This is a genomic window from Amycolatopsis sp. 2-15, from assembly GCF_030285625.1.
Lineage (GTDB): Bacteria > Actinomycetota > Actinomycetes > Mycobacteriales > Pseudonocardiaceae > Amycolatopsis > Amycolatopsis carbonis.
Genome location: NZ_CP127294.1, coordinates 4,425,628 through 4,481,713, shown reverse-complemented (window position 1 = coordinate 4,481,713; position 56,086 = coordinate 4,425,628). Strand labels below are relative to the sequence as shown.

Sequence of the window (56,086 nt, the reverse complement as noted above, 5' to 3'; positions counted from 1 at the left end):
GCAGGTGCACGGCGGCGACGGGCTCGAGCGTTCCCGCGTCGAGCAACGTCAGGTCGCTGCGCTGGGTGGCGGCGTCGAAGACGAAACCCATGAGCACGCCTTCGTCCTCGGCGGCGTCCACACGGGACGGAACGAACACGAATTCGCCGGGCACGCGGCCGGGCCCGAACGAGTGCCGCTGAGCCGTACCCGAGCGGAAGCTGTGCTTGTAGAGCTCACCGGTGAAGTTCGAGAACTGCCCCATGGACACCGTGTAGCCGTACTGGTGCGCGTGGCCGACGACCCGCTCGTCAACTCGCGGAAATTCCTGGCCGTGGTCGTCGACCCGTTCTTCGAGCACCTTGCCGGCCGCGAGGTCGATGGTCCACCGATCGAGGGTCGGCGCGCTCTTGACGGAACCGGGCTGCGCGTCGAACACCCTGGCATGGCGAACGACCTCGAGCACCACATGCTCGCCGTCGTCGTAGGCGTTGAGTGTGTGGAACACGTAACAAGGGTCGACGTCGAACCAGCGCACGTCGGCGGCGTCGCCCTCACGCGGCAGCACGCCGACTCGGGCAGGATAGTCCGGGTTCCACCGGTAGGGCATGGAGCTGCCGCCACCGTCGAGGTGCGCGGTGATCGGGTCGGGCACGTCGACGTGCGCCGGAGTCCGATGTGGGTGGAAGGTGACGGGCAGGTCGTAAAACACGACGAAGTGCTCGGTGAGTGAGAAGTCGTGCATCATCGGCGCGCCGGTCACCTCGACGTCGACCACGCGGCGGACGCGGCCGTCGGCGCCGATCACGGAATACTGCACGGTGCCGCCACGGCCGAAGGTGTACGACACGGCGTGCAGCTCGCCCGTGCCCGGGTCGCGCTTCGGGTGGGCCGTGTAGCCGCCGGCCAGCGTCCCGTCGAAGTCGCACGCGCCGACAGTGTCGAGCTCCTCGGTGAGCTCGTACGCCGGCAGGCCGCCCTCGATGAGCGCCAGCGTGCGCCCGGCGTGCCCGATGACGTTCGTGTTGGCCCCGATGCCCATGTTGGGCGCCTCAGGCCCCTCCCCGAGCAACCCCGCGACGTGCGGCGTGCGGATCCAGCGGTTGCGGTACCACTCGGCCCGCCCGTCCCGCACGCGGACGCCGTGGACCATGCCGTCGCCGAGGAACCAGTGGTAGCTCTCGGGGTCTTGCTGTGCGAGCGGGTTGGGCCCGTTGCGCAAATAGCGGCCGTCGAGGTACTCGGGCAAGTGCCCGGTGACCTCGAGGCGCGTGGCGGTGTGCTCGTGGGTGACGGGGGCGAAGTTGCCTTCGAGGAACTGGTTGGTCATGAGTGCGGTCCTTTCATAACAGTGTTATTCATTGATAACAGAGTTATGGAACGCTGGCAAGGCTCTGGTTTTCAGGAGGCCCGGGTTTCAGACCGGTTTTCAGAACTGGCGCCGCGGGCGCCGACTCTGCACGATGATCGGTGGCGCCGGGCAACGCGCGGATGGTGAGCTGCGTCCAGGTGAATGGGAGTTTCCTGCGGGGGTCTGGGACGGAGGCAGACGTGGACGGAGGGGTCGTCGGGCTCGCTTCCGGAACAACCGCCGGGCGGTGCTCGCTGCGGGGCTCCTCAGGTGGCTCCACCTTCGCGGTGACGGCGTGAAACCCACCGCCGGCACCGCGGGTACCGCCGGGATCGGGTCCGGGTTGGACGAACGGATCAGTGGCGCAACGGTGCCGGCCGACAGCGCCGCGCGGCTCGGCGCCGACGAGGCAGCGGTCCCGCGAGTCGGCCGCAGCACGATCGCCGCAGGCCGCTCCGTCGCCGGTGGTGCGGCGTGAACGGCCGCGTCAGCCGCCGCACAGCGCTCGCCGCCGGGGCGGCCGGCCTGGGCGTCGCCGGGGTGGCCGCCGCGACCGCCGCCGGGCTGACGCCCCTCGGCCAGGCATTGCAGGTCCTCGGCGTCACCACCGCCTCACCGGTCACCCAGGTCGGCTCGCTGCGGGTCGAGCGCGTGCACTCCACCGCGCGGGGCCGCGACGTCGACCTCGTGCTCTTCCTGCCCAGCAAGAAACCGCCGCCCGACCTGCCGATGTCGCTCATGCTCCACGGCCTCCACGGCAACGCCCGCAACGCCGCCCCCAGCGGCCTGCTCAAGCAGCTCTCCACGGACGTCGCACGCAAGGCCGTGCCCGCGCACGGCTACGTCGCCGTCGACGGCGGCGACAACTACTGGCACGAGGTCCGCCCCGGCGACGACCCCATGGCGATGCTGCTGGAGGAAGTCCCGCGCTGGCTCGCGGCCCGCGGCCTCGGCGGCGCGCACGGCCTGCCTTTCGCCTGCGCCGGCGTCTCGATGGGCGGCTTCGGCGCCATGGTCTACGGCCGCCGCCGCGCCGAGCGTCGCCAGCCTCCGGAGGCCGTCGCGGCCATCTCGCCGGCGCTGATCACGAACTGGCCCGAGATGGCCAAGCGCCACATCTTCACCGGCCAGACGGACTGGACGTCCCTCGACCCGCTGCGCCACCTCGCCGCCCTGCGCGGCATCCCCACGGCTCTCTGGTGCGGCACGGAGGACTCCTTCATCACCGGCGTCCGCCGCTACATCGCCGCCACCCACCCTGCCGTCGGCTACACGGCGAAGGGCATCCACAGCGACACGTTCTTCCACTCGGTCGTGCCGAGCCTGGTGAGCTTCGTCGGGAAGCACGTACCCCGCGCGGTGTGAGGTCGCGATCGCGCTCGGCACCAGCTCAGGCCACGCCGTCCTGATCACGACTGTCCCACCGTCAGGATTCGCCGGGCACACTCCAAACGCGACGGAAGCCTCCTCAGGTCAGCTCCGCGCCACCAACAGCAGCACGATCAGCCCGGTCACCAGCCCACCCGCGGCCAGCCCGCTGCACCACGCCAGTCCCCGCAGGTCCCGCACCGCCCGCGCCCGCCACAACGCCCCCAGCGTCACCACGAACGGCAGCACCGGCCCCACCGCCCCCAGGTCGCCCCGCCGCACAGCCACGACGAGCGCAAAGACCACGAACAACCCCGCCAGACCGGCGAGCGACCAGTACAGCTTCGGCGCCGCGAGCGCACTCCCCCGGAACACCTCCGAGCCCGCCAGGCCGGTCTGCCGCGGGCCGAGGCCGAACTCGTCTTCGCGGTCATCGTCAGGCTGGTTGAGGAAGCTCATGCCGCCATCCAGCCCGCCCGCGCTCAGCGGCGCAACACGAAACCGTTCTGCTTGGGAGGGTCCCCCACCAGCGGGCCCAACCTCCCGAGCGTGAAACCGAAGCACGCGATGGTCATCGTCCTGGTGATGGTGACCGGTTCGGCCTGTGGCACCGGCTCAACCGCGCCGACCGGACGAGCAGGCATACCCGCTCCGGCGAGTCCACGCGAGCTTCGTCGTCAGCGCCGGAATCCGCCGATCCGTCAGGACCCGACTACCGCGAAGACCTCAACGCCTTCGATGCGATCGCCGGGGGCTATTTCGACCTCGAGACAATCCGCCTGTCCAGCAACGAGACACCGGCACGGCCGGACATCACCTCGGCCGTCAGCAACATGGCCGCGACCGGCGTCCGCCTGCTGCGGTGGAAGCAGCTGCCCGCAGACGTGATGCGCAATGTCCGCACGGTCATCACAGCGGCCGAGGAGGCGAAGCAGAAACTTGCAGACGGGACGCCGATCGCGACCGTGATCAACGCGCTGACCGCTCCCGCGGTGGCCACCGCCCGCGACGCCGCCGTCACCTATCGAGGGCCGTGCTGAACGGTCAGCGGCGCACCACGAGCCTCAGGAAGAAACCCACCGAGCCACGACCGAGATCAACCAGAACCCCACCATCGTCGCCAGCGCGGTCAGCAGGGCCCACCGCAGTTGCAGCCGGCGGGTCTCCGCCGCGCGCAGGAAGCGCAGGAAGTACCAGGCCAAGGCGAACAACGGCAACGGGATCAACGGCAGCGCCGACAACCGCGTGGCCACTGCCACCAGGCAGACGACGGCAAGGGCGGCCAGCAGGATGTTGCCCGCGCGGTACAGCCACGGGAAGCGCGTCAGGACGGACGCGACGACGCGCTCGCTCAGCTCGACGATGCCCACCGACGGGGTCAGCGGCGCATCGGCCGAGGCTGACGGAGGCGAAGCGGCGTCATCCACGTCCGGCACCGAGGTGGTGGCGTTGTCCCCTGGGGCTGCGGTCAGCGGCACGGTTGTCATCCTGTCCATTATCGCGCGTGCCGCGAACAGCCTGGCAGCGGACTCCCGCAAACGGCTCAAGCCGATCGGCTAACGGCTCAGGCCGACTTCTCACCACGCTCGCTGCGGGCCCGCCGGGACGGCTGCCGCGCGACGATCGTGGGGTTCACGTTCTCCCGCACGGTCTGCTCGGTGATCACGACCTTCGCCACGTCGTCGCGGCTCGGGATGTCGTACATGACCGGCTGGAGGACTTCCTCCATGATCGCGCGCAGGCCGCGGGCACCCGTGCCGCGCAGCATCGCCTGGTCGGCGATGGCCTCGAGCGCCGTGTCGGTGAACTCGAGCTCGACGTTGTCCATCTCGAAGAGCTTCTTGTACTGCTTCACCAGAGCGTTGCGCGGCTGCGTGAGGATCGAGACCAGCGACTCCTTGTCCAGGTGGTTCACCGTGGCGACCACCGGGAGGCGGCCGATGAACTCCGGGATCAGGCCGAACTTGATCAGGTCCTCGGGCATCGTCTCGGAGAAGACGTCGCTGCCCTCGATCTCGGCCTTGGTGCGGATCTCCGCGCCGAAGCCGAGGCCGCGCTTGCCGACACGCTCGTTGATGATCTTCTCGAGCCCCGCGAACGCACCGGCCACGATGAACAGCACGTTCGTGGTGTCGATCTGGATGAACTCCTGGTGCGGGTGCTTGCGCCCGCCCTGGGGCGGCACCGACGCCGTGGTGCCCTCGAGGATCTTCAGCAGCGCCTGCTGCACGCCCTCGCCCGACACATCGCGCGTGATCGACGGGTTCTCCGACTTGCGGGCGATCTTGTCGACCTCGTCGATGTAGATGATGCCCGTCTCGGCGCGCTTCACGTCGTAGTCGGCGGCCTGGATCAACTTGAGGAGGATGTTCTCGACGTCCTCACCCACGTAGCCGGCCTCGGTCAGCGCCGTGGCGTCCGCGATGGCGAACGGCACGTTCAGCAGCTTCGCGAGCGTCTGCGCCAGGTAGGTCTTGCCGGTACCGGTCGGCCCGAGCATCAGGATGTTCGACTTCGCCAGCTCGACCGGCTCGTCCTTGGAGTCCTTCGGCCCGGCCTTGTCGTCGGCCTGGATGCGCTTGTAGTGGTTGTACACCGCGACCGCGAGCGTCTTCTTCGCGTCGTCCTGGCCGATGATGTACTGCTCGAGGAACTCGCGAATGTCCGCGGGCTTGGGCAGCTCGTCGAGCTTCACCTCGCCGGCTTCGGCCAGCTCCTCTTCGATGATCTCGTTGCAGAGGTCGATGCACTCATCGCAGATGTAGACCCCGGGGCCGGCAATGAGCTTCTTCACCTGCTTTTGGCTCTTCCCGCAGAAAGAACACTTCAGCAGGTCGCCGCCGTCACCGATCCGTGCCATGGCCGTTGACCTCGTCCCCTCCGGTGCGCGGTACGCACCTGACACTGTCTTGCCGCTCCGGCCGGGAGCCGGCTGCTTTCGCGCCGACCGACCGGAGCTTCACGCACTGCCACTGACGGTACCCGTCCGAAGCCGCGAGCGGGAACACCCGGGCGAGCAGATGGCACGTCAGAGGTCGACACTAGACCAGAGAGCCGGTGCGTGTCGCCGATTCGCCACGCACCGGCCCCGTGATCAGTTGGCGGAGGCCTTCCGGTACGGAAGGACCTCGTCGATCAGGCCGTAGGCCTTGGCCTCGTCGGCGGTCAGGATCTTGTCCCGCTCGATGTCGGCCCTGATCTGGTCGGGCTCCTTGTTCGTGTGCTTCGCCAGGATGACCTCCATCTGGCGGCGCACGCGCTGGATCTCGTTGGCCTGGATCTCCAGGTCCGAGACCTGCCCGTAGGTGCCCTCGGTGGCCGGCTGGTGGATCAGCACGCGCGCGTTGGGCAGCGCCATGCGCTTGCCCGGCGTGCCGGCCGCCAGCAGCACCGCGGCGGCCGAAGCGGCCTGGCCGAGGCACACCGTGGAGATGTCCGGGCGGATGTACTGCATGGTGTCGTAGATCGCCATCAGCGACGTGAACGACCCACCCGGGGAGTTGATGTAGATGCTGATGTCGCGGTCCGGGTCCTCGTGCTCGAGGTGCAGCAGCTGGGCCATCACGTCGTTGGCCGACGCGTCGTCCACCTGCACGCCGAGGAAGATCGTCCGCTCCTCGTACAGCTTGTTGTACGGGTTGGACTCCTTGACGCCGTAGCTGGTCCGCTCGACGTACGACGGCAGGATGTACCGCGACTGCGGAGTCTGCGGAGCCCGGAAGTCACCCGGGAGCCGGAAATTGCTCATGAGAGGTCTCCTGTGTGCTTCGCGCTCAGTTGTTCGAGGTGATGCCGGCCGACAGCACGTGGTCGACGAAGCCGTATTCCTTCGCCTCCTGCGCCGTGAACCAGCGGTCGCGGTCGCCGTCCTTGACGATCTGCTCGGTGGTCTGCCCGGTCTGCTCGGCCGTGATGCGGGCGAGCTCCTGCTTCCACTTGTTGTACAGATCCGCCTGGATCGCGATGTCGGACGCGGTACCGCCGACACCCGCCGACGGCTGGTGCATCAGGATCCTGGCGTGCGGGAGCGCGTACCGCTTGCCCGGCGTGCCCGACGAGAGCAGGAACTGTCCCATCGAGGCCGCCATACCCATGGCGTACGTGGCGACGTCCGGGCGGATGAGCTGCATGGTGTCGTAGATGGCGAACCCGGCGGTGACCGAGCCACCCGGCGAGTTGATGTAGAACCGGATGTCGGACTCACCGTCGTCCGCGTCGAGCAGCAACAGCTGCGCGGTGATCCGGTTGGCGATCTCGTCGTTGACCTCGGAGCCGAGGACGACGATGCGCTCCTGGAGCAACCGCTCGAACACCGAGTCGGTGAGGGTGAGTCCGGAGGTGCCGGTCCGCCCCTCGGGCATGTGCTGCTTCACGTCTGCCTGCCTTTTTCGCCGGCGGTGGCCCTTCGTCGTGTCGGCCACCGCTGTCGTGTTCAGATGCTTGAGATCTTGCAACCGACCCTAACGAACTCGGGCGGTGCGGAATGCCCGACACCGCCCAAGTTCGCTTACAGCGTCACTCCGCAGGGGTCGCGGCCGCTTCCTCGGTGACCTGCGTCTCGTCGCCGGCCGGGGCGTCAGCCTCGTCGGCGCCGAACAGCTCGGTCAGGTCGACCTCCGCGCCCGAGGCGTCCTTCACGGTCGTACCCCGGACCACCGACGCCAGCGCCTTGCCGCGGCGCACGTCGGCGTAGATCGCGGTCAGCTGGCCCGACTGCTGGGCGCGCTGCACGTACTCGTCCGGGCTGATGCCGAAGCGCTGGGCCTGGTACATGATGCGCTCGGTGAGCTCGCCGTCGTTGACGGAGGTCTTCTCGTTGTCGGCGATCGTGTCCAGCAGCAGCTGGGTGCGCACCGCCTTCTCCGACTCCTCCTGGACCTCGGCGTTGAACTCGTCCAGGGTACGGCCTTCGGCCTCGAGCGCCTGGGCGAACTTTTCCTCGTCGTGGTCGAACGGGTGCACCGCGTCGTGCTTGCGGTTCTCGATCTCGGCCTCGAGCACCTTCTCCGGGATCGGCACCTCGGTGCGCTCCAGGAGGATGTCGAGGATCTGGTCGCGCGCCTGCACGCCCTGCTGCATCTTCTTCACGCGGCCGAGCCGCTCGCGAAGGTCGGAGCGCAGTTCTTCAACGGTGTCGAACTCGCTCGCGAGCTGCGCGAACTCGTCGTCGGCCTCCGGCAGCTCACGCTGCTTGACCGACTGCAGGGTGACGGTGACCTCGGCGTCCTGCCCGGCGAACTCGCCGGCCACGAGCTTGGTGGTGAAGGTCTTCGTCTCGCCCTGGCTCGCGCCGACGATGGCCTCGTCGATGCCGTCCACGAGCTGGCCGGAGCCGATCTCGTAGGACAAGCCGGTGGTGGAGGCCTCCTCCACCGCGGTGCCGTCGACCGCGGCCGACAGGTCGATGGACACGAAGTCGCCGTTCTCGGCCGGGCGCTCGACACCGGTCAGGGTGCCGAAGCGGGCGCGCAGCTCGTCGAGCTGCTCGTCGACCTCCGCGTCGGTGGTCTCGACGTCGTCGACGCTCACCTCGAGGCCTTCGAGGTCGGGCAGCGCGATCTCCGGCCGCACGTCGACCTCGGCGCTGAACTCCAGGACATCGCGGTCCTCGAGCTTCGTCACCTCGAACTCCGGCTGGCCCAGCGTGCGGACCTCGCCGGCCCGGACGGCCTCGATGTACTTGGCCGGGATGGCTTCGTTGACGACCTCGTCGAGCACCGGCGCACGGCCGATCCGGCTTTCCAGGACGCGAGCGGGCGCCTTGCCGGGCCGGAAGCCCGGGATGCGCACCTGTTCGGCGATCTTGCGGTAGGCGCGGTCGAAGTTCGGCTTGAGCTCGTCGAACGGCACCTCGACATTGATCTTGACTCGCGTCGGGCTGAGCTGCTCGACGGTGCTCTTCAAGGTCTTCTCCTCGAGCGGTAAACAATGGGGGTTGGACAGTCCGTCAGGACGGTCCCGGTCACCTGCCGACCGGGACGACCGAGTCTAGGCCCTTGGCCTCACCGGACCTGGTCGGGGGCACCCTGACACCCCTCCCGATCAGCGGTCGAGCATCCGCCCGAGCACCCAGCGCACGCTCGTGGCCGTCCGCTCGACCGGCCCGCCGGGCTGCACCACGTGGCTGAGCAGGAGCCGGACGAACGTCTCGGCGAAGACGGACCACTCCTCTTCCGACAACCCGCGGTCCGGGTACTGCGCCCGCAACACGGGCGTCACCGCGGTCACGGCGCGCTCCAGCACGGCCTGCGAACGCGTGGTGATGAGCGGCAGCAGCTCGTCGCCGTCCTGGCCGCCCAGCACGGTCTTCAGCAGCGGGTTCACGCGCGCGGCCGCCACGATGTGGCAGAACGCGGCGGTGACGCCCTCGGCCGCGTCACCCGGGTGGTTCGCGAGGATCTGGCCAACGGTGCCGGCGAGCTTGTCGGTCTCGCGCAGCACGAGGGCCTCGGCCAGCCCGCCCTTGGAGCCCACCTCGTTGTAGACGGTCTGGCGGCTCACGCCGAGGTCGGCCGCGAGCCGGCCCATCGTGAGGTTCGCCCAGCCGCCCGCGCTCGTCAGCTCGGCCGCGGCCGCAAGCAGCCGCTCCCGCGAGCGCGCGCCCCGGGGACTCCTCGGCGACACCGGATTTCACGGGAAGTGAGCTTAGCGACGACGGCCTGCGCAGCCACTGACCAGGACGCACCCCTGAATCCGTGCCAAACCGATTTACAAACCCCGTGCGGTTGTCTAAGTTGTCAGCGCTTGGCCAGGAGCGATCGACCGAGGAGACCGCTCGATGCCCGTCGTCGACAGCCGGCTCGGCGCCGGGGAAGAGCCCGCGGCGCCCGAGCGCGCCGCCGTGCCCAGTCCCCGGATCCCGCTCGCGCCCGCGTCAGTGCCCACGCTCGCCCTGTTCGCGGGCGGTCTCGCGGTGTGGGGCACGGCCACGTGGCTCTTGTTGTGCGGCTTCGCGCCCCTGTGGGTGACGATCCCGCTGCACGCGCTCGTCACGTTCACGATGTTCACCGTCGCGCACGAGTCGGCCCACCACGCGGCCGGGAAACTCACGTGGCTCAACGAGGTGCTCGGCCGGCTGGCGATGCTGTTCGTCGCGGCGTACGGCTCGTTCCCGTTCCTGCGTTTCATCCACCTCGAGCACCACCGTTACACCAATGCCGACGCGAGCACCGATCCCGACGCGTGGACCTCGCAGGGTCCGTGGTGGCAGCTGCCGTTCCGCTGGCTGACGATCGACTTCTGGTACGTGCGCTTCTACTCCCGCCGCGTGCACGACCGGCCCCGCCCCGAGCGCGCGGAGACGCTCGTGGCACTGGTGGCGTTCGCCGCCATGGTGGTCACCGTGGTCGCGTGCGGCCGCGGCTGGGAACTGCTGGTGGTCTACCTGATCCCGCAGCAGCTCGGGCTCGCGCTGCTGGCGTGGTGGTTCGACTGGCTGCCCCACCACGGCCTGGCGGAGAACCGCTTCGGCGCCACGCGGGTGCGCGTGGGGCTGGAGTGGCTGATGACGCCGATCATGCTGTACCAGAACTACCACCTGGTGCACCACCTTCACCCGGCGATCCCGTTCTACCGCTACGTGCGCGCGTGGAAGGACAACCGCGACGCGTACCTGGCGCGCGAGGTCCCGATCACCACGGCGTGGGGCCGCGAGCTGACGGCCGCCGAGTACCGCGCGTGGCGGCGGCTCACCGAGTGCTTCGAGAAGGCGCCCGCGCCGGAACCGTTGCGGCGCGGGCCGCGGCGCTTCCACGCGTTGCGGGTCCGTGCCGTGGAACCGATCGCCCAGGACGCGGTGGCGATCACCTTCGACGTGCCCGAGCAGCTGCACGAGACGTTCCGCCACGTGCCCGGCCAGCACGTGGTCGTGCGCACGACAGTGGACGGCACCGTGGTCCGGCGCACGTACTCCCTCTGCTCCCCCGCCGGTTCGACGTCGTTGCAGATCGCGGTGAAACGCCGTGAGGGCGGCACTTTCTCACCGTTCGCGACTTCGCGGCTGAAGCCGGGCGACATGCTCGAAGTGCTGCCACCTTCGGGCGGCTTCACGCTCTCGCCGTGCCCGGACCGTTCTGCGCACTACGTCGTGCTGGCGGCCGGCAGCGGGATCACGCCGGTGCTGTCGATCCTGTCCAGCACCCTGCGCGCGGAGGCCCACAGCCGCGCGACCCTGTTGTACGTCAACACTTCCGGCGCGACGACGATGTTCGCCGACGAGATCAGCGCCCTGGCCCGCGAGTGGGCCGGCCGGCTGCACGTGGTCCACTTCCGCACCGACGAACGCGATCCCGACCTGCACGCCCACCGTCCCGTGCGCCACTTCGACACCGTCGGCGAGGCTCTCGCGATCTCCCACGAGCGCTACCGCCGCGGCCGCCTCGACGCCACCCGGCTGCGCGCGCTGCTGCAGAACCGCCTCCACCCGGCCAAGGTCGACCAGTGGTTCCTCTGCGGCCCGCCCGGCCTGCTCGACCTGGCGCGGCGCACCCTGCGCGAGGCCTACGTCCCCGACGAGGACGTGCAGTTCGAGCTCTTCGCCGGAGCTCCGGCCCGCAGCCCGGAAGGTTCGCCGGCCGCCCTGTCGGTCACCGTCGGGCGGCACGTGACGGACATCGTGACGCAGCCGGGCGAAACCGTGCTGGATGCTTCTTTGCGCGCCCGGCTCGACGTGCCGTATTCGTGTACCGGCGGCGCGTGCGGGAGCTGCGTGGCGAAGCTGGTGCGCGGGCGCGTGGACATGGACGTGCAGTACGCGCTGACCGAGGCGGATGTGGCGGACAACCGGATCCTGACGTGCCGCGCCCGCCCGACGACGCCTGAGCTGGCGGTCGATTACGACCGGTGAGTGCTGCTGAGGTTGCCGCCCGGCTGACGGGTCTTGAGGTCGTGCGTACGCGCTCGTCGGGTTCTTTGGTGGAAGCCGAGGTGGCCGACGGGTGGGTGGTGGTGAAGCACGCGCCTGGCGCGGCAGTGGCGGAGGCGGCGGGGTTGCGGTGGCTGGCTTCGGCTGACGCGGTGCCGGTGGTTGGTGTGCGTGGCTTCGACGACGAGTGGCTGGTTCTGGACCACGTTGTCAGTGCCCGTCCGACGGTCGCCGCGGCGCGGTCGTTCGGGCTCGGCCTGGCCCGGTTGCACGCGGCCGGGGCGCCGGCGTTCGGTTCGCCGCCGCCGGGTGGGCCGGTGGAGGCGTGGATCGGACGGGCCCCGATGGCGAACGTGACCGGCGCCGAGTGGCCGCGGTGGTATGCGGAGCAGCGGGTCTTGCCGTACGTGCGGCGTGCGGTGGACGGCGGGGTGCTGGATGGTGGCGAGGCTGGGGTATTCGAACGGGCGTGTTCGCTTTTTGCTTCCGTTGCCGGCCCAGCCGAACCTCCCGCGCGGTTACACGGGGATTTGTGGAACGGCAACGTCTTGTGGACCGCGGACGGGGTCTGCCTCATCGACCCGGCCGCCCATGGTGGGCACCGCGAGACGGATCTCGCGATGCTCCACCTGTTCGGCTGCCCGCACTTGGAGGAGATGCTCGCGGCTTACGACTCGGCCGCACCGCTGGCCGCCGGGTGGCGGGCGCGGGTGGCGCTGCATCAGTTGTTTCCGCTGCTGGTGCATGCTGTCTTGTTTGGACGGTCGTATGCTGTGCAAGCCCTTGCTGCCGCTCGGGAGCTACTGTGACGGCGGCCGGTCATCCGCTTCTGGCCGGCCCGGCCCGGCGCTCACGCACCACCAGCGGCGGCCGTCTTGCGCCGAGTAAGCCCTTGCTGCCGCTCCGGAAATAATGTGACGGCGGACGGTCATCCGCTCCCGGCCGACTCCAACCCCGCCGCTCGCATGCCACGACGTGCGGCGGTCTTACGCCGCGCTGCCCTCTGCCGCAGCGGAGGAGCTGCGGTGACGGCGGGACGCCGGTCGCTGTCGGTTGGTGCTCGTCCGGTCGTCCCGCAGCTCGGGGATGCCGCGCGTTTGGGCGGTCGTGCGCGGAGCCAGCGGCCGACGGATCTACTGTGACGGCGGCCCATCCATCGCTTCCGTGACCGAGGTGGCCGTGGCCGTGTCTCCGGAGGTCGTGGCGACGATGGTGACCTCTTCGCCGTTGGTGATGCCTGTCGCCGTGGCCGAGTCGAGGGTGTAGGTCTTGGTGAAGCCGTCGTCGCTCTGGGCGGTGAGGGAGGTGGCGGACAGGGCGGTGACTTTGCCGGTCTGGAGGAACTTCGTCACGTAGGTGCCGGTGTCGTCGGTGGTGGTGAATTCGCCGTGGAGGGCTTGGCCAAGGACGCCGGCGCCGGCAGGGCCACCGGGGCCGCCTTGGCCGAAGCCGCCCGTGCCCGGGCCGGCGGCGGTGGCCGTGCCGGCGTCCGTGGAGCTGCTCGCGAGCCAGATCGCGGCGCCGCCACCGACGGCGACCGCGGCGGCGACCCCGCCGGCCATCCACTTGCGCCGGGGGTCCGGGCTGCTCGGCGTTGCACCCCAGGGCTGGGTGTCCTGAGTGGACTGTTCAGTCATCACGTGCTCCTTCAACGGGGGGATGACCACCACCGTCGAGGCGAAGTCTGTGCCGGGACTGTGGCCGTCGGCAGCCCAGCCGGTGACCCCGACTTTTCGGACAGCCGACATCACAGCGGGCTCACAGGCAGCACACATGCGGCCCACACCCGGCGCCCGCACGCTCGTGTCATGACACAGCGCGCGAGGACCCGCTTCGGGCGGTTGTCGTTGCGCGTGAAGCTGACCGTGGCGATCGTGGCGCTGCTGTCGCTGGTGTGCCTGGTGATCGGGGTGGTGAGCGAGTTCGCGTTGCGCGCGTTCCTCATCGACCAGACCGACGGGCAGCTCTACGCCGCCGCCGGCCGCGCGCAGGACTTCGCGACGCACGGCGGGCCGCTGGGCGGCCACAACCCGGTCGACGCGCCCGGGCAGGGCGCCGGCACCGTCAACGCCCACTTCTCCGGCGGCCGGCTCATCGACGGCGGCTCGCTGTCCCAGCACGGCCAGCGCGTCACGCTCACCGCCGACCAGCTCGCGGCGTTGCAGAGCCTGCCGGCCGACGGCCACGCGTACTCGCGCACCGTCGGCGATCTCGGCGACTACCGCCTCACCGCAACCCCGATTCCCGACGGGGTGGTGGTGACCGGTGTGCCGCTGGAACAAGTGCACCAGACGCTGCTCACGGTCGGCCTGATCCTCTTCGGCGTCGCGGCCGCCGGCGTCACGGGCGCGGCGTTCATCGGCGCCTTCGCGGTCCGGCGGACTTTGCGCCCGCTCGACCGCGTCGCCGCGACGGCCGCCCGCGTCTCCGAGCTGCCGCTGGACCGCGGCTACGTGGACCTGTCCGTCCGCGTTCCTGACGGCGACACCGACCCCCGCACGGAAGTCGGCCAGGTCGGCTCGGCGCTCAACCTCATGCTCGGCCACATTTCCGCCGCGCTGGAAGCGAGGCACGCCAGCGAAATGCGCGTACGCCGCTTCGTCGCCGACGCCAGCCACGAGCTGCGTACACCTCTGGCCGCCATCCGCGGCTACGCCGAGCTCGCCGGCCGCAGCCGCATGCACGTGCCCCCGGACGTCGCCCGGTCCATGACCCGCATCGAATCCGAGGCCGACCGCATGACGACGCTGGTCGAAGACCTCCTGCTCCTCGCCCGCCTCGACGCCGGCCGCCCCCTCGACGTCGCCGAAGTCGACCTGGCCCGCCTCGTCGCCGACGCCGTCGGGGACGCCCACGTGGCCGGCCCCTCGCACCACTGGGAGCTCCGCCTGCCCGACTCCCCCGTGCTCGTGCTGGGCGACGTCCAGCGCCTCCACCAGGTCCTGGCGAATTTGCTGGCCAACGCCCGCGTCCACACCCCACCCGGCACCACCGTCGTGACGTCGCTGGCCCGCTCCGCCGACGGCACCGCCGTCATCACCGTCACCGACAACGGCCCGGGCATCCCCCCGGACCTCCTCCCGGCCGTCTTCGAACGCTTCGCCCGCGGGGACTCCTCGCGCTCGCGGGCCGCCGGCTCGACCGGCCTCGGCCTGGCCATCGCGGCGGCCGTCCTGGTGGCGCACTACGGGACCATCGAGGTGCACAGCATTCCCGGGCGGACGGAGTTCGCGGTCCGGCTGCCGGTCTCGGTCCCCGCCCAGCGCACCGGCGAACCCGCGCAGATCGAAGCCTGATTCCTCCCCTACCACCCGTGATGTCCGCTCACCCTGTGACATCCCGTCGCACAGGAGGCACACAGGGTGTCCACAACGGCGGCCCAGGCAGGGCCGACAGGGTGACTGTCATGACCGCAGTCGCGATTCCCGCCGCACAGCCGAAGCGGGTGGACGTCACCCGGCCCCGTTGGGTGCGGCCGGCGTTGGCCGTCCTGCTCGCCGGTACGGCCGTGCTGTACGTGGTGGACCTCAGCGCCTCCGGGTGGGCCAACGCGTTCTACTCCGCGGCCGCCCAGGCGGGCGCGCAGAGCTGGAAGGCGTGGTTCTTCGGGTCCAGCGACGCGGCCAACGGCATCACGGTCGACAAAACCCCCGCCGCGCTGTGGGTGATGGGCCTGGCGACGCGCCTGTTCGGCGTGAACGCGTGGAGCGTGCTCGTCCCGCAGGCGCTGATGGGGGTCGGGTCGACATATCTGCTCTACGCGACCGTCCGCCGCACCTCCGGAGCCGCGGCCGGACTGCTGGCCGGGACGGTCCTGAGCCTCACCCCCGCCGCCGCGTTGATCTTTCGCTTCAACAATCCCGACGCGCTTCTCGTCCTGTTGCTCATCACCGCCGCCCACGCCACGGTGCGGGCGATCGAGAAGGCCAGTCCGAAGTGGCTCGCGCTGGCGGGAGTGGCCGTCGGGTTCGGGTTTCTCGCGAAGATGCTGCAGGCGTTCCTCGTGCTGCCCGCGCTGGGCCTCGCCTACCTGATCGCCGCGCCGACGCCGATCAGCAAACGCTTGCTCCACCTCGCCGGCGCACTGGGAGCCGTCATCGTGTCGGCCGGCTGGTACCTCGCGGCGGTCGCGCTGTGGCCCGCCGCGGACCGGCCCTACATCGGCGGTTCCCAGGACAACAGCCTCCTCGGCCTCACCTTCGGCTACAACGGCTTCGGCCGCATCACCGGCGACGAGACCGGCAGCGTCGGCGGCGGACGCGGCGGCGGGTGGGGCACCACGGGCCTCTTCCGCCTGTTCGGCAGCGAAATGGCCGGCGGCATCGCGTGGCTGCTGCCCGCCGCGCTGCTCGCGCTGGGCGCCGGCCTGTGGTTCACGCGCCGAGCGCCCCGCACCGACCGCAGCCGCGCGGCACTCGTGATCTGGGGCGGCTGGCTGCTGGTGACCGCGATCGTCTTCAGCTACATGGGCGGCATCATCCACCCGTACTACACGGTCGCCCTGGCCCCGGCCGTCGCGGCGCTCGTCGGCACGGCCGTGGTGCAGCTGTGGCGCCTGCGCGACGACCCCGCCGCAGCCGGCGCGCTCAGCGGCGGTCTCGCACTCACGGCCGTGACCTCCTACGTCCTGCTGATGGCCGAACCGTCCTGGCAACCGTGGCTGGCGCCCGCGATTCTGGTCGCGGGGCTGTCCGCGGCGGTCGCGGTGTTCTTCGTCAACCAGCTCGGCCGCACCGCCGCGCGGGGGCTCGCGGTCCTGGGCCTGGTGACGCTGCTGGCCGCTTCGGGCGCTTACACGATCGCCACAGCGGCGACTCCCCACGGCGGCGCCATTCCCTCGGCCGGGCCGTCAACCGGCCGAGGCTTCGGTGGTGGCGGCTTCGGAGGCGGCGGTCGTGGCGGCGGCATGGCCGGTGGCCTCTTCGGCACCGTGACCCCCGGCCCGAACCTCACCGCACTCCTGCAAGTCCCCGGCCACACCTGGACCGCCGCCACCGTCGGCTCCAACAACGCCGCCGGCTACCAGCTCGCGAGCAACCTCCCCGTCCTCGCCGTCGGCGGCTTCAACGGCACCGACCCGTACCCGACCCTGGCCCAGTTCCAGCAATACGTCCACGATGGACAAATCCACTACTTCCTCGGCGACGGCCTCATGATGCAAGGCAGCTCCGGCAGCGACGACGCCCAGCAGATCGCCACCTGGGTCGCCGACCACTTCCGGGCGACCACAGTGGACGGTGTCACCGTGTACGACCTGACAAACTGAGATAAGCCGCGCCTCGCGGCGAAATCCGGTAGCCCACCTCGAGCGAGAGCGTGAGGCCCAGATCCTTCAGCTTGCGCACGGACCGCTTGAACACCAGCAGCTCCGCCCACCCCAGCTGCTCGGCCAGCGTCCCCGCCCGCAGCCCCGGGTTCGCCGCGATCGCCTCCAAAGCAGCCCTCGTCCACGGCCCAGCCGGACCTGAGGCGTCAAACCTCGTCAACCGCGCGGAAATCGCCTCGACGTCCGGACCCGACAACGCCGCGTCGGCCGCCAGCGCGGCCCGCGGATCCCCGCTCTGCACGACGTGGAACGAGACCCGGTACAACGGCACCGACTCGTCGCCACGCAGGTTCGAAACCAGCTCCGCCAGATCCGCGTATCCGGCCGCCGCGGCGTCCTCGTCCGTCAGATCCGCGACGGTCACCTCGTCGACGTGCTCCACCTCGATCAGGTCCACGCCCGTGCGGTACCGATGCCCGGCGATCGCCTTGTTGCGCGCCCACCTGCGCACCATCACGGTCACGCGCCCCGCGTGGATGCCTTCCCGCAGCCGTGCCTCGAACAGCATCCGCCCATCCTACGAGCAACCCCCGGCACAGCACTCGGGCGGCGATTCAGCCTGCCCAACCCGAACGCACCGGCGCAGCGATGCCTGGGCTGACGCGGGAGTACCCAACGGCGGCGGGGCGCCGGACAGCCCCGCGCTCGCCTCCTTCGCTCAGGACCTCGTCCTGGAGAACCACCGCCCTGGTGGCCGAGGTGTTGCCTGGCCGCACTGTGTCGATCACGACCACGGCCATCCCATGACCCCGCTGGTCCTCAACGGCGTCGCGGCCTGGGTCTGCCCCGCCGTCCCCGGTGAGGCGGCTGTGCCCGTCGGTGAGCTCCGCAGGGGCTCTCGGCCCTGAACGCCGCGCTGCACAGCGAGTCCGCTGCAACCCCGAGCCGTTCAAGATCACCCGATGGGGAACCGACCCACAGGCGCCCCACAGCGCCGCCACAAGCCGGCCAAAGCCGGGGGCCGAACGATGGCTGCCATGAACGCCACCGCACCCTCCCGAAACGGAACCGGAACCGGGGCCAAGGCCGAAGTGCCCCAGCCCCGGCCCGGGTCGACGCCGGTCGGCCTCGGTGGGCCGCAGCCGGTGCTCGACGTCGTGATTCCGGTGTACAACGAGGAAACCGACCTGGAGCCCTGCATCCGCCGCCTGCACGCGCACCTCGAGGAGCAAGCCGGCTACGCCTACCGCATCACCATCGCGGACAACGCGAGCACCGACAAGACGCTCCACGTCGCCGAGCGGCTCGCCAGAGAGTTCGCCCAGGTCGAGGTCCACCACCTCGGCGAGAAGGGTCGCGGCCGCGCACTCAACGCCGTCTGGTCCACTTCGGACGCCCAGGTGCTGGCCTACATGGACGTCGACCTCTCCACCGATCTCGCCGCCCTGCAGCCGCTCGTGGCGCCGCTGCTCTCGGGTCACTCGGACCTCGCCATCGGCAGCCGGCTCGCACGCGGTGCGCGTGTGGTGCGAGGGCCGAAACGTGAGTTCATTTCCCGCTGCTACAACCTCATCCTCAAAAGCGCGCTCGCCGCCCGGTTCTCCGACGCGCAGTGCGGCTTCAAGGCCATCCGCGCCGACGTCGCCCGCCGCCTGCTCCCCCACGTGCAGGACACGGGCTGGTTCTTCGACACCGAGCTCCTCGTCCTCGCCCAGCGCTCGGGTCTGAGGATCCACGAAGTGCCGGTCGATTGGGTGGACGACCCCGGTTCGTCCGTCCACATCGTCAAGACTGCCACCGAAGACCTCAAGGGCATCGTGCGCATCACGCGCGCCACGTTCACCGGCGCGATCCCCGTGCGCCGCCTGCGCGAGCAGCTCGGCCGCGAGCCCATCGGCGTCACCGCGCCCGGCGTCTCGCCCAGCCTCGTGAAGCAGCTCGTGCGCTTTGCCGCGGTCGGGGTCGCCAGCACCGCCGCATACCTGCTGCTGTTCCTCTTGTTGCGCAACGGAATCGGCTCGCAACCCGCGAACTTCCTGGCTCTGTTCGTCACGGCCGTCGCCAACACCGCGGTGAACCGCCGCGTCACGTTCGGCGTCCGCGGCCGCGGCGGGGCCGGGCGCCACCAGTTCGAGGGCCTGATCGTGTTCGGTCTCGGCCTCGTGCTCACCAGCGGCTCGCTGGCCCTGCTCAACCACACGACCCACCCCGGGCTCGTGCTGGAGACCACCGTGCTCGTGCTGGCGAACCTCGCCGCCACGGTGCTGCGCTTCCTGCTGCTGCGCGGCTGGGTGTTCAACCCCGGCCGGCGCCCGTCCGAGGAGACCCCATGACTGCCACGCTCGCCGTCCCCGCCAGACAGAAACCCGCACATCGCAAAGAGCAACGCTGGGGTCGCCCGGCTGTGTTCGGCCTCCTCGCGCTCACGGCCGTGCTCTACTTCTGGGATCTCACCGCCTCGGGCTTCGGCAACTCCTTTTACGCCGCCGCCGTGCAGTCCGGCACGCAGAACGTCGAGGCCTGGCTCTTCGGCTCGCTCGACGCCGGCAACGTGATCACCGTCGACAAACCGCCCGCCGCCCTCTGGGTCGGCACGGCCTTCGCCCGCATCTTCGGCTTCTCCAGCTTCACGGTGCTGGCCCCGCAGGCGCTCATGGGCGTCGCGTCCGTCGGCCTGCTCTACCTCACGGTGCGCCGTGTCTCCGGCCCCGTCCCCGGCCTCCTCGCCGGCGCCGGCCTCGCGCTGACGCCCGTGGCCGCGCTGATGTTCCGCTTCGACAACCCCGACGCCCTGCTCGTCCTCCTGCTCATCGCCGCCGCCTACTTCACCGTGCGTGCGCTGGAAAAGGCGAGCCCGGGCTGGCTGGCACTGGCCGGCGTGGCCATCGGCTTCGGTTTCCTGACGAAGATGATGCAGGCCTTCCTCGTCCTGCCCGCCTTCGCGCTGGCCTACCTCATCGCCGCTCCGACGACGCTCGGGAAGCGCTTGCTCCACCTCCTGGCCGCCGCGGCCGCCGTGGTCGTGTCCGCGGGCTGGTTCGTGGCGCTCGTCGAGCTGTGGCCTGCGGCCTCACGTCCCTATATCGGCGGCAGCACCGGCGACAGCCTTTTGGAGCTCGCCCTCGGCTACAACGGTCTCGGCCGCATCTTCGGCGGCGAAGGCAACGGTGGAGGCGGCTTCGGCGGAGGCGGCAACGCGGGTGGCAACACGATGTTCGGCGGCAGCTCCGGCCTCGGCCGGATGTTCGGCCCCAGCTTCGGCACGGAGGTCTCCTGGCTGCTGCCCGCCGCGGTCATCGGAATCGTCGCCGGCCTGTGGTTCACTCGCCGCGCCGCGCGCACCGACCGCACCCGCGCCGCGCTTGTCGTCTGGGGCGGGTGGTTGGTCGTCACGGGGCTGGTGTTCAGCTTCATGAGCGGCACCGTCCACCCGTACTACGCCGTGCAGCTCGCCCCCGCGATCGCCGCCCTGGTCGCGATTTCCGGCCACGCGCTGTGGCAAGGCCGCGCACAAACCGCGCCACGGGCCGTGCTCGGCGCGATGATCGCCGTGACGGCCGTGTGGAGCTTCATCCTCCTCGACCGCACGCCCGACTGGTTCCCCGCGCTGCGGTGGATCATCGTGGTGTTGGGGGTGCTCGTCGCGACGGTCGTGGTCGTCGGCGTGCCCCCGCTCCGCAAGGCGCTGGTGGTCCTGGCCGCGGCGAGCGTCCTGACGCTCGGGCTCGGCACCGCCGCGTACGCCGTCGACACGGCCGCTCAGCCCCACACCGGCTCCATCCCGACGTCCGGCCCGGCCACCAACCGGGGTTTCGGCGGCGGCTTCGGTGACGAACCAGCCGACTCCGAAGTGGGCCGGCTGCTGTCGCAGACCACCACGAAGTGGGCCGCCGCCACCACGGGCTCGCAGTCGGCCGCGAGCTTGGAGCTGGCCAGCGGCAAGTCCGTGATCGGCATCGGCGGCTGGTCCGGCAGCGACGCGGCGCCGACGCCGGCGGAGTTCCAGCAGTACGTGTCGAACGGCCAGATCTCCTACTACGTCGACGGCGGCCGCGGCGGCGGGCCCGGCGGCGGCTCCAGCGAGATCACCGAGTGGGTCGCGGCGAACTTCACCGCCACCGCCGTCGGCAACACGACCGTTTACGACCTCACCCAGTGACCACGTGGAGGCAGAGGTTTAGGCCAACAGGGGAAAACCAGCCGCTCCTCAGGATGCTCCCAGGAAACGGGCGCAGTCTGGAGAGGGCAAGGGGGAAGTCGCGAACACCCGGGAGGTCACGATGGCCGGATACCCACGCTGGCACACCGCCAGCGCCCAGGGCCCCCGCGAGCGCAACGCCGACGCCGTGAGCGCCTACGCCGTCGCCGGCGCGCCCGGGATCACCTTCGCGCTCGCCGACGGCGTCGGCGACGACCCCGGCGCCGGCCGCGCCGCACAGACCGCCGCCGCGGCCGCCGCGCGCACGCCCGTGCAGAGCGGGCCCGTCGCGGCGATCCTCAACGCCCAGCGCGCCCTGCGCGAGCTCGGCGGCACCGGCGACGCCGTGCTCGTGGTCGCCATGCCCTTCCCCGGCGGCTACCGCATCGCGCGGGTCGGCGATTCCCGCGCGTATGCCTGGGACGGCACCATGATCCGCAAGCTCACCACCGACCACACGCTGGCCGAGTACTTCCGCGCGCGCCACCAGCCGTACTCGCCGCGCATGGAGCACATGGTCACCACGAGCGTGCGCACCACGAAGCCCGACGAGATCAGCACGACGGAGGTCGTCGGCGGCGGCCTGCTGCTCACCAGCGACGGCGTGCACAAGGTCCTTCCGCCCGCCACCATCGACGAGATCCTCGCCGACCCCGCGCGCGGCGCCGCAGCGCTGGTCGAGACGGCCATCACCCTCGGCGGCACCGACAACGCCACCGCGCTCTTCGTCGAACAGCCGCAGGTGGACGTGGCCGCCATCGTCACCGAACGATTTCCCTCAGCTGCCTGGTCCAGCGTTGCCTGAATCCGAGCTGCCTGATCCACGCTGATCGGCGCGTTCCCGGCGCAGCTGCCGGTATTCGCGGTAGACGAGCACGATGATCACCGCGTCGAGTGCCGCGAAGAACGGCAACGCGATCGAATGCGTGTCGATCGCCCGGCACACCTCGTAGACCACGAACGCACCCAGCACCACCATCGCCACCGGGTACGCCCGCACCCACTTGCGCGAGAGCGCGAACACCAGCGCCAGCTTGATCACGCCGTGGGCCAGCAGGTACGCGACCGCGAACGTTTTCGTCCCGCCGTCCACGAAGTGCTCGGTCGCGAGCTCCAGGTGGTGGGCGAGCGTGCCCGACGGGTCGCCCAGCAGGTCGCGCGTGATCACGGCATGGGTGAAGCCGGTGACCACCGTCGACGGGATGAACGCCAGGATCAGCGCCCCGACCAGCTGCAGCGCGCCGTCGAGCCCTTTGAGCGCGATCGCGATCCGGAACAGCCGCTCGGTGCTCGTCTTCTGCTGCTTCTCCTGGTTCGGCTCCGCCATCGGTCCAGCCAACACGAAAACCGCCGGTCACGCTCGGGACGAGCCCCGGGCCTGGCACGATTCGCACCTTTGGTGGCGCGCCGCGCGGTTCGTGGCGTCGCGGCCGTAGAACGGGTAACACGCCGAACCGCACAACGCCAGGAACACGTTCCCGCACCGCAACGGCCTCGGCCCCACCTGGTGCACCAGCCCGACCACATGCCGGCGCGTGCCGGCCTCGGGCAGCCACCCGTCGGGCGGCAGCACCGCGAGGATGGCCGCGTTCAGCTCGTCCGACCTGGTCACGAGCGCGCCACCCAGGTCGAGCAGCCGCTCGCCGAGGTCGCGCAGCGCGTCCGGGCGCGGCAGGTTTTCCTCGAACGTGCGCGCCAGGAACGCCAGATCCGTGGCCAGCGAGGCGTGCAGATCCCGGATCCGCTCGAGCAGCAAGATGTCGTTCACGTGCGGCTCAGCCAAGCCGACGAACACACCGCACACGTCGGATCGAACCAATTCCCGCCGAGCTGCGGAACATCCTCCCGTGCCACGGTCACCTCCACCCCGCACAACGCGACGAACGATTCCTCCGGACGCGGCGCGAAAGGCCCTTCAAGGGCATGCCGTTTTCCCTCGGCCTGCTGCCATCTCAACACAGCGGTCTCCCCTATTCAGCAACGTGCTGACGTTAGCCTTCTGTGCACAGCGGTAAACGGCAACGGCGACCCGGGTGATCATCCGATTACGTATGATGACGCCCATGACCAAGCCTTCTGGCACCCCGCGCGCCGTGGCGCTGGGTGCGGCGCTGCGCGAAGTGCGCGAAGCGAAGAAGTTCGGCCTCCGCGAACTGTCTCGGGCACTCGACCTGAACCCGAGTCTCGTCGCGCACTGGGAAGCCGGAACCCGCATGCCGTCCACCGAGGACGTGGCGACCCTGCTGGGCTATCTGCGGGTGATCGGCGAGCCGAAGCGCCGGATCATGGACCTGGCCAGGCATGTACGCGATCCGAACTGGCTAGCGGACGGACAAGCCGAACTAACGCCGGGATTGACCACACTCCTGCAATGCGAGCAGGGTGCGAGCGCAATCACCGAGTGGACGCTCAATGTCATTCCCGGACTACTGCAGACACCCGACTATGCTCGCGCAATCTTCGAAGAAGGTCTGACTCCTCAGCAAGCCGATGCGCGTATTCGAGTTCGCCTCGACCGGCAAAATATTCTCACCGGTATCGAACCAGTAAAGTATTCAGCAATCGTCAGCATCCACGCTTTCGATGAGCCGATTGCCCCGGACTGGGTCATGTCCGATCAAATGGATCACCTGCTGGCGATGTCGAGCCGTGCCAACATCAACCTGAGGATCTTGCCCCGACCACTTCGATGGCACCCCGGAATGACTGGCTCATTCGTGCTTTATCAATACAAGCATCGCGATCCGATTGTCCTGCTGGAGCAGCACAGCACTACGTCGTTCCTCAGCAATGATAAGGATTGGGGCCTTTATCAGCGCCTTGCTAAGCTTCTCGCAGGAGAGGCATTGAGCGAGGACGCCAGCCGCGAGTTGATCGCGGAGGCAGCAAGGTAGACGGAGGCCAGACATGCAGACTGCCCTGTGGCGGAAGTCGTCCTACAGCCAGCAGGAATCCGCCTGCGTTGAGGTGGCAGTCTCGGAAGAGATCGGTGTCCGGGACACCAAGAATCGCGAAGCGGGACAACTCACCGTCTCGCGCGAAGCGTGGCAGGGCGTGCTGGCCGCGTTGCAGGCGAAGCACTGAAGCAGTGCGGCAACACTGAAGCCCGGGGTTGCGGCCCTGTTGGACCGCAACCCCGGACTTGTCAGGCGCGCGCCACCGCCGGCGGACCGGCGTTGACGCCCCAGCTCGTCGGGGTGTCCGAGAGCTGAATCTTGATCGTTCCCGCGCGCAGCAGGTCCTTGTGCGACAACCAGCTCTGCCGCAGCTTGCCGCCGTTGCCCGGGCCGTCGGTCTTGACCGAGGACACGTACTGCAGCTTCGAAGCGCTGGCGCCCGGGGCCTCGATGGTGATCGTGCGGCCGTGCTCGGGCCGGATCTCGACCTTGTCGAACATGGGCGCGGTGACCACGTAGGTCGCGGAGCCCGGCTGGGCCTCGAAGATGCCGGCCATGGCGAAGACGAGCAGCGACGAGGTGGCGCCGAGGTCGTCGTTGCCGGGCATGCCGTAGACGTTGTCGGTGAAGAGCGTGCGCAGGGCGCGCAGCACGGCCGACGTCTTCCACGGCGCGCTGGTCCACGTGTACAGCCACGGGGCGGCGAAGTCGGGCTCGTTGTTGGGGTTGAAGGCGAAGGCGTTGTGGTAGTCGTAGGCGCCCGTCACCCAGGAGTCCGAGGCGGCCTTCGCCGGGTCGGTGAGCACGGTGGGCATGTCGAAGAACTTGTCGAGCCGCTGCTCGGCCTGTCCAGCGCCGCCCATCAGCCCGAAGAGGGTCTGCGGGTCCTGCTGGCCCATCCACTGGTACTGCCACGCGGTGCCTTCGTGGAACGCGTTGGTCTGGGTGGGGTCGGGGTTGCCGACCGCCGAGCCGTCCGCGTTCTTCGGGACAGGGAAGCCGTTGAAGCCCTGTGAGGTGATCGTCGGGTCCCACAGCTTGGTGAAGTTGTCACAGCGGGAGGCGAGAGTTTTCGCCTTGTCCTGGTAACCCAGGCCCGATGCCATGGTGGAAAGCGAACAGTCGCCCAGCGCGTACTCCAGCGTGGCGGAGCCGGCCTGGCGGCTGTCACCGTAGGTGTAGCCGGGCAGGTTCTGGTAGGCGACCCAGCCGTTCTGGACATACGACGGGTTGCCGTCGCGGCCGCGGAAGATCGACTGGTCGGCGGGGACCTCGTTGGCGTTCTTCCAGAGCGCGTCGAACAGGCCGTGCGCGGTGCGGTTGTCGAGCAGGCCGCGGTTGTAGAGGTCCACGACCCACGGGGTAATGGGGTCGCCGCTCATCACGTTGGTCTCGCTGTTGCCGAGGCCCCAGCGTGGTAGCCAGCCGCCGTCTTGGTAGATGTGCAGCACGGACTTGGCCATGTCGGCGGCCTTGTCCGGGTGCAGCAGCGCGACGAGCTGGTTCTGCGAACGGTAGGTGTCCCAGAGCGAGAACATCTGGTAGTACGTCGAATCCGCCTTGTGCACCTGGTCGTCGAAGCCGCGGTAGCGGTTGTCCACATCGGACCCGATCGACGGGTGCAGCAGCGAGTGGTAGAGCGCGGTGTAATACGTACGCTGATCTGGTGTTGTTCCACCAGCCACCCGCATGCCGTTGAGCTCGTTCTCCCAAGTGTTGTGCGCCTGTGAACGCGCCTTGTCAAAAGACTTGGGCTGCTCGGCCTTGCGGTTGAGCCGGGCGCCGTCGACCGAGGTGTAGGACAAGCCGACCGACGCGCCGACCTGGTCACCCTTGCCGGGGTCGAACGTCAGGTAGGCGCCGGCGCGCTTGGTGCCGCGGGACGCGTCGCGCTGGTTCGGGGTGAGGGTGCCGTCGGTCCAGGTGCCGAAGCTCGCGAACTTGCGGTCGAACTTGGCGCTGAAGAAGATCCGGTAGCGCTCTTTGCCCGTCTCGCCGCAGAAGTTGCCGCCCTGCAGCCAGCCTTCGACGGTGTCGTCGCCGACCACGTGGACGTCGCCGGCGTAGGTGGAGCCGTTGCTCTCGCCGACCTCGATGAGCACGTTCTCGGGTCCCGAGCCGGCGGGGTAGGTGTAGCGGTGCTGGCCGGTGCGCTGCGTCGCGGTGAGCTCGGCCTGGATGCCGTTGTCGAACTTCACGCCGTAGTAGCCGGGCGCGCGGGTTTCGTTGGCATGGCTGAACTTCGCGCCGTAGGCCGCCGGGTCCGACGAGGTGACGGCCCCGGTGGTCGGCATGAAGCGGAAGTTGCCCATCGTCTGGCAGCCGACACCCGACAGGTGCGTATGGCTGAAGCCGAGGATGGTGTCCTGCTTGTAGTCGTAGGACGCGTACTGGTTCAGCTGCGTGTCGGGACTCAGCTGCACCATCCCGAACGGCACCGCGGCGCCCGGGAACGTCGTCCCGTCGCCGTTGTTGCCGATGCTGGTGTCGACGAGCGTCGTGGGGTCGTCGGCGAACTTGCTGCTCTGGGCCTGAGCCGTGGTGGCCGTGGTCGTGGCCGCCGTGGCCACGGCTCCGGCGAGCACCAAGGCGGCGAACACGCGTTTCCGCGCTCTCATCGCGTTCCTTTCGGGTGACAACGTTGTCAGATCGGGGTGTCTACGATCTTTGTCCGCTCGGTGCACTTCCGTCAATCCACCGGCCGTACCAGTGGCCGATTCACCAGGCAACTGAATCGGTTCCGGTGGTGCAGACCACTGGCACCGTTGTCAGGCGTGTTCCGACAGCTCAGTGCCAGGCTTCCGGCCCCGTCCGCACCACCGTGTCCCGGTCCGCCGCCTCCTCGATGGCCAGCGCGATCCGGTGGTCCTCGATCCCGTCGGCCAGCGGGTACGGCGGCGGGCCTTCGTCGCGGACCCAGGTGCCGGTGTCGGCCAGCAGGGTGGCGATGGCGATCTCCTCGTCGTTCCAGCGGCGGCCCTGGTATGGGTTCCGGTACAGGACCTCGGCGCCGAATGTGAGGTGATCGGTGTCGAAGCCGTCGAGGTCGAGGTCGTAGCCGGTCTGGCGGCGGACGATCGGGGTGTGGACGATGGTGCGGTCGGCGGTCAGCCGCAGGACGTCCTGGTCGGCCAGCTCGCCGCGGGTGCCGCGGACGAGGAGGCGGCGGTGCAGGAGCTGGTTGTGCCACTGGTTGTCGGTGAAGTCGTAGACGCCGAGGCCCTCTTCGAAGACCACCGTGGCGAACGTGGTGACCGCGGGCTTGGTCTCGACTTCCTCGGCCCAGCCCGCGCGGGAAAGCGGGTCCGCCAGCAACGCGGTGGTCCGCGTGGCCCGTACCTCCACCGGGCCACGGCCGGCGCCGAGGAAGGTCCGCATGGAGGACACGGCGTGGTACTGGTGCGTGGAGGACACGTCGACGCGCGTGATGTCGCCGATCACGCCCGAGCGGGCCAGCGCGATGCGGGCTGCGTGGGCGGGCATCCGGCTGTACTGCTCGGCGACCTGGACCAGACCACTCTCGCCGACGTCGTGCCACAGCGCCCGGAGGCCGTCCAGGTGCGGCGCGGGCGGCGTCTCCGCGAGCACCGGCACCCCGCGGCCCACCAGCTCGCGGATCAAGCCGGGAGTGACCTGCCACGGCACCGCCGTCACCACGAAGTCGGGCTTGTGCCGGAGACACTCGTCGAGCGAGGTGAACACGGGCACGGGCAGGTCCTGGGGCCGGCGCGACACCACGCCGAGGCAGTCGAGCTCGTCCGCGAGCCGCCAGAAGTACTCCGCGCGCCAGCCGGATCCCACGATCGCGTAAGTCGTCACGCGATCAACGTATCCCGGTCACGGGCGAGATGACCATGGAAGCGCGCACCTGCGCAGGCGACGATTCGCTGGTGCCCGACCATGCCGATCAGCGCTTCCGGGACTTAGTGACGGCGCATCGCGCGAGCAGGCCCGCCCCCAGGACGACGAGCACCGTCAGCGGAACTCGGACGTATTCCCCGTCGGTCAGTTTGACGATCAAGGTCGCGAGCCCGGCTGCGAGAACCAGGACCAGCAACGTTCGAGTCATCAGGACAGCGAGCACGAGGCTGATGGCCACAGCGCTGCCAGGAGGACAGCTGCCAGAACCTGCCCACGCACGTCAGTCGCTCCTGGTCCCCTCATCGGCGAAACCATGTCCTACCCGGCGTAGGACGACGTCTCCGACGTGTCTCACCGGCGCGCTCCCGCGGCAGTCTGCCGAGCTTCGCGGTAGCGGTCGGGTGCGCTCACCAGCGCACCTTTCGGATCCAGAGGTGACCCTTCGGACAGACATTTCTGGCCATCAGTCGGGAATATCCGCTGTCCACAGCGGACGACGGGCCCGTGTGATACCCACGATGTGGTTTCTGTCGGTACCCGTCTATAGGGTCCCAGTGATCGGTCACCCAGACCGTTCTCGACCCGAGGAGTGTGGGCACGTGCGCTGGACCCGGACCATCCGAGCGGCCGCGCTGCTGGCCGTGGCGGCGCTCGGCCTCACGGCGTGCGGTGGCGGCGGCAGCGACCAGCCGGCTGCGCCGAGCAAGGGCGGCGCGCCGATCGTGGTGGCGTCGTTCAACTTCACCGACAGCCAGATCCTCGCGGAGATCTACGCGAGCGCGCTGGAGGCGAAGGGCTACCCGGTCACGCGGAAGCTGAATCTCGGTTCGCGCGAGCTGATCTACCCGTCGCTGAAGAAGGGCGAGCTGCAGTTCGTGCCGGAGTACCAGGGCGCGGCCATCGCGACGGGCTTCGGCAAGGACGCGGTGAAGGACGCGGCCGGCGAGCACAGCCAGCTGGCCGAGCTGTTCAAGGCCGACGGCATCGGCCTGCTGAACTACGCGCCGGCCGAGGACAAGGACGTCTACATCGTGAAGGCCGACCTGGCGAAGGCGAAGGGCCTGTCCACGATCGGCGACCTGAAGAAGCTCGACAAGGTCGTGATGGCGGGCGGTCCGGAGTGCGAGACGCGGCCGCCGTGCTTCAAGGGCTTCCAGGACGTGTACAAGCTCACGAACGCAACGTTCAAGACCGTGCAGGAGATCGGCCCGCGGGTGCAGGAGCTCGACTCGGGCGGCGCGACCGTGATCCCGGTCGACTCGGTGAGCCCGGTCGCCGGTGACTCGAAGTACGTGGTGCTGAAGGACGACCTCGGGATCGAGCCGACGGAGAACGTCGTGCCGGCGGTGAGCCAGAAGGTGCTCGACGAGCGCGGCGCGGACTTCGCGGCGGCGGTCAACGCCGTCAGCGCGAAACTGACCACGCCCGAGCTGCGCGACCTCAACAGCCGCGTCGACGCCGACGGTGAGCCGGCCGCCGACGTGGCGAAGGACTGGCTCTCGAAGCAGGGCCTGGCCTGAGGTCTGGGTCCGGCGGGTCGGGTTGCGGTCGTTCCCTCCGCTCGGTGGCGCGGACGCCACGGGGTGGAGGGGCCTCGGCCGGCTGCTGCGACCCGGGCGAGACCCTGCCCGCCCGAACGGTCCGCCGGCCGCCGCGCGGATCGGGCGCCGCGTCGAGCGGTCGGCGGGGAGGCCGCCCAGCCGACCGCGGTGGCGCCGGCGCCCGCAGGCCCAACCGCACGACCCCGACCGTCGTGGCGAGGTGCGATCAGGCCACACCCGCGGCCAACCACGGCAGCACCCACCTCTACGACCCCGCCGACCCGGCAACCCCACAACTGCGGCGAAGTGCGGTCGGGCCGCCTAGGCGGCCGGCCAGGCGGCGACGGCACCCGCCGGCAAGCCAACCCGGCAGCACCCATCTCTACAACCCCACCAACCCGGCAACCCCACAACTGCGGCAGCCGCGGCCGAGCCACAGAAGCAGCCGGCCCATGGCGGCGAGGGCACCCGCCCACAAGTCCACCCCCGCCAGCAGCTACCACGAAGCCCACCGCCACGACCCCAACCGCACGACCCCCCGGCCGCGGCGAGGTGCGGTCGGGCCACCGAAGCAGCTGGCCCATGGAGGCGACGGCACCCGCCCGCAGCTGCCGCACCGCACGGCGACCGGCCGACCGGGAAGCCGCTCGCCGAAGCGGTGAGCCGCCGCGGTGAGCCGGAACCACAACATCCGTGACAACACTGCTTGAGGAGCCCAGCTCATGAGCGCGCGACCGTTGCACTTCAACGCTTTCATCTGGCCCAACGGCTACCACGAATCAGCGTGGCGGGTCGTCGACGACGACGTACGTGGGGTCCTCGGCCTGCCGTACTACGCGGACATCGCCCGCACGGCCGAGCGCGGTCTGCTGGACACGATCTTCCTCGCCGACAACATCGCCATCCCCGAGTACCGCGTGGCGCACCTGCCGCAGACGCAGTTCGATCCGATCTCCGTCCTCTCCGCGCTGGCGGCGGTCACCAGTCACATCGGGCTGATCGGCACGGGGTCCACCACGTACAACAAGCCGTGGGAGCTGGCACGGCGGTTCGCGACGCTGGATCACCTCAGCGGGGGCCGGGCGGGGTGGAACATCGTCACCACCGTCACCTCCCTGGCGGCGGCCAACTTCGGCGAGGCCGCGCACCCCGATCACGCCGACCGGTACGCGCGGGCGCACGAGTTCGTCGACGTCGTCACGCGGGCGTGGGACAGCTGGGAAGACGGCGCCCTCGTGGGCGATCGGCCCGACGGCGTGTGGGCGGACCGCGCGAAGCTGCACGCGCCGCGGTTCCACGGCGAGTTCTACGACGTCGAGGGCATCCTGCCGTTCCCGCGGTCGCCGCAGGGGTGGCCGGTGCTCGTGCAGGCGGGGCAGTCGTCGGCGGGGATCGGGTTGGCGGCGCGGTTCGCGGAGCTGGTGTTCTCGGGGCCGCCGTCGTTGGAGGCGGCCGTGAAGTTCCGCACCGATCTGCACGCGCGGGCCGCGGAAGCCGGGCGGGCGCCCGAGCAGGTGCTGGTGTTGCCGGCGTTGATGATCACGCTCGGCGACACCGAGGCGGCCGCACAGGAGAAGGCCCAACGGCTGGAAGACCTGTCCAGCGAGGAGTTCCGGTGGCAGAACGTGCTCTACACCGCCGGGCTCGATCCGGACGCGTTCGACCCGGACGCGCCGTTGCCCGCGGAGCTGCTCGACGCGCCGGCGGCGTCGAGCCGGGCGGCGCAGCTCGTCGAGGCGGCCCGCGCCGAGCCGACCGCGACGCTGCGCGAGCTGACCTCGGCCATGAAAAGCGGCGCGGGTCAGTACCACTTCGTCGGCACGCCGGAGCAGCTGGCCGACCACATCCTCACCTGGCAGGACGCGGGCGCGGTCGACGGCTTCACGATCATGGGCTCCACCCTCCCCTACGAGCTGAGCACCTTCGTCGACCACGTGGTGCCGCTGCTTCAGGCGAAGGGCCGCTTCCGCACGGAGTACACCGGGTCGACTCTGCGCGAGCACCTCGACCTGCCCCGGCCCGCGGGGCGGGGCTGACGCGGAGGTGACGGAAGGCGCCGGCCGGCGCGGCCTCGGTGGTGCCCGCGATCGCGAGAAACCGCAGTGGCGCAACGGAAAGCGCCGAACTCCGGGATGAAGGTTGCCCGGCGGACGTCCACCCGGTGAACTCTTGTCGAGAGGTCTTCGGGTGGCCCGGCCGGGGCCGCAGAATCTGCTCGTGACCCAACGTTTCGCTGCGCGTCTGCGCACTGTGCTGTTCTGTCTGCTGGCCTTCGGGCTCCTGTCTCCCCTCGCCACCGCCGGTGCCACCGAGGCCGGGCACGGGCGGTCGCCGTACTCGCTGTTGCAGATGAACGTCTGCTCCAGCGGCTACGCCGGCTGCTACCCCGGCACCGAGTACCCGAAGATCGTCGACGAGGTAGTCGCCAAGATCAAGGCGAACAACGTCAACGCGGTCACCCTCAACGAGGCGTGCAGCGGCGACGTGGCCCAGGTCGCCGCGCGCACCCGCTACCACTACCGGTTCGCCACGGTGATCTACAACGGCGCCCCGCTGGCCTGCAAAACACCGGAAGGCCGTGGGTTCTTCGGCAACGCCGTGCTGACCAAGGACGCGATCCGCGCGTCCCAGGACGCCCCCTACTCCGTGTTCAGCGGCGTGGAGCAGCGCCGCTGGCTCTGCGTGACGACCGCGCGCGGAGTGGACGTCTGCACCAGCCACCTGTCGACCGACGGCGAGACCCCCGGCACGACGAACTCCGTCCAGTGCGCCGAGCTGACCGCCGTGCTCGCCGCCCGGCACCGGCCGACCATTTTCGCCGGTGACGTCAACCGGCACGCTTCGTGCGCGCCGAAGCGCCAGTGGACACTGACCGACGCGGCCGCGGCCAAGGACCCCGGCATCCAGCACTCCTACGGCACCCTCGCGGCGCCCCGCGCCGAGATCGAACCGACGACCTACACCGACCACGACGCTCTCGTGGTCCGCGCCGAGCTCCGGCACTGACCCGACGCCGGTCCGGGCGCCCAGGTATCGGGGCGCCCGGACCGGCTCACTTCTTCCGTCGGTTGGCCAGGATCGCCTTCACCAACGTCCCCGGCCGAGCCAGCGTCGACGGGTGCGCCAGGAGGTACGCGACCTCGTCGAAGCGGCGCGCGATTTCCGGGTCGTGCACGGACGCGGCGACGATCTGCCCGATCGCCCACTTCTGCAGGCGATACCCGCGGGGATAGGGACCGTCCACATGGGGCAGTTCGAGGTCGCCGCCCGTGGAAAGGCCCCAGGCGGCGTCGACGATCACGCGTTGGAGCGAGAAGAACGCGTGCGCCGGCGCGGTCAGATCCGGGCCGGTGCGCAGGTACTCCGAGAGGCACGAAGCGTGCAACGCGGCGCAGGCCATGCCCTGCCCGTAGATGGGGTTGAAGGACGCGACGGCGTCACCGGTGGCCACCAAGCGCGCGGGAAAGCGGCGGAGGCGGTGGAAGTCACGGCGGCGGCTGTCGGCGTGGCGGTAGGTGGTGATGCCGCCGACCATCTCGTGGGCGGCGACGGCGCCGAACTCGTCCGGCAGCGCGGTCCGGCACAGGTGGACGAAGTCCTCCGGCGTGCTGCCGGGGCGCCGGTCGAGGTAGCCCGACAGCGTGGCGATCCACCGGTCGTCCTCGATCTGGACGGTGACAGCGGCCGCGATGCCCGACGGGTCGCCCGGCGAGTGCATCGACAAGCCCACGCGGGCCTCGGGCCACTCATCGTTGCGGCGCAGCACGGCGGTGGCGTAGTTCAGGTCGATCTTCATCCGCGTCATCGGCGGCTGTTCCCACCCGGCGTCGACCAACCAGTCGCCGAGGCGGCTCGCGCGGCCCATCGCGTCGACGACGAAATCGGCGTCCAGCCGGCCGCCCTCGTACCGGACGGCCGTGACCGCGGTGTCCGAGAACTCCAGCCCCGTCACGCGCGCGACGAGCGCCCGCACGTTCGGCAACGCCAGCGTGTGCTCCCGGATCTGCGCCTCCAGGAACGGCCTGGTGCTGGTCAGGATCTCGGTGTCCGAGCCGACGACCTTGCGCACGCCATCGGAATACGTGTGGCGCAACCGCGCCGGCGCGCGCCGCGCCCCCGCCGCCACGGTCTTCTCGGTGAAGCCCGGGAACCACCGTTCGAGCTGGCGCTGCCCGGCCGGCAGCAGCACGTGCGTCTGCGACCCCTGCGGTGCCCCCTGCCGTGCGCCGGGCCCGGGGTCGTCGCGCTCCAGCACCACGACCTCCTCGGCGTGGTCCGCCAGCGCCCGCGCCGCGAGCAACCCCGCGACGCTCCCGCCCAGCACCACGGCGGTCTTCACCACCACCGGTTCCGCCACCGGCGTGCGGGTATCACTCAGCCGCGCGAAAACCTCAGCGGGCGACATCCTCGTTTCCTCCCCATGCCACGGACACAGGCCGCCAATCCTGTCAGCCCGGCGCGGATTTCCGGATTCTCGGTCACCCGGACCAGTCATCGCCCGAGCCGATCGGGCACGACGCCGTGACCGATCGGCCCCGCGCGCGACGATCAGCGCGCCGGAGCCGGGAACTGCTCGTTCCCCAGCACTCCGAGCAGCTGGATCTTCTCCGCCGCTTCCGTCCGAGGCGCCGCCGTGAGCACCAGCAGCGACTGCGACCAGTCCTCCGTGAACAACGCCTGGCAATCCACCTCGATCGGGCCCAGCTGCGGGTGGATCAACGTCTTGTGGTCCTCGAACCGCCGCGCCACCTCGTGCCGTTCCCACAGCTCGGCGAACTCCGCGCTCTCCTGCTGCAACGCGCGCACGAGCTCACCGGCCCGGGACCGCGGGCCCATCGAGCCGTGCGCGGCCCGCAGACCCGCGACCTGGGCGCGGCTCTGGCGGGCGCGGTCGTCCTCCGGGTAGATGAGGCGCTCGTCCGGGTCGGTGAACCAGCGGTAGATGGTGCTGCGGGCCAGGCCGGTGTGGTGGGACTGGTCGCCGTAGAGGGCGTCGGCGAAGCGGTTCTGCACGAGGACCTCGCCGACGTTCGACAGGATCAGCGCGGGCGTGTCGTCGAGCCGGTCGAGGACACGCAGCAACGCGGGCGCGACATGGGTGGCGACAGCCACGGCCGAAGGCGCGTTGCGGCCCGAAATCTGGAACAGGTAGTCGCGTTCGCCGGCGTCCAGGCGCAGCGCGCGGGCCAGCGACGCGAGCATCTGCTCGCTCGGCTGTGGGCCGCGCTGCTGCTCGAGCCGGGTGTAGTAGTCGGTGGACATGGCGGCCAGCAACGCGACCTCTTCGCGCCGCAGCCCGGGCGCGCGACGACGCGCGCCCGCGGGCAGCCCGACGTCCTCGGGTTGCAGCGCCTCCCGGCGTCGGCGCAGGAACTCCGCCAGTGTCGCGCGATCCATGACACCCAGTATCCGGCGCACGCCGCGCGCGAGCCAGGGATCGCCGGTCCCCCGATGAGCGGTCTCTGCACCTCAGCCCGGCGAAGCGCGAAAGTCGGGGCATGGACATCAGCGGAAACACCATCTTCATCCCCGGCTCGACCAGCGGCATCGGCCTGGCCCTCGCTCTCGAGCTGCGGGCCAGGGGCAACACCGTGATCATCGGCGGCCGCCGCACCGAGCTGCTGCGCGAGATCGCCACTCAGCACCCAGGGCTCGACACCGTGCAGATCGACACCACCGACCCCGCGAGCATCGACGCGGCCGCCAAGGAGGTGCTGGCGACCCACCCCGACCTCAACGTGCTGGTCACCATGTCCGGCATCATGCGCGTGGAGGACTGGCACCGGCCCGAGTCGTTCCTCGCGTCGGCCGAATCGGTCGTGACCACCAACGTGCTCGGCCCGATCCGTCTCATCGCCGCCTTCGTGGAACACCTGCAGACCCGCCCGGACGCGACGATCATGACCGTCTCCTCCGGCCTCGCCTTCACGCCGCTGAAGGTGACGCCGAGCTACAACGCCTCGAAGGCCGCCATCCACATGCTCAGCGAATCGCTGCGCCTGCAGCTGGCCGACACGTCGGTGAAGGTCCTGGAGCTCGAACCGCCGTCCGTGCAGACGGACCTGCTCCCCGGCCAGGCCGACAACGACCACGCCCAGCCGCTCGCCGAGTTCGTCAGCGAGGTCCTGAACCTCATCGAGACCCAGCCGGACGCCCGCGAGATCCAGGTCGAGCGCGTGAAGTTCCTCCGCTACGGCGAAGCCCGCGGCGACTACGACCAGGTCGTCACCGCCGTCAACGCCTCCGACCCGCACGGCGACTGAGCCGGCCGGCGCGGAGCCGGCCGGCCGCGGGTCACCCGGCTCCGCGAATGACCGGCAGCTCACCGGCGAGCCGGCCGCTGCCGGGGATTTCCTCGCGCGGTGCCGGAACCAGCCCGTTTTCCCGCTCGCCCAGCAGCCGGATCTTCCTCTCCGATTCGCTGCCGGGCTTCGGAAGCAAGACCACCAGAGCCTGGCTCCGGTCTTCGGCGAACAGCGAATGGCGTTCGAGCTCGATCTCGCCGAGCGACGGGTGGACGAGCGTCAGGTGGTCCGCGGCGCAGGACGCAACCTCGTGCAGTTCCCAGAGGCGCGCGAACTCCTCGCTCGCCTCCTGCAGCGCCCGCACCAGCTCGCCGGCGCGGGACCGCGGGCCCATCGACCCGTACGCCGCGCGCAGCGCCGCGACCCGGTACCGGCTCTGGCGCGCGCGATCCTGTTCGGCCCAGTGCCGGCGCCAAGCCGGTTCGGTGAACCACCGGTAGGTCTCGCTGCGGGCCAGGCCCGTGGAGTGCGAGGGGTCGCCGCAGAGCGCGCGGGCGAGATCGTTCTTCACCAGGACGTCGCCGAGGTTCGAGACGATCACCGCGGGCGCGCCGGTGACGAACGGCAGCGCCCGCAGCAACGTGGGGGCGGCCTGCTCGGCGGTGTTCCTGGGATCGGCAACGGGAGCGGTGCGGCCGGCGACGTTGAACAGGTACTCACGCTCGCTCTCGGTCAGGCGCAGCGCGCCGGCCAGCGCCGCGAGCAGCTGCTCGCTCGGCTGCGGGGCGCGTTGCTGTTCCAGGCGCGCGACTTCCTCACGCCGCAACCCCGGCGCGCGCCGCCGCAGGCCCGCGTACAAGCCGACATCTTCTGGGCGCAACTTCGCCCGGCGGAGGCGGAGGAACTCCGCCAATGCGGTTCTGTTCACCCAACGAGTATCGAGCGAACACGGAGCGCAATCCAAGGACCGAAGACCCCTGGGTGCACGATCTCTGCCTGACCGACCTCGGCCGGAACCCGATCGGGCAACCCGTCCGCGTCCGCGGCGCCCGCAGCGCCATCCTCGGATCACGGATCCTCGGGTAACCGCTCTCTGTCGGGCCGGCCCGCACGCCTCCACTGTCGGCGTCATGCATCCAGAGGGGAACACCGTTTTCATCCCGGGCGCGACCAGTGGCATCGGGCTGGCCTTCGCGCTCGAGCTCAGCGCTCGCGGCAACACGGTGATCATCGGCGGGCGCCGGGCCGCGCCGCTGCGCGCACTGGCCCGGCAGCATCCCGAGCTCGACACCGTGCGCATCGACACCACCAAGCCGGCGAGTATCCGCGTCGCCGCCGAGACGGTGCTGGCGAACCACCCGGACCTCAACGTCCTGATCACCATGGCCGGCATCATCCGTGCGGAGGACTGGCACCGGCCCGAGTCGTTCCTGTCGTCGGCGGAAGCGGTGCTGAAAACCAACGTGCTGGGCATGGTCCGCCTGATCGCGGCGTTCGTCGAGCACCTGCAGACGCGCCCGAACGCGACGATCATGACCGTCTCCTCAGGTCTCGCGTTCGCGCCGCACCGGGCGACGCCGAGCTACAACGCGTCCAAAGCCGCCGTCCACCTCCTCACCGAATCGCTGCGACTGCAGCTCGAGGACACCTCGGTGGAGGTGCTGGAGCTGCAACCGCCGGCGGTCCAGACCGACGTCACCGGGCCCCCCATCGAAGGCTGCCAGCCGCTCGGCGAGTTCGTCTCCGAGGTCATGCACCTCATCCAAACCCGGCCGGACGCCACCGAGATCCAGCCCGAGGGCGTGAAGTTCCTCCGCCACTGCGAAGCCCGGGGTGAGTACGGCCAGGTCGTGAAACTGCTCAACGCCACGCCCCTATCCCTGCCCTGACCCCGGCGCTCACGCCAGGTGCGTCGGCTTCCCCGCCAGGATCGTCGCCGTCAGCGGCATGTCCCGCAGCTGGGCCGGCGACAAGTGCGACGGGTCGGCCGCCGTGATCATCAAGTCGGCCACGTCGCCGACGGCGATCCCACGGCGGCCGCCCGAAGCCGCGGCCAAGGCGTCCGCCAGCGGGATCGCCTGCTCCGGGTGCCACGCCGGCCGGTCGTCGTCCGTGCGGCCCACGGCGGCGGCGATCCCGTCCCACGGGTCCAGCGGCGCGACCGGCGCGTCGGAGCCGATTTCCAGGCGGGCGCCGGAATCCAGCAGGGCGCGGTAGGCGTAGGCGCGGTCGGTGCGGCCGTACCAGTGGCGGTCGGCGACATCGCGGTCGTCGGGCTGGTGCGCGGGCTGCACGCTCGCCACGAGGTCCAGTCCGGCGAATCGCGGCACGTCGTCGGAAGACAACAGCTGCGCGTGTTCGATGCGGCCGGGGCAGCCCACGGCGGCGAAGGCGTCGAGGGCGATGGTGTTGGCCTTGTCGCCGATGGCGTGGACCGCCGGCACCAGGCCGTTTTCCCACGCTCGCCGAAGCAACGGCTCGAGTTCCGAAGGCGGAAGCTCAAGCAGGCCAGGCGAATCCGACTCCGGATACGGGTCGTGGCAGTACGCGGTGCGGGTGTTGAGCGAACCGTCCACGAACAACTTGAACGGCCCCACGCTCAGCAACCCGTCGGCCAGCACGTCGCCGGTGCGGTGGCCGCGGGAAATCGCAACGTCCAGTAGCGGCCGCGAAATCACGCAGGACACCCGCGTCGCCGGCGCCACGGCCGCGACGCGGCGAGTCCAATCGGTGACGGTGTCGGCGTACTCGTAGTCCACGATCCCTGTCACACCACGGGAAGCCGCCGCACTGAGCGCGTCGGCGACCCAGCGGTCCTGCACGTCCACCGCCGCCGACGGCAGCGCGGCCGTCGCGGTCATGCAGTCGTTTTCCAGCAGCACGCCCGTCGGGTGGTCGCGGCCGATCAGCTTGAGCGCCGCGGGGCTGAGCCACAGCGTGTGCAGATCCGCGCTGAACAACGCCACCGCGCGGCCCGGCAACGCGCGCTGCAGCAGATCCTTGTGCGGCTTGTCCGGCCAGAGTCCGTCGCGGAAACCAGCGCCGACGACGAGGTCACCCGGCTGGTCGCTCGTCGCCAACAGCCGTCGCAGCAGCAGTTCCACCGCCTCCGCCGCCGAACGCGCGTCGGCCAGCGGGATTCGCCGGCGGAACGTGGCCCACTGCAGGGCGTGCACGTGAGCGTCGACGAGGCCCGGCAGGAGCGTGCCGCCGTGGCCGTCGAGCACGCGCGCGGCGAAGCCCGAACCGGCGCCCGGCTCCTCGATCGCGGCCACGCGGCCGTCGTTCACGCGCACGTCGGCAAGCCCGCCGCCCAGCCCGACCCGCACCCGGCGGAGGAGGAGATCGTCCATCCGCCCAGCCTGCCAGGCCGGTGCGGGGGAAGGGAATCACCGGCCCGACGAGATCACCGCCACCCCGTCACTGCCCGAACGGGTGATGAATGTGCGGCTACGGGAATGCCGGGGTACTCCCGTAGTGTTGACAAAAGTACTCGGCAGCCGTCGCCCGCCGAAGGGTCAGGGCCGGTCAGGGGCGCCGCCTTCACAAGCCGCGCAGGGTTCGACTCCCTCGGTTGCCACGAGCGAGTGGGTGGAGTGTGTCCGCGGAGAGCGCGGACCGTGCTCGCTCGTCGTATTTCCGGGGGTGCAACCCTCGGGCCCGCCCGGAGGGCTTCGCCCCCGGACCCCCAGTGGTGGTCACCACGGTGGGACGGCGTCGCTCGGGTGGGAATTCCTGGGGAAGAGCGGACCAATGTCGCTCGTCGTATGTCGGGGGGTGCAACCCCGGGCCCGCTCGGAGGGCTTCGTCCCCGGACCGCCCGCGGTGGGCACCTTGGTGGGACGGCGTCGCTCGGGTGGGGATTGGTTGGGGAAGAGCGGACCAATGTCGCTCGTCGTGCGGTCTGTGGGGGTGCGAGCCCCAGGTTCTTGCCGGGGGTGCAAGGCCCGGGGCGCGAGCGGTGGTTGGCGTTAGGCCGTTCGTCTCACGTCGAATTGCGGCCGATAGGCTGACTGTCTGATTGATGCGGATGGTCCCGACCTGTGTACTGCTCCGATGACACAGCAGAGATCACGCTGGAGACGGCGGGCCGGGATCATCCTCCTCGCCACCGCCCTCGGCGTCGCCCCCGTCGGGGTGCCCGCTGCGCTCGCCGCGCAGCCCCCTTCGTCTCCCGGAAACCCCACCGCCACTGACGGCAAGACCCTCGATGACTCCGACCGCGCGCTTGTCGCCGAGGCCCAGCGGGCCGGCAAGCGCACCGTGACGCTGCTGGTCGCCGCCGAGCGCGGGCGCTCGAGTGCCGCCGTGAACGACCTCAAGGCCCTCGGCGGTGTGGTCGAGTCCACGGACGCGAAGCTCGACTACGTCAAGGTCGCCGTGCCCGTCGCGAACGCCGAGAAGGCCGCGAAGCTCAAGTCGGTGAACGCCGTGGACGTCGACGGCCTCATCCACCGCGACGACCCGAAGCCCGAAGGCGCGGCCAACCCCGTCCCGCAGCCGGCTCCGGGCAAGAACACCTCGCGCGTGAACCCCTACCTGCCCACCGGCGACACCTACGCCGCGCAGTTCGGCCAGACCTTCGGCGGCTGGGACGGCAAGGGCACCACCGTCGCCGTGCTCGACTCCGGCGTCGACCTCGACAGCCCCGCGCTGGCCAAGACCAGCCACGGCGACCGCAAGATCGTCGACTGGTACAACGCCAACGCCACCAACTCCGGGGACGGCACATGGGTGCAGCAGTCCACCCAGACCTACACCGGCACGTTCGCGTCGAACGGCCGCGACTGGACCGCGCCCGCCACCGGCGGCCCGTACACCCTCGGCCTGTTCAAGGAGACCGCGGGCGACCTCGGCGGCGCCGGCAGCGAGACCGGCGGCGACCTCGACCGCGACGGTGACCGCACCGACTCGTGGGGCGTGCTGCTCGACACCGCCACCAAGCAGGTGCGCGTGGACCTCGACGGCGACGGCGACTTCACCGACGAAAAGCCGATGTCGGACTACGCCAAGAACTTCGACGTCGGCTACTTCGGCACCGACAACCCGGCCACCGACCGCGCCGAGCGCATGGCGTTCGTGGTGCAGACCGACAAGCCGGGCTTCGTGAACATCGGTATCGCGGGCGCCGAGCACGGCACGCACGTGGCCGGCATCGCGACGGGCAACGACCTTTTCGGCGGCAAGATGGACGGCGCCGCCCCGGGTGCGAACGTGATGGCCGTGAAGGTGTGCCTCACCACGGAATCCTGCACCTCCAGCGGTCTGCTCGACGGCGTGGTCTACGCCGCGAGCCACGGCGCCGACGTCATCAACATCTCCATCGGCGGCCTGCCCGCGCTCAACGACGGCAACAACGCGCGCGCGGAGCTCTACAACCGCACCATCGCCGAGTACAACGTGCAGATCTTCATCTCCGCGGGCAACTCCGGCGCGGGCGCGAACTCCGTCGGCGACCCGTCGGTGGCCACGGACGCGATCAGCGTCGGCTCGTACATCACGCGCGAGACGTGGCTGTCGAACTACGGCTCCAAGGTGAAGACCGCCGAGGCGTTGCACCCGTTCTCCTCGCGCGGCCCGCGCGAAGACGGTGGCTTCAAGCCGGACATCATCGCGCCCGGCGCGGCGATCTCCACCGTGCCGCGATGGGAGGCGCCGGGTCCGGTCGCGGGCACGTACGAGCTGCCCGCCGGCTACGCGATGCTGCAGGGCACGTCGATGGCCTCGCCGCAGGCGACGGGTGCGGCGGCGCTGCTGGTGAGCGCGTACAAGGCGACGCACCACGGCCAGCGTCCGCCGGTCGCGGCGCTGCGTTCGGCGATCAAGTCCACGGCGCGGTTCGTGCCGGGGATCGGCGCCTACGAACAGGGCGCCGGGCTGTTCAACGTACCCGCCGCTTGGGTCGCGCTGTCGCTGAACCCGAAGCCGGACACGGTGACCACCGCCGTCGACGTGCACACCGTGCAGGCGAACCTGCTCAAGCCCACCCCGGGCGTCGGCGTCGGCATCCACGACCGCGAGGGCGTGACCGTCGGGAAGTCCTACACGCGCACGTACACGCTCACACGCACGTCCGGTTCTTCACACCCGGTGGTGTATTTCGCACGCTGGGTGGGCAACGACGGAACATTCTCCTCGGGTTCCCTGGTGTCTTTGCCACTCAACAAGGCCGTTTCCTTCCAGGTGAAGGTGAACCCCGAACAGGCCGGTGCGCATTCGGCACTGCTGTACCTGGACAACCCGCTGACGGTCGGCGTCGACGTGCAGACCATGAACACGGTCTTCGCGCCGGCCGAGTTCGCCTCGTCGGGCATCTTCACCGCGTCGGGCAAGATCGCGCGCAACCAGTCGGTGAGCTACTTCCTGCGCGTGCCGCAGGGTGCGAGCTCGCTGCAGGTCGACCTGACCGGCGGCGGTGACCCGGGCAAGGGCCAGGTGCGTTTCCTGCGCTACGACCCTACCGGCGTTCCGGTCGACAGCAACACCTCCACCAACTGCTACAACCCCGACGCGGGCGCGGGCTGCATCGGCGGCACACCGACCAGCCGCACGCTGACCAACCCGCTGCCGGGCGTCTGGGAGATCACGGTGGAGGCGCGGCGGACGTCCGATGTGGACACCGCGCCGTACCAGCTGACGGTTTCCGCGCTGGGCACCGCGATCACGCCGAATCCGGACGACCTCGCGTCGGCTCCGCTGGGTGCCGCGGTGGATCGCACGTACACGGTGAAGAACTCGCTCAAGGCGTTCACCGGGCACGTGGTGGGCAGCACGTTCGGCAGCGCGAAGATCACGCGGCCGACGATCGCCCAGGACGCCTCCTCGCAGACGCAGCTGAATGTGCTGCCGGGTTCATCCTCGCTGACGGTCACGATCGGCAACACCGCCGACACCGCCGCCGACCTGGACCTTTCGGTGTACAACTGCAGCAGCGGTTCGTGCGTCCTCGCGGGCCAGAGCGCCGACGGTGACTCCGAGGAGTCGGTGACGATCCAGAACCCGGCCGCGGGCGGCTGGGTCGCGGTCGTCGACGGGTACTCCGTGCCCACCGGGACCACGGCGTACGACTACCTGGACGTGTTCGTGAACCCGTCGTTCGGCGGCGTCACGGTGACCGACCCGGTCGCCGCGCACGCCTCGGGCACCACGTGGACCGTGCCGGGTGTCGTGACGGCCTCGGCCGCTCCGGCGCCGGCCGCGTGCTGCGCGGCCAGCTCTCGGTGGTCGACGACGCGGGCGCGACCGTGGGCGGCGGCATCGTGCTGGTGCGCTCGGTGAGCTAGGTGTTCTCCGGGGAGCGCGCCGCCGCGCTCCCCGGAAGCACACCCTGCGCCGCCTTCTCGCCGCTGCGGCCGCCACCGCGGCCGCGCAGGATGTAGGCGATCCCCACCGCGATGAGGCCGCCGGCGATCGGGCCGGCCAGGTAGGCCCACCACGACGTCCAGTCGCCTCGCACCAGCGCGGGCCCGAACGAGCGCGCCGGGTTCATCGACGCGCCGCTGACCGCCGCTCCCCAGAGCCCGGCCAGCGCGATGTAGCTGCCCACGGCGATCGCCGCCGACGGCCCCACCTGCTGCGCGCCCGAGGCGCTGCCCAGGATCACGCTCACCAGGCCCGTGGTCAGCACGAGCTCCCACAGCATCGCCGTGACGGTGCTGATCCCGCTGCCGGGCAGCGTCAGCCCGGCGTCGCCCTGCTTGCCGAGCAGCACACACAGCAGCAGCGTGGCCAGCGCCGCGCCGACGAACTGCGTCACGAGGTAGGCGGGCACGCGTTTCCAGGGAAAGTCACCGCGCGTCGCGAACGCCAGCGTCACCGCCGGGTTGAGGTGGGCGCCGGGGACCGTGCGCATGAACAGGATGATCGCGGCCACCATCAACGCCGGGGCCACGACCTGCGCCGACGTCAGGATCACCGAGCCGCCGAACCGGGCGTTGACGACTCCGCCGCCCACGGCGACGAGGACCAGCAGGAAGGTGCCGAACAGCTCGGAGAACAACCGCCGCCCCTCGTAGCGGTCGTTCCAGAAGTCGAACTCGCCGGCCACGGAGTTCGGCTGGCCCATCGAGCGCAACGCGACTTCGGCGTGGCGCACGCGCGCCTGGTCGGCTGTCCGGGCAGTCGGCTGGGCGTCATCGAACACCTCGCTTCGGGGGCTTCGCCGTCACCGTCGGCCCGCCGGTGCCGCGGTCACCTCACCCGTCGGGGATGAGCCGGGGTCAGGAACGGTCCCGGGTCGGCCAGCACGTGGTGGATCGTGCGCCCGGCCGCGCCCAGGGTGGCGGCGTCACCGCCCACAGTGGACGGTGCGAGCGTCGGGACGGAGCCGCGCAGCCGGCCCAGGCGGTCGGCCAGCACGGTTTCCGCGGCGGGCGCCAGCCACGGGAACAGCGGGGCGAAGACACCGCCGAGCACCACGTGGTCGAGGTCGAGCAGGTTGACGGCCGAGGACAGCGCGAGGCCGACCGCTTCGCCCGCCGCGGTGGTGGCCTGGACGGCGGCGGGATCGTTCGTGCCGAGGTTGCCGAGCAGCTCGTGGACGCTCGCCACGCCCGCGGCTTCGAGCAGAGCCTCTTGTCCCGCATAGGTTTCCAGGCAGCCGGACGCGCCGCAGCGGCAGCGCGGGCCCCTCGGGGAGACGACGACGTGGCCCAGCTCGCCGGCGAGGCCATGGGTGCCGGGGAACAGCGCCGAGTCCACGACCAGACCGGCGCCGATGCCGACCTCGCCGGAGACGAACAGGAAGTCGGACGGGCCGGCGCCGAACCAGAGCTCGCCCAGCGCGCCGAGGTTGGCCTCGTTGTCGAGCGTGACGGACACGGGCAGGTGCAGCATGTCGGCGGCGCGGACGTCGCTCCAGCCGAGGTTGGGGGCGCTGAACAGCACGCCGTCGCCGACCGGGCCGGACACGGCGAGGACGGCGCCGGCGACGGTCAGGTCTTCCGCCGCGGCGAGGGCCGCCTCGGCGAGGTTTTGCAGCTCCCCCAGCACTTCCTCGGGGCGGGAACCGCGGTTGTCGCGCTCGCGGCGTTCGGTGAAGCGCACGGTGCGGGCGAGGTCGAGCAGGCAGACGGCGAGGTAGTCGACGTTGATCTCCAGCCCCAGCGACGCCACGCGCGCGCCGGAGAGCACGACCTCGACGCCGGGACGGCCGCGTTCGCCCGCGCGGGCCGGGCCGGTCTCGGCGAGGAAACCGGCGTCGAGCAGGTCGCCGACGAGCTTCGACACGGTGGACTTGGTGAGGCCGGTGAGCTCCGCGAGCGCCGCGCGGGTGAGCGGGCCGCGCCCGGCGACCTCGCCGAGCACCAGCTCGAGGTTGCGCGCGCGCATCGAGTCGTGCCGCACCGCCTGCGTCATCCCCGTGGCCTCCTTCCGGAACTGTACCGAGGCCCCGGTGAAGCGGTGGCCCTTGACGGGCGGGCCTCCGGGGCGCATATTTAGTCTACAACGTGAACTAAATGGTGCACTGGACTGAAACTGGATTGAAGGGGACCGTCATGACCGACTTCGCGCCCACTCCGGACGACAAGTTCTCGTTCGGCCTGTGGACCGTGGGCTGGCCCGCCGCCGACCCGTTCGGCGTGGCGACGCGGCCGGCGCTGGACCCGGTGGAGAGCGTGCACCGCCTGGCCGAACTGGGCGCCTACGGCGTGTCCTTCCACGACGACGACCTGCTCGCCACCGAGCCCGACCGCGACACGGCGATCAAGAAGTTCAAGGCGGCGCTGGAGGCCACGGGCCTGAAGGTGCCGATGGCGACCACCAACCTGTTCACGCACCCCGTGTTCAAGGACGGCGGCCTGACCAGCAACGACCGCGACATCCGCCGCTACGCGCTGACGAAGGTGCGCCGCAACCTCGACCTGGCCGCCGAGCTCGGCGCCTCCACGTACGTGCTGTGGGGTGGCCGCGAAGGCGCCGAGTCCGACGCGGCGAAGGACGTGCGCGCCGCGCTGGACCGCTACAAGGAGGGCCTCGACCTCCTGGCCGACTACGCCGTGTCCCAGGGTTACGGCATCCGGTTCGCCCTGGAGCCCAAGCCCAACGAACCCCGCGGCGACATCCTCCTGCCCACGATCGGGCACGCGCTCGGCCTCATCTCGCAGCTGGAGCGCCCGGAGCTGTTCGGCCTCAACCCCGAGGTCGGCCACGAGCAGATGGCCGGCCTGAACTTCGTGCACGGCATCGCGCAGGCCCTGTGGCAGGGCAAGCTCTTCCACATCGACCTCAACGGCCAGCACGGCCCCAAGTACGACCAGGACCTCATCTTCGGCCACGGCGACCTGACGTCGGCGTTCTTCCTGGTGGACCTGCTGGAGACCGCCGGCTACGACGGCCCGCGCCACTTCGACTACAAGCCGCCGCGCACCGAGGACGCCGCCGACGTGTGGGACTCGGCCGCCGCGAACATGCGGATGTACTTGATCCTGAAGGAAAAGGCCGCCGCGTTCCGGGCGGACCCCGAGGTGGCCGCCGCGCTGTCGGCTTCGCGCGTCGACGAGCTGTCAGTGCCGACGGTGGCCCCTGGTGAGACTCTCGACGACCTGGCGGCGGACTCGTTCGACGTCGAGGCGGCGGGTAAGCGGGGGTATCACTTCACCCGGTTGAACCAGCTGGCGTTGGAGCACCTGCTCGGCACCCGGTGACGGATTTTCCCCGGTGGCGGGGTAGGCCGTTTGCTGGTCGCGAGGTGGTCCGGACGACTATCTTGTGTACTCGCCAGCACGGTCCCCGCCACCGAGGAGTCCCCACCATGATCGACGGTCCACAGCAGAGCCCGGACGCGCCGGAACCCCAGCCGGACGCGAGCTTCCCGCCGCCGCCGCAAGGGCCGGTGTTGCGGTACACGCCGGGGCAGCCGCCCGCGTACGAGGCCGGGCGGCTGAGTGGCGGGACGCAGGAGGCGTGGAGTACTCCGGCCGGAGCGGCGCAACAGCCGGCCGCCGCAGGGTTCGCCGGAGCGCCGCAGCAGCCCGGCTCTCCCCAGCAGCAACAGCCCGGCGTTCCCCAGCAGTGGGCCGGACAGCCCGCGACTCTCCAGCCGAAGCCGGGCGAAGGCAACGTCACCCCCGCCGTCCTCGCGTTGGTGTTCGGCGTTCTCGGGCTGGTGGTGCCGTTCCTGCCCTTGCCGCTGGACAACGTGCGGGTGTGGATCGCGTTTCCGTTCGCCGTGGTCGGGCTGGCGCTGGGGATCGCGGGCTGCGTGGGGCGGCGGCCGATGAAGGCGCTGGCCGTGATCGGGATCGTGTGCGCCGGCCTGGCGCTGGTGGCAGGTGTGATCATGGTCGGCAACCGGGTGGCCGCCGATGCCCATGCGGCGCCAGTGGCCGTGCCGGCGAACCGGTAGCGGAGGCACTGTAACGGCGCAATTGCCTGCTGAAAATGCCGGCCGCCCGTTTTACCCGTCGAGTGTTGCGCGATCACACTTGTCCGTTGATGACAACAAACCTTCCTGGTACTCGTTGACAAGCCACGAAATGGTGGCAGCTGGCGGCCGATGGTCACCAGTTCGACAAAGGGAGGTTCTGTTTATGAAGCTCGCATTCTTCCTCAAGAACAAGCTCTCCGGACACAAGAGCCTGAAGGCGTTCGCCTGGTACCAGTGGATCTGAGCGGTAACCAGATAGTCGACTTTTGTGCTGCGGCGTCCGGTTTCCGACCGGGCGCCGCGGCCCGACTTCGAGGACGGTTGTGAGCATTTCAGAAGCAGGCCGCCTCTCGCGGCAGACGAAATTCAGCCCGCGACTCGAAAACTTGTTGCGGAAGTATCGCGGCGCAGATGTTTTCCGGTTGGAGAAAGACACGATCGGAGTAGCGGGCGCCGAGGCGATGGACGCGGTGTTGCGGGCCCGGCCGGCAACCGACGTCGAACGGCCGACGTTCAAACCGGTGAGCGGGAAACCCGTCGAGCGACGTGAGTCCTCCGCACTGATGCAGGCGCTGGGGCACGACGTGCGGACGGCCTTGAAGACCCCCCTCGAGGACCACGTCGACCTTTCCGGCGAATGGCCGCTCGTCGGGCACAACTACCTGCGCGACCTGGTGTTCGGTCCCGACCCGTACCGGCTCAAGGTGCTGGTGGATCGCTCGCTGGAGCTGACGCCCAAACTGACCTGGACCGTGGTCGCCACCGGTGCCGCGCTGCCCGGCCGCCCGCAACCGGACGACCCGCTGTCCTCGGTCGCCGGCCTGACCGCCAACGCGACGGGCTACCAGCAGCGACGGCGCGCGCTGTTCCTGTACCGACGGGTCGCGGGCCCGATCTGCTTCACCATCGCCGCGACCGTCACCGCCGTACTCTGGCTCGGCTCGCCGTTCGACGACGACGTGCCGAACGCTCACCTCATCCACGAAGCACTGCGGATGCTGCCGCCGTCGTGGAACATCCTGCGCCGGGCATCGCCGGAGTTCTCCGAAATCGACAGCAGGATCGGCCTCGACGACGATGTGCTCCTGCTCCCCCTGCTCAGCCACCGCGACCCGCGCCTGTGGGAAGCTCCCGACGAGTTCCGGCCGCAGCGCTGGCGCGACCTCGACCCCGAGACCCACCCGGGTTATCTGCCGTTCGGCCACTCGAACGAACGCTGCTGGGGCCGCCGCATGGTCATGCCGCTGGCCGAACGGCTGCTCGACCTCCTGCGCCGCGACGGCTACTCGGTCGACCCCCGGCAGACCCAGGCCACCGTGCCGCTCGCCGGGCTGATGGAACCCACCGGCGTACGGGTCGGCCGCCACTCCCGATGAACACCGCCGACCGGCCTCAGTCCCGCTTCGACGAGAACGCCGCGTCGAACGCCGCCGTCGGGGGTGTGAAGTTCAGCCGCTTCACGAACTCCAGCGCCTCCGGCGCGCCGGTCAGGCGGTCCATGCCGGCGTCTTCCCATTCGATGGAGACGGGGCCGTCGTAGGCGATGGCGTTGAGCATGCGGAAGACGTCTTCCCACGGGACGTGGCCGTGGCCGGTGGACACGAAGTCCCAGCCGCGGCGCGGGTCGGCCCACGGCAGGTGGGAGCCCAGCCGGCCGTTGCGGCCGTTGAGCTGCTTGCGGGCCTCCTTGCAGTCCACGTGGTAGATCCGGTCCTTGAAGTCCCACAGGAACCCCACGGGGTCGAGGTCCTGCCAGACGAAGTGCGACGGGTCGAAGTTCAGGCCGAAGGCCGGGCGGTGGCCGATCGCCTCCAGCGTGCGCACGGTCGTCCAGTAGTCGTAGGCGATCTCACTCGGGTGGACCTCGTGGGCGAAGCGGACGCCGACCTCGTCGAACACGTCGAGGATCGGGTTCCAGCGCGCCGCGAAGTCCTCGTAGCCGCGGTCGATCATCGACTGCGGCACCGGCGGGAACATCGCCACGGTGTGCCAGACCGACGATCCCGTGAAACCGACCACAGTGGACACCCCCAGCAACGCGGCCGCCCGCGCGGTGTCCTGCATCTCCGCGGCCGCCCGCTGCCGCACGCCCTCCGGTGCGCCGTCGCCCCAGATGCGGGCGGGCAGGATGGCCTCGTGGCGCTCGTCGATGGGGTGGTCGCACACGGCCTGGCCCACCAGATGGTTCGAGATCGTCCACACCCGAAGGTCGTACTTGGCGAGGGTGTCCAGTTTGGACTGCACGTACCCGCCGTCGGAAAGCGCTTTGTCGACTTCGAAGTGGTCACCCCAGCAGGCGAGCTCGAGGCCGTCGTAACCCCACCCGCTCGCGAGGCGGCAGACCTCCTCGAACGGCAGGTCGGCCCACTGCCCGGTGAACAGCGTCAGCGGTCGTGCCATCGAAAAACCTCCTGATCAGACAACGGTCCACACGGAATCGGCGGCGGCGCTGCGTTCCACCGCGTCGAGCACACGCTGCACCTGCAGCCCGTCGGCGAACGACGGCGCCGGGTCGGTGCCCGAGCCGAGCGCCACGAGGAAATCGCGCACCTCGTGGGTGAAGGTGTGCTCGTAACCCAGGCCGTGACCCGGCGGCCACCACGCCCCGACGTACGGATGCTCGGGCTCGGTCACGAGGATCCGGCGGAACCCGGCGACCGACGGGTCCAGGGTGTGGTCGTGGAAGTGCAGCTCGTTCATGGCCTCGAAGTCGAAGGCGAGGCTGCCCGCGGAACCGTTCAGCTCGATGCGCATCGAGTTCTTGCGCCCAGCCGCGAACCGCGTCGCTTCGAAGCTGCCCAGCGCGCCCGAGGAGAAGCGCGCCGTGAACAATGCGGCGTCGTCCACCGTCACCTCACCCCGGGCGGACCCCGAGGAAGCCGCCGGCCCCGACGACGACGCCACCAGCGGCCGCTCCCGGACGAACGTCTCCGTCACCGCGCTCACGCCCGAAATCCGTGACCCCGTCAGGAACTGCGCGAGATCCACTATGTGCGCGCCGATATCGCCGAGAGCGCCCGACCCCGCGCGCTCCTTCTGCAACCGCCACACCAGCGGGAATTCGGGATCGACGATCCAGTCCTGCAGGTACTGCGCCCGCACGTGCCGCAGCTCCCCCAGCCGCCCGTCGGCCACCAGCGACCGCGCGAACGCCAGCGCCGGCACCCGCCGGTAGTTGAACGCCACCATCGACCGCACCCCGCGCGCGGCCGCTTCCTCGGCGGCAGCGGCCATCGCCGCGGCTTCGGCGACCGTGTTGGCCAGCGGTTTCTCACACAGCACGTGCTTGCCGGCCGCGAGCGCGGCCAGCGCGATCTCCGCGTGCGTGTCCCCCGGCGTGCAGATGTCGACGAGCCCCACCTCGTCCGACTCCACAAGCCGTTTCCAGTCCGTCTCCACGGAAGCCCAGCCGAGCTTCTCCGCGGCAGCCGACGCCGCCGCGGCGTCACGTCCGCACAGCACCGCCATCCGCGGTGTCAGCGGCACGTCGAAGGCATGGTGCACGGTCCGCCAGGCCTGGGAGTGGGCCGCGCCCATGAAGGCGTAGCCCACCATCCCGACGCCGATCTGCCCGGCCATCGAAAGCCCTTTCACTCGAACGAAACCGGCAGGTACTTGTCCACGTTCTCCTTCGTCACGACCGCCGAGAACGTGGTCACCGAAGCGGGGATCTCCTGCTCCGCCAGGTCCGACACGCCCTTCGCCTGCCCGAGCAGCCGCGCCAGGCGCACGGCGGACGCGGCCATCGTCGGCGGGTAGAGCACGGTGGCCTTGAGGACGGAGTTGTCGCTCTTGATCGCCTCCATCGCGGCCTTCGACCCGGCGCCGCCGACCATCAGGAAGTCCGACCGGCCGGCCTGGCGCACGGCCTGCAGCGCGCCCACTCCCTGGTCGTCGTCGTGGTTCCAGATCGCGTTGAACTGCGGGTGCGCCTGTAGCAGCTCGGCCATGCGCGCCTGCCCGGTCGGCACGGTGAACTCGGCGGCGGCGCGGCCGACCTTGCGGATACCCGGGTAGTTCGCCAGCGCGTCGTCGAAGCCCTGGGTGCGCTGGGCGGTGAGCTCGAGCGTGTCGATGCCGGCGAGCTCGAGCACGGTGCCCTGCCCCTTGAGCTGCTGGCCGATGTAGTTGCCCGCGTTCACGCCCATTCGGTAGTTGTCCCCGCCCACCCACGTGCGGTAGGCCTGCGGCGAATCGAAGATCCGGTCCAGGTTGATCACGGGGATGCCCGCGTCCATCGCCTTGCGCCCGGCCGGCGTGAGCTGCTTGCCGTCGGCCGGCAGCACCACGAGCACGTCGACCTTGCGGTTGATCAGCGCGTCGATCTGCGCCGACTGCGTGGCGGCGTCGTTCGAGCCTTCGGCGACGACGAGCTCCACATCGGAATGACGCTGCGCTTCGGCTCGCGCGTTGACGGTGATCGCGTTGAGCCAGCCGTGGTCGGCCTGCGGCCCGGCGAACCCGACCGTGACTCGCTTGCCCGGCGCGTCCTGGGCGCCTTGGGGAGCGGTCGCGGCGGCGGGTGGTGGTTCCTCGTTGCTCGTGCACGCGGCGAGCGCGCCCACGCCCGCAAGGGTCGCTCCGGTCAGGAACGCACGGCGGCGGATGTCGGTGTTCATCGGGTGGTCCTCTCACTCGAGTAGAGCGAAGCCCGCCGCTGCACGAGCACGGCGAGCACGATGATCACGCCCTTGGCCAGCTGCTGCACGGCCGTGGGCAGGTTGTTGAGGGTGAACAGCACGCTGATGACCGTGAACACGAGCACCCCGAGCACGGAGCCGACGAGGGTGCCGCGGCCACCGGAGAGCAGGGTGCCGCCGATGATCACCGCGGCGATGGCGTCGAGCTCGTAGAGGTTGCCGTTGCCCGACGTGCCACTGGAGGTGAGGATGATCAGCATCACGCTGGCGATGCCGCAGCACAGTCCGGAAAGGACATACAGCAGGCAGGTGTGCAGCTTCACGTTGATGCCGGCCAGGCGCGCGGCCTCCAGGTTGCCGCCGATCGCGTAGGTGCGGCGGCCGAAGGTGGTGCGGTTGAGCACGAGCCAGCCGACGAGCGCGACGGCCGCGAAGATCAGCACCAGCGGCGGGATGCCGAGCACGTAGCTGTCCTGGTAGCCGAGGTCGACGAGCGCCTGGTTGCTCGACGTCACCGTCTGCGTGCGCCCTTGCGAGAGCTGGATCGCCAGGCCGCGGGCCGATGCGAGCATCGCCAGCGTGCCGATGAACGCGACCAGGCGCCCGTACGCGATGAGCAGCCCGCTGACCAGACCGCAGCCGACTCCGACGGCCACGGCGGTGAACACGATCCCGGTGATGCCGAACTGCTGGGTGGAGCGCGTGGTCGCCCACACCGTCGCGAGCGCGACCACCGCCCCGACGGACAGGTCGATGCCGCCACCGATGATCACGAACGTCATGCCCACGGTGATCACGCCGATGACCGACGCCTGCGTGAGCACCAGCACCACCGTGCCGGTGGTGAGGAACTGGCCCGGTTCGGTCAGCGCGCCGATCAGCACCAGCACGGCCAGCACCCCGACCAGCCCGAGGTTGCGTGCCTCCCGCAGCCGCACCGAGAACCGGCGCGCAGGCTCGGGTGCCACCGCCTGGTCAGCGTTCATTCCGCACGCTCCTGCTCCTCGAGGATGAGATCCAGCACGGCCGATTCGTCGAGGTCGCGCCCGCGCGCCTCGGTGAGCACGCGGCCTTCGCGCAGCACCAGCACCCGGTCGGCCAGGCCGAGCACCTCCGGCAGCTCGCTGGAGACGAGCACGATCGCGACGCCGGAATCGGCCAGGTCGCGGATCACGCGGTACAGCTCGGCCCGCGCGCCGACGTCGACGCCACGGGTCGGCTCGTCGAGCAGCAACACACGGCAGCCCTTGAGCAGCCAGCGCGCGAGCACCGCCTTCTGCTGGTTGCCACCGGACAGCTTGCCCGCGGGCCGGCGGATGTCGGGCGGGCGCAGGTCGAGGGCCTCGGTGTGGCGGCGGACGGCGGCGGTCTCGGCGCGGGAATTGAACCAGCCGAACCGCGCGTAGCGGCGCAGCGAGGCGAGGGAGACGTTGCGGGCCACGGATTCCTGGAGCAGCAGGGCCTGGCTCTTGCGTTCCTCCGGCGCGAGGCCGAGGCCGGCGCGGACGGCTGAGGTCACGCCTTTCCGCAATGGTTTGCCGGCGAGCTTCACGTGGCCGGTGGTGGGTTTCCTCGCGCCGTAGACGGTTTCCAGGACTTCGGACCGGCCCGACCCGACCAGCCCCGCGAGCCCGACGATCTCGCCTTCCCGCACGGTGAACGACACGTCTTCGAACGAGCCGGCCACGGTCAGGTTCTCGACCTCCAGCAGCACCGGGCGGTCGTCGAACACGTCTTCGGCCGGCCGGGGCGGGAAGAGGTACTCGACGCGGCGGCCGGTCATCAGCGCGACCAGTTCGGTGGTCGGCGTGGTGCGGGCCGGGAGCCCGGTGGCCACGGTGTGGCCGTCTTTCAGGACCGTGACGCGGTCGCCGATCTCGCGGATCTCTTCGAGCCGGTGGGAGATGTAGACGACGGCAACGCCGCGTTCGGTGAGGCCGCGGATCACGCGGAAGAGGTTCGCGACTTCGTCACTGGCGAGGACGGCCGAGGGTTCGTCGAGCACGATCAGCCGCGCGTCGAGTGACAGCGCGCGGGCGAGGCTCACGATCTGCTTGCCCGCGGCCGAGAGGGAGCCGACCTCGCGTTCCACGCGGATCTCGCGGTGGCCCAGGCGATCCAGGAGTTTCCGCGCCTCGGCTCGCATGGTCGTGCGGCGCACCCAGCCCACGCTGGCCTGCTCGTGGCCGAGGAAGATGTTCTCCGCCACGGAAAGCCCGTCGACGAGGTCGAGCTCCTGGTACAGCGTCGCGATGCCGCACTTGATGGCGGCGGTGGGGTTGGGCAGCTCCACGGGCTCGCCGCCGACACGGATCTCCCCCGTGTCGGGCCGGTGGGCGCCGGCGAGCACCTTGATCAACGTGGACTTGCCGGCGCCGTTCTGGCCGAGCAGGCAGTGCACTTCGCCTTCGGCCACGCTCAGCTCGACGTCGTCGAGGGCGCGCACGCCGGGGAAACCCTTGCCGATCCCGGTCATTTCGAGAAGCGTCATCCGCTGTCCCTCTCCCCAGCTCCAGCTCCGGCGGCGACCCGTGCGGGGTCGTCGAACACGGCGTCCAGCGCCACGTTGGCCCCGCCGCGCGAGGCGGCCGAGAAGCCCAGCCACGACAGCTCCACGCGGCAACCGCCGATGTCGGGCGCGACCACGCGGGCCTTGAGCTCGGCCATCATCGGGCCGAGCAGATATGGGCCGAGCTGCGCGAAATAGCCGCCGAGCAGCACCACGCGCGGGTTGAACACGTTCACGAGCACGGCCGCGCCGATGCCGAGCCCGGTGCCCACCTGGGCGAGTGCGTCGAGCGTGCGGCGATCCTTCAGCTCCGCGCGGCGGCGCAGCATGTCGAGGCGCTGTTCGAGGTCCAGCGACGGATCGTGCACCGGGTCGTTGGGCTCGGCCGCGAGCCGCAGCATCCCGGCGAGGCCCACGATCGTCTCCCAGCAGCCGCGCCGGCCGCAGCCGCAGCGCCGGCCGTTCGGGTCGAGCTGGATGTGGCCGATCTCGCCGGAAAACCCTTCCGCGCCACCGAGGAGCCGGCCCCCGGAGATCACGCCGCCGCCGACGCCGATCTCGCCGGTGAGGTACACGAGGTCCGCGGTGCCGGCGACGCTGCCCATCGCGTGCTCGCCGAGCGCGCCGAGGTTGGCGTCGTTGGCCATGCGGATCGGGAATCCCAGGCGGCCCAGGCGTTGGGTGAGCCGTTCGGTCAGGCCGGTGACCACGGGGACGTCGGTCCAGTGCAGGTTGGGCGCGAACGCCACGGTGCCGGCCTCCACGTCGACGAGGGCCGGAATCGCCAGCGTCAGCCCGACCGGCGCGACCTTGAGGCGACGGCACTCCCGCAGCGCTCTCGCGGCCAGTTCGGCCGTCGCGTCGAGGACCTTGGCCGGAGGAAGCGCTTGCACGTCGAGCGCCACGCGCTGTTCGAAGAGGACGGTGCCGGTGAGATCCAGGGCCAGCGCGGTGAGGTAGTCGACGTTCACCTCGACGCCCACTCCGCCCACCCCACGCCCGTCGAGCTCCACGATCGTGCCCGGCCGCCCGACCGACCCCGCGCGGTCCAGCTCGCCCTCCCGCGCCAGCCCGCGCTCGACCAGCTCCGCGACGAGGCTCGACACCGTGGCCTTGTTCAGGCCCGTCTCCGCCGCGATGCCCGCCCGCGACCGCGGCCCCGCGTCACGCAGGTGCCGCAGCACGAGCGCGAGGTTGCTGCGCCGCACCGAGGCCTGGTCCGCCGGCCGCGGTGGGCCGACGGGTCTCAGAGGCAGGGAGGAGTCCACGCCGACACCGCCAAGTTCGTCTGGTGGGGCAACAAATTAGGTCAGCGCGAACGGAGGGGTCAACGATGGAGGGATGGTAACGATCCCGGCAAAAGGCCCGAATTGCCGACGTGACCTGGGGAAACTGTTCTTCGGGGCGGCGTGGGCAGTCCTTCGGATGGAGCACCGATTGAGACAATCGACGCCCGAACCACTCACCCGTTCGGCTTCAGTCGCCCGGATGAGCCGGCCGGACGGCTTCGCGTCGGCCGCTGGGCCACCCGGGTGAACGCCGCGGGGTGGCTGCGTGGGAATTCGTTGGAAACGGCTGTTTGTCACCGTTCGGCGCGGCAAGTCGAAAGTCCTGCACGGCTCCGGATTTATTCGCGCGACGTTCAGTGTCGCCTGTGCCTACACTTCCGCCCAACGCGCTGACGGAACCGAGTAGCGCGGGGTTCCGCGCCCACAGAGAGCCGCCATCGCTGAGAGGCGGCGCCGCGCCCCCGCCGCGAAGACACTCCCGAGTAGCGGGGAGGCAATGCCCCGCCGGCCGGCCCCCGACACCGGGCTCAGTTTTCGAGGCTGCCGTTGTCCCGGCGGCGAAGGTGCGGTGGTACCGCGAGTTCCCTTCTCGCCCGCACCCCCAAGGGTTCGCCCAGTTCACTCGAGGAGAGTGGATGTCCCCTCGCACCCTGGTGGCCGACCTGCCCGCGCACGCGGGCGCCACCGTGACCATCGCCGGCTGGCTCCACC

The 56,086-nt window shown here is 70.4% G+C and carries 50 protein-coding genes and 1 pseudogene (2 of these 51 running past the window's edge); 23 read left to right on the top strand and 28 right to left on the bottom strand.

The genetic code is table 11. The features are described 5' to 3' along the window. Positions 1–1,309, bottom strand: the 5' portion of a protein-coding gene (locus QRX50_RS22190) for a carotenoid oxygenase family protein (RefSeq protein ID WP_285973829.1). 50 nt of this gene lie to the left of the window's left edge; the window shows 1,309 of its 1,359 coding nt (coding positions 1–1,309); its start codon is at positions 1,307–1,309; its stop codon lies beyond the left edge, outside the window. 316 nt (positions 1,310–1,625) lie between these two features. Between QRX50_RS22190 and QRX50_RS22185 the strand changes: the two genes are divergently transcribed. Both QRX50_RS22185 and QRX50_RS22180 read left to right on the top strand, forming a co-directional pair. Beyond that, positions 1,626–1,808: a hypothetical protein gene (locus QRX50_RS22185; protein WP_285973828.1), complete on the top strand. Its 183-nt coding sequence runs from the start codon at positions 1,626–1,628 to the stop codon at positions 1,806–1,808. Beyond that, positions 1,805–2,695: an alpha/beta hydrolase gene (locus QRX50_RS22180; protein WP_285973827.1), complete on the top strand. Its 891-nt coding sequence runs from the start codon at positions 1,805–1,807 to the stop codon at positions 2,693–2,695. Before QRX50_RS22185 ends, QRX50_RS22180 begins: the two co-directional genes overlap by 4 nt. Before the next feature lie 108 nt (positions 2,696–2,803). On the opposite strand, the gene QRX50_RS22175 is transcribed toward QRX50_RS22180, so the two are convergent. Further along, the gene (locus QRX50_RS22175) at positions 2,804–3,157 is read right to left on the bottom strand and encodes a hypothetical protein (RefSeq protein ID WP_285973826.1); all 354 of its coding nucleotides are present in this window, start codon (positions 3,155–3,157) and stop codon (positions 2,804–2,806) included. 374 nt (positions 3,158–3,531) lie between these two features. Between QRX50_RS22175 and QRX50_RS22170 the strand changes: the two genes are divergently transcribed. Continuing rightward, positions 3,532–3,738, top strand: coding sequence for a hypothetical protein (locus QRX50_RS22170; RefSeq protein WP_285973825.1), 207 nt, complete (start codon positions 3,532–3,534; stop codon positions 3,736–3,738). 24 nt (positions 3,739–3,762) lie between these two features. Here QRX50_RS22170 and QRX50_RS22165 read toward each other — a convergent pair whose 3' ends face one another. The 6 genes from QRX50_RS22165 to QRX50_RS22140 form a co-directional block, all read right to left on the bottom strand. Next, entirely contained in the window at positions 3,763–4,185 is a 423-nt protein-coding gene (locus tag QRX50_RS22165; RefSeq protein WP_285973824.1) for a hypothetical protein, read from the bottom strand. 77 nt (positions 4,186–4,262) lie between these two features. Further along, positions 4,263–5,558, bottom strand: a complete 1,296-nt coding sequence (gene clpX / locus QRX50_RS22160) for an ATP-dependent Clp protease ATP-binding subunit ClpX (protein WP_285973823.1) — start codon at positions 5,556–5,558, stop codon at positions 4,263–4,265. A gap of 234 nt (positions 5,559–5,792) precedes the next feature. Continuing rightward, complete coding sequence (locus QRX50_RS22155) at positions 5,793–6,446, bottom strand: ATP-dependent Clp protease proteolytic subunit (RefSeq protein WP_285973822.1); 654 nt, start codon at positions 6,444–6,446, stop codon at positions 5,793–5,795. Positions 6,447–6,471: 25 nt separating this feature from the next. Continuing rightward, on the bottom strand, positions 6,472–7,071 hold the full coding sequence (locus QRX50_RS22150) for a ClpP family protease (RefSeq protein WP_220242918.1): 600 nt from the start codon (positions 7,069–7,071) through the stop codon (positions 6,472–6,474). A 142-nt stretch (positions 7,072–7,213) separates the two neighbouring features. Next, positions 7,214–8,602, bottom strand: a complete 1,389-nt coding sequence (tig, locus tag QRX50_RS22145; RefSeq protein WP_285973821.1) for a trigger factor — start codon at positions 8,600–8,602, stop codon at positions 7,214–7,216. Between the two features lie 138 nt (positions 8,603–8,740). Continuing rightward, entirely contained in the window at positions 8,741–9,322 is a 582-nt protein-coding gene (locus QRX50_RS22140; RefSeq protein ID WP_285973820.1) for a TetR/AcrR family transcriptional regulator, read from the bottom strand. Positions 9,323–9,476: 154 nt separating this feature from the next. Here QRX50_RS22140 and QRX50_RS22135 point away from each other — a divergent pair, with 154 nt between their 5' ends. Next, positions 9,477–11,543, top strand: coding sequence for a fatty acid desaturase (locus QRX50_RS22135; protein ID WP_285973819.1), 2,067 nt, complete (start codon positions 9,477–9,479; stop codon positions 11,541–11,543). Continuing rightward, the gene (locus tag QRX50_RS22130; protein WP_434533302.1) at positions 11,540–12,370 is read left to right on the top strand and encodes a fructosamine kinase family protein; all 831 of its coding nucleotides are present in this window, start codon (positions 11,540–11,542) and stop codon (positions 12,368–12,370) included. Before QRX50_RS22135 ends, QRX50_RS22130 begins: the two co-directional genes overlap by 4 nt. A 324-nt stretch (positions 12,371–12,694) precedes the next feature. Here QRX50_RS22130 and QRX50_RS22125 read toward each other — a convergent pair whose 3' ends face one another. Next, entirely contained in the window at positions 12,695–13,198 is a 504-nt protein-coding gene (locus tag QRX50_RS22125; RefSeq protein ID WP_285973818.1) for a hypothetical protein, read from the bottom strand. A gap of 171 nt (positions 13,199–13,369) precedes the next feature. Between QRX50_RS22125 and QRX50_RS22120 the strand changes: the two genes are divergently transcribed. Continuing rightward, entirely contained in the window at positions 13,370–14,857 is a 1,488-nt protein-coding gene (locus tag QRX50_RS22120) for a sensor histidine kinase (RefSeq protein WP_285973817.1), read from the top strand. Positions 14,858–14,967: 110 nt separating this feature from the next. After that, the gene (locus QRX50_RS22115) at positions 14,968–16,827 is read left to right on the top strand and encodes a glycosyltransferase family 39 protein (RefSeq protein WP_285973816.1); all 1,860 of its coding nucleotides are present in this window, start codon (positions 14,968–14,970) and stop codon (positions 16,825–16,827) included. Here QRX50_RS22115 and QRX50_RS22110 read toward each other — a convergent pair. Beyond that, the gene (locus QRX50_RS22110) at positions 16,802–17,395 is read right to left on the bottom strand and encodes an ASCH domain-containing protein (protein ID WP_285973815.1); all 594 of its coding nucleotides are present in this window, start codon (positions 17,393–17,395) and stop codon (positions 16,802–16,804) included. The genes QRX50_RS22115 and QRX50_RS22110 overlap by 26 nt on opposite strands. Before the next feature lie 469 nt (positions 17,396–17,864). On the opposite strand from QRX50_RS22110, the gene QRX50_RS22105 reads away from it, so the two are divergent. From QRX50_RS22105 to QRX50_RS22095, 3 genes are all read left to right on the top strand, one after another. Further along, entirely contained in the window at positions 17,865–19,160 is a 1,296-nt protein-coding gene (locus QRX50_RS22105) for a bifunctional glycosyltransferase family 2/GtrA family protein (RefSeq protein WP_285973814.1), read from the top strand. Then, the gene (locus tag QRX50_RS22100) at positions 19,157–20,986 is read left to right on the top strand and encodes a glycosyltransferase family 39 protein (RefSeq protein WP_285973813.1); all 1,830 of its coding nucleotides are present in this window, start codon (positions 19,157–19,159) and stop codon (positions 20,984–20,986) included. Before QRX50_RS22105 ends, QRX50_RS22100 begins: the two co-directional genes overlap by 4 nt. A gap of 121 nt (positions 20,987–21,107) precedes the next feature. Beyond that, positions 21,108–21,830 (top strand): PP2C family protein-serine/threonine phosphatase, encoded by a 723-nt coding sequence (locus tag QRX50_RS22095; protein WP_285973812.1) that lies wholly within the window; start codon positions 21,108–21,110, stop codon positions 21,828–21,830. On the opposite strand, the gene QRX50_RS22090 is transcribed toward QRX50_RS22095, so the two are convergent. Genes QRX50_RS22090 through QRX50_RS22080 form a run of 3 tightly spaced genes read right to left on the bottom strand, consistent with a single transcriptional unit; the run spans position 21,804 to position 22,984 of the window. Further along, positions 21,804–22,352: a DUF2127 domain-containing protein gene (locus QRX50_RS22090; protein WP_285973811.1), complete on the bottom strand. Its 549-nt coding sequence runs from the start codon at positions 22,350–22,352 to the stop codon at positions 21,804–21,806. The genes QRX50_RS22095 and QRX50_RS22090 overlap by 27 nt on opposite strands. Positions 22,353–22,379: 27 nt before the next feature. Beyond that, positions 22,380–22,793, bottom strand: a complete 414-nt coding sequence (locus QRX50_RS22085; RefSeq protein ID WP_285973810.1) for a hypothetical protein — start codon at positions 22,791–22,793, stop codon at positions 22,380–22,382. After that, on the bottom strand, positions 22,790–22,984 hold the full coding sequence (locus QRX50_RS22080) for an HC3 family zinc finger protein (protein ID WP_285973809.1): 195 nt from the start codon (positions 22,982–22,984) through the stop codon (positions 22,790–22,792). The genes QRX50_RS22085 and QRX50_RS22080 overlap by 4 nt, the downstream gene beginning before the upstream one ends. A gap of 104 nt (positions 22,985–23,088) precedes the next feature. On the opposite strand from QRX50_RS22080, the gene QRX50_RS22075 reads away from it, so the two are divergent. Then, positions 23,089–23,919 (top strand): Scr1 family TA system antitoxin-like transcriptional regulator, encoded by an 831-nt coding sequence (locus QRX50_RS22075; RefSeq protein ID WP_285973808.1) that lies wholly within the window; start codon positions 23,089–23,091, stop codon positions 23,917–23,919. A 13-nt stretch (positions 23,920–23,932) separates the two neighbouring features. Beyond that, a complete protein-coding gene (locus QRX50_RS22070; protein ID WP_285973807.1) occupies positions 23,933–24,109 on the top strand; it encodes a DUF397 domain-containing protein in 177 nt (58 codons plus the stop codon). Between the two features lie 61 nt (positions 24,110–24,170). Here QRX50_RS22070 and QRX50_RS22065 read toward each other — a convergent pair whose 3' ends face one another. The 3 genes from QRX50_RS22065 to QRX50_RS22055 form a co-directional block, all read right to left on the bottom strand. Next, positions 24,171–26,540 carry a GH92 family glycosyl hydrolase gene (locus QRX50_RS22065; protein WP_285973806.1) on the bottom strand — a complete coding sequence of 790 codons (2,370 nt, stop codon included), beginning with the start codon at positions 26,538–26,540 and terminating at the stop codon, positions 24,171–24,173. 169 nt (positions 26,541–26,709) lie between these two features. After that, on the bottom strand, positions 26,710–27,741 hold the full coding sequence (locus QRX50_RS22060; RefSeq protein WP_285973805.1) for a Gfo/Idh/MocA family oxidoreductase: 1,032 nt from the start codon (positions 27,739–27,741) through the stop codon (positions 26,710–26,712). A gap of 88 nt (positions 27,742–27,829) precedes the next feature. Further along, positions 27,830–28,021, bottom strand: coding sequence for a hypothetical protein (locus QRX50_RS22055; RefSeq protein WP_285973804.1), 192 nt, complete (start codon positions 28,019–28,021; stop codon positions 27,830–27,832). 361 nt (positions 28,022–28,382) lie between these two features. On the opposite strand from QRX50_RS22055, the gene QRX50_RS22050 reads away from it, so the two are divergent. From QRX50_RS22050 to QRX50_RS22040, 3 genes are all read left to right on the top strand, one after another. Continuing rightward, the gene (locus QRX50_RS22050) at positions 28,383–29,303 is read left to right on the top strand and encodes an ABC transporter substrate-binding protein (RefSeq protein WP_285973803.1); all 921 of its coding nucleotides are present in this window, start codon (positions 28,383–28,385) and stop codon (positions 29,301–29,303) included. A 743-nt stretch (positions 29,304–30,046) separates the two neighbouring features. After that, on the top strand, positions 30,047–31,360 hold the full coding sequence (locus tag QRX50_RS22045) for an LLM class flavin-dependent oxidoreductase (protein WP_285973802.1): 1,314 nt from the start codon (positions 30,047–30,049) through the stop codon (positions 31,358–31,360). A gap of 181 nt (positions 31,361–31,541) precedes the next feature. Continuing rightward, positions 31,542–32,330 carry an endonuclease/exonuclease/phosphatase family protein gene (locus QRX50_RS22040; protein ID WP_285973801.1) on the top strand — a complete coding sequence of 263 codons (789 nt, stop codon included), beginning with the start codon at positions 31,542–31,544 and terminating at the stop codon, positions 32,328–32,330. Positions 32,331–32,376: 46 nt separating this feature from the next. On the opposite strand, the gene QRX50_RS22035 is transcribed toward QRX50_RS22040, so the two are convergent. Then, positions 32,377–33,729 carry an FAD-dependent monooxygenase gene (locus QRX50_RS22035; protein WP_285973800.1) on the bottom strand — a complete coding sequence of 451 codons (1,353 nt, stop codon included), beginning with the start codon at positions 33,727–33,729 and terminating at the stop codon, positions 32,377–32,379. 143 nt (positions 33,730–33,872) lie between these two features. Beyond that, positions 33,873–34,721: a helix-turn-helix transcriptional regulator gene (locus QRX50_RS22030; RefSeq protein WP_285973799.1), complete on the bottom strand. Its 849-nt coding sequence runs from the start codon at positions 34,719–34,721 to the stop codon at positions 33,873–33,875. A 101-nt stretch (positions 34,722–34,822) separates the two neighbouring features. On the opposite strand from QRX50_RS22030, the gene QRX50_RS22025 reads away from it, so the two are divergent. Further along, on the top strand, positions 34,823–35,587 hold the full coding sequence (locus QRX50_RS22025) for an SDR family oxidoreductase (protein WP_285973798.1): 765 nt from the start codon (positions 34,823–34,825) through the stop codon (positions 35,585–35,587). A 31-nt stretch (positions 35,588–35,618) separates the two neighbouring features. Here the strand turns inward: QRX50_RS22025 and QRX50_RS22020 are convergent, their stop codons facing one another. Continuing rightward, on the bottom strand, positions 35,619–36,497 hold the full coding sequence (locus QRX50_RS22020; RefSeq protein ID WP_285973797.1) for an MmyB family transcriptional regulator: 879 nt from the start codon (positions 36,495–36,497) through the stop codon (positions 35,619–35,621). A 202-nt stretch (positions 36,498–36,699) separates the two neighbouring features. On the opposite strand from QRX50_RS22020, the gene QRX50_RS22015 reads away from it, so the two are divergent. Then, positions 36,700–37,458: an SDR family oxidoreductase gene (locus QRX50_RS22015; RefSeq protein ID WP_285973796.1), complete on the top strand. Its 759-nt coding sequence runs from the start codon at positions 36,700–36,702 to the stop codon at positions 37,456–37,458. A 9-nt stretch (positions 37,459–37,467) separates the two neighbouring features. Here the strand turns inward: QRX50_RS22015 and QRX50_RS22010 are convergent, their stop codons facing one another. Continuing rightward, on the bottom strand, positions 37,468–38,922 hold the full coding sequence (locus tag QRX50_RS22010; protein ID WP_285973795.1) for an amidohydrolase: 1,455 nt from the start codon (positions 38,920–38,922) through the stop codon (positions 37,468–37,470). A 703-nt stretch (positions 38,923–39,625) separates the two neighbouring features. On the opposite strand from QRX50_RS22010, the pseudogene QRX50_RS22005 reads away from it, so the two are divergent. Continuing rightward, positions 39,626–42,852, top strand: a pseudogene (locus QRX50_RS22005) (S8 family serine peptidase). On the opposite strand, the gene QRX50_RS22000 reads toward QRX50_RS22005, so the two are convergent. Both QRX50_RS22000 and QRX50_RS21995 read right to left on the bottom strand, forming a co-directional pair. Continuing rightward, positions 42,849–43,664 carry an MIP/aquaporin family protein gene (locus tag QRX50_RS22000; protein WP_285973794.1) on the bottom strand — a complete coding sequence of 272 codons (816 nt, stop codon included), beginning with the start codon at positions 43,662–43,664 and terminating at the stop codon, positions 42,849–42,851. The pseudogene QRX50_RS22005 and the gene QRX50_RS22000 sit on opposite strands and share 4 nt — an antisense overlap. Before the next feature lie 95 nt (positions 43,665–43,759). Further along, positions 43,760–44,926, bottom strand: a complete 1,167-nt coding sequence (locus QRX50_RS21995) for an ROK family transcriptional regulator (RefSeq protein WP_285973793.1) — start codon at positions 44,924–44,926, stop codon at positions 43,760–43,762. Positions 44,927–45,066: 140 nt separating this feature from the next. Between QRX50_RS21995 and xylA the strand changes: the two genes are divergently transcribed. From xylA to QRX50_RS21980, 4 genes are all read left to right on the top strand, one after another. Further along, positions 45,067–46,215, top strand: coding sequence for a xylose isomerase (gene xylA, locus QRX50_RS21990; RefSeq protein ID WP_285973792.1), 1,149 nt, complete (start codon positions 45,067–45,069; stop codon positions 46,213–46,215). A gap of 107 nt (positions 46,216–46,322) precedes the next feature. After that, the gene (locus QRX50_RS21985; RefSeq protein WP_285973791.1) at positions 46,323–46,916 is read left to right on the top strand and encodes a hypothetical protein; all 594 of its coding nucleotides are present in this window, start codon (positions 46,323–46,325) and stop codon (positions 46,914–46,916) included. Continuing rightward, on the top strand, positions 46,876–47,181 hold the full coding sequence (locus QRX50_RS49625) for a tryptorubin family RiPP precursor (RefSeq protein ID WP_353074131.1): 306 nt from the start codon (positions 46,876–46,878) through the stop codon (positions 47,179–47,181). The genes QRX50_RS21985 and QRX50_RS49625 overlap by 41 nt, the downstream gene beginning before the upstream one ends. 178 nt (positions 47,182–47,359) lie before the next feature. Continuing rightward, on the top strand, positions 47,360–48,313 hold the full coding sequence (locus QRX50_RS21980) for a cytochrome P450 (RefSeq protein WP_285973790.1): 954 nt from the start codon (positions 47,360–47,362) through the stop codon (positions 48,311–48,313). 16 nt (positions 48,314–48,329) lie between these two features. Here QRX50_RS21980 and QRX50_RS21975 read toward each other — a convergent pair whose 3' ends face one another. From QRX50_RS21975 to QRX50_RS21950, 6 genes are read right to left on the bottom strand one after another with little or no spacing between them, the layout of a single operon-like run. Continuing rightward, positions 48,330–49,337, bottom strand: a complete 1,008-nt coding sequence (locus tag QRX50_RS21975) for a sugar phosphate isomerase/epimerase family protein (RefSeq protein ID WP_285973789.1) — start codon at positions 49,335–49,337, stop codon at positions 48,330–48,332. A gap of 15 nt (positions 49,338–49,352) precedes the next feature. After that, the gene (locus tag QRX50_RS21970) at positions 49,353–50,516 is read right to left on the bottom strand and encodes a Gfo/Idh/MocA family protein (RefSeq protein ID WP_285973788.1); all 1,164 of its coding nucleotides are present in this window, start codon (positions 50,514–50,516) and stop codon (positions 49,353–49,355) included. Between the two features lie 11 nt (positions 50,517–50,527). Continuing rightward, positions 50,528–51,556 (bottom strand): substrate-binding domain-containing protein, encoded by a 1,029-nt coding sequence (locus QRX50_RS21965; protein ID WP_285973787.1) that lies wholly within the window; start codon positions 51,554–51,556, stop codon positions 50,528–50,530. Continuing rightward, on the bottom strand, positions 51,553–52,563 hold the full coding sequence (locus tag QRX50_RS21960; protein ID WP_285973786.1) for an ABC transporter permease: 1,011 nt from the start codon (positions 52,561–52,563) through the stop codon (positions 51,553–51,555). Before QRX50_RS21960 ends, QRX50_RS21965 begins: the two co-directional genes overlap by 4 nt. After that, positions 52,560–54,068, bottom strand: coding sequence for a sugar ABC transporter ATP-binding protein (locus QRX50_RS21955; RefSeq protein ID WP_285973785.1), 1,509 nt, complete (start codon positions 54,066–54,068; stop codon positions 52,560–52,562). The genes QRX50_RS21960 and QRX50_RS21955 overlap by 4 nt, the downstream gene beginning before the upstream one ends. After that, the gene (locus QRX50_RS21950; RefSeq protein WP_285973784.1) at positions 54,065–55,294 is read right to left on the bottom strand and encodes an ROK family transcriptional regulator; all 1,230 of its coding nucleotides are present in this window, start codon (positions 55,292–55,294) and stop codon (positions 54,065–54,067) included. Before QRX50_RS21950 ends, QRX50_RS21955 begins: the two co-directional genes overlap by 4 nt. A 716-nt stretch (positions 55,295–56,010) precedes the next feature. On the opposite strand from QRX50_RS21950, the gene aspS reads away from it, so the two are divergent. Continuing rightward, positions 56,011–56,086, top strand: partial view of an aspartate--tRNA(Asn) ligase gene (gene aspS / locus QRX50_RS21945; RefSeq protein ID WP_285973783.1) — the beginning only. Its footprint extends 1,307 nt past the window's final position; the window shows 76 of its 1,383 coding nt (coding positions 1–76); it begins with the start codon at positions 56,011–56,013; the stop codon falls past the right edge of the window.

Excerpts from the sequence above, each read along its gene's own strand:
- QRX50_RS22015 (WP_285973796.1), top strand. The coding sequence starts at position 36,700 with ATGCATCCAGAGGGGAACACCGTTTTCATCCCGGGCGCGACCAGTGGC.
- QRX50_RS22105 (WP_285973814.1), top strand. The coding sequence starts at position 17,865 with ATGAACGCCACCGCACCCTCCCGAAACGGAACCGGAACCGGGGCCAAG.
- QRX50_RS22030 (WP_285973799.1), bottom strand. The coding sequence starts at position 34,721 with ATGGATCGCGCGACACTGGCGGAGTTCCTGCGCCGACGCCGGGAGGCG.
- QRX50_RS21985 (WP_285973791.1), top strand. The coding sequence starts at position 46,323 with ATGATCGACGGTCCACAGCAGAGCCCGGACGCGCCGGAACCCCAGCCG.
- QRX50_RS22135 (WP_285973819.1), top strand. The coding sequence starts at position 9,477 with ATGCCCGTCGTCGACAGCCGGCTCGGCGCCGGGGAAGAGCCCGCGGCG.
- xylA (WP_285973792.1), top strand. The coding sequence starts at position 45,067 with ATGACCGACTTCGCGCCCACTCCGGACGACAAGTTCTCGTTCGGCCTG.
- QRX50_RS22045 (WP_285973802.1), top strand. The coding sequence starts at position 30,047 with ATGAGCGCGCGACCGTTGCACTTCAACGCTTTCATCTGGCCCAACGGC.
- QRX50_RS21960 (WP_285973786.1), bottom strand. The coding sequence starts at position 52,563 with ATGAACGCTGACCAGGCGGTGGCACCCGAGCCTGCGCGCCGGTTCTCG.
- QRX50_RS22010 (WP_285973795.1), bottom strand. The coding sequence starts at position 38,922 with ATGGACGATCTCCTCCTCCGCCGGGTGCGGGTCGGGCTGGGCGGCGGG.
- QRX50_RS22065 (WP_285973806.1), bottom strand. The coding sequence starts at position 26,540 with ATGAGAGCGCGGAAACGCGTGTTCGCCGCCTTGGTGCTCGCCGGAGCC.
- QRX50_RS49625 (WP_353074131.1), top strand. The coding sequence starts at position 46,876 with ATGCCCATGCGGCGCCAGTGGCCGTGCCGGCGAACCGGTAGCGGAGGC.
- clpX (WP_285973823.1), bottom strand. The coding sequence starts at position 5,558 with ATGGCACGGATCGGTGACGGCGGCGACCTGCTGAAGTGTTCTTTCTGC.
- QRX50_RS22125 (WP_285973818.1), bottom strand. The coding sequence starts at position 13,198 with ATGACTGAACAGTCCACTCAGGACACCCAGCCCTGGGGTGCAACGCCG.
- QRX50_RS22115 (WP_285973816.1), top strand. The coding sequence starts at position 14,968 with ATGACCGCAGTCGCGATTCCCGCCGCACAGCCGAAGCGGGTGGACGTC.
- QRX50_RS22075 (WP_285973808.1), top strand. The coding sequence starts at position 23,089 with ATGACCAAGCCTTCTGGCACCCCGCGCGCCGTGGCGCTGGGTGCGGCG.
- QRX50_RS21975 (WP_285973789.1), bottom strand. The coding sequence starts at position 49,337 with ATGGCACGACCGCTGACGCTGTTCACCGGGCAGTGGGCCGACCTGCCG.
- QRX50_RS22120 (WP_285973817.1), top strand. The coding sequence starts at position 13,370 with ATGACACAGCGCGCGAGGACCCGCTTCGGGCGGTTGTCGTTGCGCGTG.
- QRX50_RS22165 (WP_285973824.1), bottom strand. The coding sequence starts at position 4,185 with ATGACAACCGTGCCGCTGACCGCAGCCCCAGGGGACAACGCCACCACC.
- QRX50_RS22170 (WP_285973825.1), top strand. The coding sequence starts at position 3,532 with ATGGCCGCGACCGGCGTCCGCCTGCTGCGGTGGAAGCAGCTGCCCGCA.
- QRX50_RS22110 (WP_285973815.1), bottom strand. The coding sequence starts at position 17,395 with ATGCTGTTCGAGGCACGGCTGCGGGAAGGCATCCACGCGGGGCGCGTG.
- QRX50_RS21955 (WP_285973785.1), bottom strand. The coding sequence starts at position 54,068 with ATGACGCTTCTCGAAATGACCGGGATCGGCAAGGGTTTCCCCGGCGTG.
- QRX50_RS22095 (WP_285973812.1), top strand. The coding sequence starts at position 21,108 with ATGGCCGGATACCCACGCTGGCACACCGCCAGCGCCCAGGGCCCCCGC.
- QRX50_RS22100 (WP_285973813.1), top strand. The coding sequence starts at position 19,157 with ATGACTGCCACGCTCGCCGTCCCCGCCAGACAGAAACCCGCACATCGC.
- QRX50_RS22155 (WP_285973822.1), bottom strand. The coding sequence starts at position 6,446 with ATGAGCAATTTCCGGCTCCCGGGTGACTTCCGGGCTCCGCAGACTCCG.
- QRX50_RS21970 (WP_285973788.1), bottom strand. The coding sequence starts at position 50,516 with ATGGCCGGGCAGATCGGCGTCGGGATGGTGGGCTACGCCTTCATGGGC.
- QRX50_RS22090 (WP_285973811.1), bottom strand. The coding sequence starts at position 22,352 with ATGGCGGAGCCGAACCAGGAGAAGCAGCAGAAGACGAGCACCGAGCGG.
- QRX50_RS22070 (WP_285973807.1), top strand. The coding sequence starts at position 23,933 with ATGCAGACTGCCCTGTGGCGGAAGTCGTCCTACAGCCAGCAGGAATCC.
- QRX50_RS22035 (WP_285973800.1), bottom strand. The coding sequence starts at position 33,729 with ATGTCGCCCGCTGAGGTTTTCGCGCGGCTGAGTGATACCCGCACGCCG.
- QRX50_RS21995 (WP_285973793.1), bottom strand. The coding sequence starts at position 44,926 with ATGACGCAGGCGGTGCGGCACGACTCGATGCGCGCGCGCAACCTCGAG.
- QRX50_RS21965 (WP_285973787.1), bottom strand. The coding sequence starts at position 51,556 with ATGAACACCGACATCCGCCGCCGTGCGTTCCTGACCGGAGCGACCCTT.
- QRX50_RS22175 (WP_285973826.1), bottom strand. The coding sequence starts at position 3,157 with ATGAGCTTCCTCAACCAGCCTGACGATGACCGCGAAGACGAGTTCGGC.
- QRX50_RS22025 (WP_285973798.1), top strand. The coding sequence starts at position 34,823 with ATGGACATCAGCGGAAACACCATCTTCATCCCCGGCTCGACCAGCGGC.